Source organism: Rhodocytophaga aerolata (assembly GCF_030503435.1).
Classification (GTDB): domain Bacteria; phylum Bacteroidota; class Bacteroidia; order Cytophagales; family 172606-1; genus Rhodocytophaga; species Rhodocytophaga aerolata.
Genome location: NZ_JAUKPO010000006.1, coordinates 1 through 57,671 on the forward strand (window position 1 = coordinate 1; position 57,671 = coordinate 57,671).

Genomic DNA, 57,671 nt, shown 5'->3' on the forward strand with positions numbered 1-57,671 from the left:
GGTACTGCCCTCACAAGGTGGGAGAGTAGGTCCCCGCCACCTCATTATCAAGCAAAAGCCTCCCCACAAAGGAGGCTTTTTTGTTTCCTATCCCTCCTCCGCATCTTTCTCGCTTTGCTCATTTCTTCACTGCTCCTGCTCTTCCTCCTCCTATGTTATCTCACCCTTGAAGCGGATTCTTTACAGAATGTATTCAGATGGCAAGCATTCATTTTACAACACTAATTTTGTAAAAAGAATATTTGAATCAGAAATTGTATATAAACTTTAAGCATCATTTACTATTCATGCCAACCCTATATTGGGTAGCATCTATATGGCACTATACTTTAATAAAATACATAAAGTGCCACTATATCTTATCTACTGTTAGTTAGCTCATTAAAAACCTTTATAAAAAAACCTATTTGCATGACTTGATTATATGAATACTGCTATATACTTTTAACCTGTATAGACAAATCTTGCAAAAGTCCATATAATAAAACAGGTAGCCTTCTTGTGACTACCTGTTTTATTTAAAGATATTATTATTTTCTATTTAGTATTCAACCAAGCTTGAGGATTTAGTTTTTCTTGATTTTTCCAGATCTGAAATTGTAGTTCTGACATGCCATCGGCATCCGTGAAGACTTCTCCAATCACCTGATTCGCTTTTACATTTTGCCCTACCTTTACATTCACCTTAGCTAATTTGGCATACACCGTTATATAATCGCCATGCTTTATAGCCACTAATTTATTAACACCTGGTATGTAAGTGACTGTCCATACTTCCCCATCATATACAGCTCTAACAGGTTCTCCCTTGTTTGTTTGAATATACACGCCAGGATTATCAATAGTTATTCCTTTCAAAATAGGATGAGGTTGTTCGCCAAATTTGCTTGATATAAACCCCGATTTTACAGGCCAGTTCAGTTTAGCTTTACTATCTGCAAATGATGCAGATATAGTAGCCTCTTTGGCCGACTCAATAGAGGCAGCGGCTTTGTTGGCCTCTGCTTCTCGTTCTGCTCTTCTTATCTCTTCTGCAATTAAGTCTTTTATTAAACGGTCTATTCCTTCTATGGATTTTTTGGTATCGGCTAATTCTGCTTCAAGTTCTTTCTCGCGGTTACTCAACTGTTTCACCACCTGACTTTGTTTCTCTTTCAAAGCCAGCAGATTATTATTTTCCACCAGTTGTGTTTGCAGCAGCTGGTCTTTTTCAAGTTTTTTATTAGTAAGATCCGTTTGTTGTACGATAAGAATGGTTTTTATTTTTTCTATTTGGCTTACTTGGTTTTTACGTGCCTCTGCATAATGCCGCAGATACTGCAATCGCATGACTAATTCATTAAATGTGGTAGATGAGAAAACAAATACTAATCTGCTATACGTTGTTGTGGCTTTCGAAGCTGCATAGACCATGGCACTATATTCTTTACGTAACTTCACCAGATCGTTCTCCATTGAATAAGTAATCTGGTTAAGTTCTGCCATTTCAGTGTCCAATAGCTTAATCTCTCTGGATATATTGTTAATTAGCTGTGATTGATTTTGTATCTGCTGATTTAAGGCAGTTAATTGACCGATAGTGGCTTTTTTTTCATCAGCTGTTTCACGCAGACTTTTATTGGTTTCCTCCCGTTTCCGTAAGATTTGTTTTTTCTCCTTCTCTAACTGGGCTTTAGATTTTTGTGCAAGAGATACATGGCAAATACATAGTGAAAGAAACAGGCTTAGTACTATACCTTTTATCAAACGCATATACATTGTAGACCGACGGTTTATAGGTAAAGCCTTATTTTCTATCATATTTTTGTGGAATATCGAAAGGAAACTTAAGCTCTTCATCTGTAATCTCAACTTTTTGATGTTGGATGTTCACTGATGTCTGGTCGTTGCCTTTAGTAGCCTGATACTGTAATGAAACTATACTACTGTAAGGAAATAAAAAAGTATTTAAAGGTTTAAAGTCTCCGTAATCAACTGTTAACGAATTATTAGTCGGCTGTTCAATCATCAATAATTTAGTAAGTTTCATGGTGTTTGCACTTATAAAATTATCTATAGTAATAGAGTTTTCACTTTGCCTAAGTAAGAAGTGATCTTTCTCTTTCACTAATTTGGCATTATCGCTTTCTTGGGCTAACGGCAAGTTTCCCACAATGGCAGCTTGAATAATGTCGAAGGTGATATTGAAATTAAACTTTTCGCTTAACGACTTAAAATCATACGCAGTAAACTCATTTTTTAATCTATTTACTACCAGAATTGAATCTTGTGTGATTAATGCACGCACGCCTTCCACGCCTATCTTAGAAACAGATATCCAGATTAAGCTGTCTTTTTTTATTCGGATATTTGCAATGGCATTCAGGTTATTTTCAGAATCTGTATAGGTCACTTTTGATCTGGAACTGAAATATTTGAAATCAATTTCCTGAACACTGAGGTTTTTTATTTTGGTGGTAGAGGTAGGAAGATTTATTTTTTGTCTTTTACAGGAGAAAGTAAAAATAACTAGGAAGAATAAGATATAATATGTGTATTTATTCATAAAGCTTTTTCTGGGCTATTTTTTTGTCAATCAGGTCGCTGCTTTCGCCCAATTGCTTTGCCTTCATCCATTGTTGTAAGGCTAACTCTGTTTCACCCAATTTATATAGTACGTCTCCGTAGTGTTCTAAAACAGTGCCATTTGTGGCTTTGGCTGCTGCTTTTTCAAGATATTTTCTGGCTTGCTGATAATCTTCTAGCATGTACAATATCCAGGCATAGGTGTCCAGGTACGTTGGATTATCCGGATGCTTTTCTAGTAGCTTCCCTGCCATCTGCTTGGCTTTATCCAGTTTTTCTTTTCTTAACGATAAATAGTAGCTATAATTATTAAGTACAGTGGCATTTTCTGGTTCATTTGCCAACACAGCTTCATAAGAAGCATCAGACCGGATGTAATCACCCATGCCGTTGTAGGAATCGCCGAGCAGTACTTCTATATCATTTAAAAGCTGCTTGTTGCTGCCCGATAGTTTTTTGCTTTCTTCCAGCGATAATACAGCTTTTTCGTAATCTTTTTTCATGAGAAACCCATAGCCATTAAAAAACCAGAAAACCCCTTGGTTTGGAAATAACTCTAAAGCTTGTTCAGAATGTGTAAGCAAGCTATCTACCTGGTGAAGTTCATAATCCAGGCGGATAAGCTGATGCCAGGTTTCAAATTCAGAATTATCCAGCTTCAAGGCAGTAAGAAACATATCGCGGGCACGTTGCTTTTCTTTAGAAGATTCAAGCAAATGTCCGTAAATAGCATAGGCTTTAGCCTCATTGGGATGGGTTTTAATGATAAGATCAGCCAGTTTCAGTGCATTTTTTTTAGAACTTTCATCTTTCAGCACTTTTATGTAACTGGCCAATATCTGCACCTTGGTATCAGCCTCTAAATCCGGACTGCTGAATGCAGCTAATAATTCTTGTTCGGCCTTTTCAGTCTGCCCATTGCTCCGGTATATATCAGACAGAATCAGACGTGCCTGGGCCTGCTCACTACCTTCCTGAATAATCCGCTCCAGCAAAGGAATAGCTTCTTTAGACCGGCCGTTAGACATATATATTTCAGCCAGCAGAATGGTATATTTTATTTCGCCGGGAAAAGCTTCTATTAATTTTTTGCTTTCAGCAATAGCTTCGTCTGTTTTATTTAATTTCAGATAAATTTGCTGCTTCTGGCGTACTACATCTTCATTAATGCCAATTGTTTTTTCTATACGGTCGTAGAGTTTTATGGCATCTTCATATTTTTCCTGGAAGAGATAAATATTGGCCAGATTAAAATAACTTTCAGGGTCCTCAGGCAGCTTTTTCATCAAATCCTGATATACTTTTACTGCCTGAGGGTATTTTTTTTCTTTTTCGTATAAGCTTGCCAGCAAGTAATAATAATATTTATTGCTATCATCTAATCTTAACGCCTTCTCTGCAAAAACTACGGCTTGTGTACTATTGCCTGCTTTAGCCTGGGCATCAGCCATAGCATAGTTTGCCCCTCCATTATCCGGATTAGCCTCCAATGCTTTCTGAAATTGATCAATGGCTTTGGCATAATTTTCCAGTACATAGAACTTCATACCTTCGGCAAAATAGTATTCAGCCTGGGTTAGATTCCTTTCCTTTTGTATTTCACTTACTACATTTTCTTTTGCCTTTTTTTTCGACTTCTGTGCCCAAACAGGGCTTGCCTGGAACATAGTCAGAACCAAAAGAGAGGTAGATAGGCATTTTATTAAAACAGGAGTATTCATTGGAATCTAATTTTTAGTCAGAAAGCGTACATCACCCTCGCATGCAGGCAGCACATATAGCCACAAAACGTATGCAGAAAACGGTCGCCGGCTTAGGATATAATTACGTTGTAGTCTCCTACACTTAAATCACTAGGTCTTCCTTCAAATTTAGCAAAATTACCTAACATAGAGTTAGAAATATTGGCATTTATCACCGATGTGTTCTTTTGAATAATGGAGTTCTTAACCACTGAATCTCTGATGGTTGAGCCATCGCCAACAGATACATACGGCCCTACTACCGCATGCTGAATTTGTACGTTTTTACCCAGGTATACCGGAGGAATAATTACAGCATTTTCAACTTTGGCAGAAGCATCTATCAACTGGGTATCTTTTATATACTCCAAATAACGTTGATTGGTATATACGGTAGCATCTTTATTTCCACAATCTAGCCATTCGGTAACTTGGCCTGGGACGAATTTAGTACCTTTGCTCTTCATATTCTCCAGGGCATTGGTTAGCTGGTATTCCCCCTTGTCTTTTATATCATGATCTAGCAGGTACTGAAGTTCATTTTTGAGGTAATTGCCATCTTTTATATAATAGATGCCAATAATAGCAAGGTTAGACACAAAGGTTTCGGGCTTTTCTACAAACTCTGTAATTTCATTTTGCTCATTCAGTTTCACTACTCCAAATGGCCTGGGATCTTCTACTTGCTGCACCCATATAATACCTTCCTTAGATGAATCTAACGTAAAATCTGCTTTAAATAATGTATCGGCAAAGGCTACTACCACATTGCCTTGCAAGGCTTCTTTGGCACATAAAATGGCATGGGCTGTACCTAAAGGCTGATCCTGATAGTGAATAGAACCTTGGGCACCTACCGATTTAGCAATATCCATTAATTGATTTTCTACTTCTTTCCCAAAGTCGCCAATTACAAAGGCTACTTGCTCCACAGGCTGGTTACAAACCTTGGCAATATCTTCTACCAGACGTTGTACAATAGGTTTTCCTGCAATAGGTATTAAGGGTTTGGGAACGGTAAGTGTATGTGGGCGCATCCGTTTGCCCATGCCAGCCATAGGAATAATAATTCTCATATAGATTTTGTGTTTATATAGGTTTGTTTACTAACTAATGTTTCTTCGATGAATAATTTACTGAATTTTTAATGGTATAATAAAAAAATGTCAAATTAATAGCTAAGCAGCTCTTTCTGTAAGCGAATCAATCAGGGAAACTGTATTCACTTATAGCGGATAAAAGCCTTTCGTGTTGCACCTGGTCGAGGCAGTTTTAGAACGAGCCTGGGGGGCCACCATATATGCAAGGCTACGATTTGCCAGTGCTTCCATATCCGCCAGTTCCTCTTGTTGTATCCGTGAGTTCCTCTGCCAGTTGCCATCTTACCTGCTGATAGGGAGCTACAATCATCTGGGCAATCCGCTCGCCGTTTTCTACAATAAAGGGTGTATCGGAAAGATTGATTAATAGTACTTTAATCTCTCCTCTGTAGTCGGCGTCAATGGTACCAGGACTGTTTAATACCGTTAATCCGTGCTTAAAAGCTAGACCACTTCTGGGACGTATCTGCGCTTCATACCCTTCAGGAAGTTCCATGAATAAACCGGTAGGAACCAGCACCCTTTGCAGTGGCTGCAAAGTAAGGGAAGTCTCCAGATTGGCCCTCAAATCCATTCCTGCCGAATGCTCCGTTTGATAGGAGGGTAAAGGATGCTTAGATTGGTTGATGATTTTTACTGAAATGGTTTCCATGAACGTAGGAAAGATAGTTTGTTTTAATCTGGCTGGGAAGATAAAGCTAAAATCCGGAATAGACAAAGCTTCGGCTAGCTACATAATGCTTGCTTTCTTTTTACTGCGGCAACCTGCTTAGGAAGCAGTCTTGGGTCTGATCAACTTTGGCTTTTCTATAACAAAAACCAAGACTACAAAAATCAAGCATAGGAACAAATGAAAAGCCGTGGCCATAATCTGGCTGCTGATAGAAATGTTCATGGCTACGTAAATCAATACACCTGCACTCAAGATATATATAGCCGCTGATTTTAAATCATAAGGAATAGGGTAGTATTTGTTGCCTAATACATAACAGGCCACTGTCATTACAATGCAGGAGAGCAGAAATGTATAAGCACAGCCCATATACCCAATAACCGGGATTAATAAAATATTGCCTGTAATAGAAATGAAAGCACCAATCAACGTAATCCAGGTGCCATAATGGGTACGGTCAGTCAGCTTAAACCAGATAGAGAGATTATAGTACACGCCCAGAAATAAGTTAGCCAGCAGCAGAACCGGCACCACTGCCAGACCCGTCCGGTAAAGCGGACTCCGCAGAAAAAGCTGACCTAATATATCCAGATTTACACTTACCCCCAGCCATATAATGGTACAAACAATAATGAACCACTTCATCACATTGGCAAACAAATGAGGAGAGTTCTTATCTTGGGCTTGTGAGAAGAAGAAAGGCTCAGCGGCATAGCGGAATGCCTGAATGGCCAGACTCATAAAAATGGATAATTTATAACAGTTGCCATAAATGCCTAAGGCATCTTTTGAAGTCAGGTTCCTGTAAAATCCTTCAGGCAATAATTTTTCCAGCATCGTGCGGTCAAACATTTGATTGGTTATTCCTGCCAACCCCATTATTAAAATAGGATAGCCATAGATTAACATAGCTTTTATGTCTTCTTTACGGATGGTAAATGTAAACCTGGCAAACGAAGGATAGAGTAACAGAAAAAAAGCCGCATTAGCAATCAAATTCGCCAGTACAATGTAGCCAACACCTAAGGTTGGGTTATACACATGTAAAATAAATGGTTTCAGAGAAACAAGCCAGTTTCCTTCATAGATGTTCCGGCAGAACCAAAGGAAAAAGAAGTTAAGTGCCACATTAATGGCTATGTTTATCATACGTGCTTTCACAAAGGTAGCGGCTTTCTTTTCCAGGCGAAGCTGGGCAAAAGGAATAGCCACAATGGCATCAATAGCTAAAATTATAGCCAGCCATGAAATAATATAGCCTTGCTCTGGATAACCAAGTGCAGCGGCAATCTCTGATGAAAACAGGATAAAGCTACCAGACAGCAGAGTGCTGCTGATAATAAGAGAGGTAAGGGCTATGTTGTAGTATTTGCGGTCAGTAGTTTTGGAAGCAAAGCGGAAGAAGGCCGTTTCCATTCCATAGGTATAGATCACATTGAAAAATGCTACATACGCATATAACTCTACAATGATAGACATTTCCGACGGACGTGCAAACACAGCCGTATGCAGAGGTACCAGTGCATAATTAAGCAGGCGGCCTAATATACTGCTTACCCCATACAGGGCGGTTTCGCCTGCCAGTTTTTTAAGAACACTCATAAGCTGATGTGCTAATTGAAAGATGTGCTACTTGGTTGTTACCTGAGTAACACCAGTATAAGGTAAAATTAGCCGATAGATTAGTTATATATACTGAAAATTTGTAAAAATTAGCACATCAGCCTATAAGGTAATTAGCATAGAGGTTTCACTTTCTCTGGAATTTTGCGGGGCGTTTTTCTAAAAAAGCTTTGGTGCCTTCTTTAAAATCTTCGGATTTGCAACAGATGCTGAAAGAGTTGGCTTCCGTCTGGTACCCATCTTCTTCTTTATTGTATACCGCATTTACACAACTGATCACCATCTCAATGGCCAGAGGTGCTTTGGAAAGTATTTTCCTTAGAATTTCTTCTGCCAGTTGAAGTAGTTGCGCCTGGGTAGGGACCACATGATTTACCAGGCCGATAGCCTTTGCTTCCTGTGCTGAAATAGTGTCAGCTGTCATCATCAGTTCCAGAGCTTTGCCTTTCCCAACTAACTGAGTAAGCCGCTGGGTTCCACCATACCCTGGTATAAGCCCTAGATTTACTTCTGGCTGGCCAAATTTGGCACTTTCTACAGCTATCCGTATATGGCAGGCCATTGCCAATTCACACCCTCCGCCTAAGGCATATCCATTAATAGCAGCAATTACCGGTTTGGGGCAATTTTCAATCATAGCAAATATCTCTTGCCCACGTTCAGCAAATTTGCGGCTGCTTACTTCCGTTAAGGCGGCAATTTCTGAAATATCAGCTCCGGCAATAAAGGCTTTTTCGCCCTCCCCTGTAAAAATTACGCCTTTTATCTCCCGGCTGTCGTATACCTGCTGCATAACTGTGCCTATTTCTTCCATCGTCTTATGGTTTAAGGCATTCAGTTTGGAAGGACGGTTAATACTTACGGTCAGAATACTGTCTTTTATGAGTAAATTTATATTATCAAATGCTAACATTTGTTTATTTCTTTGATGAAAGGGGCAAAGATACAATAGAAAAATCAAAATGCTGTGGTATCCTACTCAGATTTCGTTACAACTTAACTGGATAATAATCTGATGTTTTTGCCTGATTTATTACACATACCGCTATTTTTGCGTTACTAATTAAAGAATACAGTCTTTAAATTAAACAGCTTAACATATGACTCAGAAAACAAAAATTACGGTGGCTTATGGAGATGGTATCGGTCCGGAAATAATGAATGCTACCCTCCGGATTTTAGACGCAGCCGGTGCCCAGATAGAGAAAGAAGTAATTGAAATAGGCGAAAAATTGTATCTGAAAGGGGTAAAGACAGGGATTGAACCATCTGCCTGGGACTCTTTGCGGAAAACGAAGGTATTTTTGAAAGCACCCATTACCACCCCGCAAGGTGGCGGATATACCAGTTTAAATGTTACTACCCGTAAAATGCTGGGCCTGTATGCCAATGTGCGGCCCTGCCAATCGTACCATCCTTTTGTAGTTACCAAGCACCCCACCATGGATCTAGTGATTATCCGGGAAAATGAAGAAGATCTGTATGCCGGTATAGAGCATCAGCAAACCAATGAGGTAGTGCAATGTTTGAAGCTGATTTCCCGGCCAGGTTGTGAAAAAATTATCCGGTATGCCTTCGAATATGCCAGAGCCTATGGCCGCAACAAGGTAACCTGCCTTACCAAAGACAATATTATGAAGCTAACCGATGGCTTGTTTCATAAAGTATTCGACCAGATTGGCGAAGAATATCCGGATCTGGAAAAAGAGCACTGGATTATTGATATAGGATCTGCCTTGCTGGCCGACGAACCCGAGCGGTTTGGAGTAATTGTGACTCTTAATTTATATGGAGATATTATTTCTGATATTGCTGCCCAGATTGCCGGTTCTGTAGGAATGGGTGGCTCAGCCAATATTGGCGATGCGTGTGCCATGTTTGAAGCTATACATGGTTCTGCCCCAACTATCGCCGGAAAAGGTATTGCCAATCCTTCAGGTTTATTGCACGGAGCTATTATGATGCTGGTACATATCGGGCAAGCCGATGTGGCAGCCAAAATACACAATGCCTGGCTATGTACGGTAGAAGCTGGTATTCACACTGGTGATATCTACAAAGAAAAGGTAAGTAAAAAGAAAGTAGGTACTGAAGAATTTGCCGATGCTATTATCGAACGGCTAGGTGGTACCCCGCACTTATTTAAAACAGTGAGCTACTTGTCTGCGCCGCGCCCTATTTATTCAAGAGAAGAGGCCACTCAAACAAAAGCAAAAAAGGAACTAGTTGGGGTAGATGTATTTCTGGATTGGGACGAAGGTACAGCCAATGATCTGGGCAGAGCAGTAGAGCAGATACGCACTGAAACCCTGAAACTTTCGATGATTTCAAACCGGGGTGCCAGGGTATATCCGGATGGCTTACCCGAAACATTCTGTACGGATCATTGGCGGTGCCGGTATGTAAGTGAAGGTGGTAAACCCATTACACATGATGCCATTATTGAACTGCTTACTAAAATGAGACAGGCAGGATATGATTTTGTGCAAACAGAAAATTTATGCACATTTAATGGAAAACCAGGATATTCGATGGGACAAGGCGAGTAGAGCTGAAACTAAAGAATCAAGAGTAAACAAAAGAGCAGGCAATAGTTTGCTCTTTTTGCATTAATTAAATCCTGGGTAATGTTAAAATTTATAGATGAATGAGTTGTTCTTAAAATGAGAGAACACAGATAGTGTATTGCAAAAAAATACAAATTTTAATCGAATTCTAATTAACCCTATTCAGTTTTCTGCGTAAACTAACCTATAATAACCAGCTAACTCAATACAATTATGAAAAAAAATCAATTTTACCACTCTAAAAAACTTCTCAGCTTTAGTTTTTTAGCCATTGCACTATTCTTAGTTTCCCATATAGCATCTGCGCAAAGTAACAGAGATACTCAGCCCCGGTTTGGTATTAAAGGCGGTGTAAACTTAGCCAATCTGTATATTGACGATGTGAACGATGAAAAAGCTAAATGGGGATTACATGCCGGTATTTGGGCTAAAGCACCCATAGGTGAGTTTTTTGCCATTCAGCCAGAGCTTTTATGGTCTTCTAAAGGAACCAGACTAGCCAGCTACAACAATATTCCTTTCACCCAGGATGGAGAAATCCGTTTTAATCTAAACTATGTAGACTTGCCGGTATTGGCTTCATTAACTCTTGGACCCATAAGCTTACAAGCCGGACCTTATATTTCTTACCTGGTGAACGCTAATGTGAAAAACTTACGTGAAGACATGACTACCGGAACATCCGTAGATTTAGACAGAGGCGATTTTAATTCTGTAGATTATGGCTTATCTGGTGGTATTGCATTAGATATTAAAGGATTCCAGTTAGGTGCCCGCTATAACCATGGCTTAAGAGAGATAGGCAAGAGTGACTTAGCAGGTCAGTTAACTACTAACTCCAAAAATGCAGTAGCACAAGTTTTTGTTGCAATCGGATTCTAAATCAACCGTTATTAAATTGCATTAACTAAAAAAGCCAGGCTTAAACCTGGCTTTTTTAGTTAATGGGTATAGCTATGTCTATGTATTAAGTTAGCAAAACGCATCTACATAAATAGAAACCTAACTTACTGCCTGCATTTTTAACTTTCTGAGATTAGATAATATATCTTTTGTCATGGTTGGAAGACTATATTCAGGTTGCCATGCCCAGTCTGCACGGGCTACACTATCGTCAATGCTGGAAGGCCAGGAGTCAGCAATTTGTTGCCGGTAATCGGGTTTATAGCGGATACTAAATGTCGAGATATGCTTTTTTATTTCAGCGGCAATTTCTTCGGGAGAAAAACTGATTGCTCCCACGTTGTAGCTAGACCGGACAGTCAGTTTAGCTGCTTCTGCTTCCATTAGCTGGATAGTAGCTTTTACGGCATCTGGCATATACATCATAGGCAGATACGTTTTTTCTTTCAAAAAACATTCATAAACTTCCCCTTCCAGGGCTTTATGGTAAATTTCTACGGCATAGTCGGTAGTACCTCCGCCAGGAGGTGTTTTGTAACTGATTAACCCAGGGTACCGCAAGCTACGAACATCTATTCCATACTTCTGAAAGTAGTATTCACACCAGCGTTCGCCTGCCTGCTTGCTGATACCATAAACAGTGTTTGGGTCCATTACTGCATATTGAGGCGTCTGCTGGGAGGGAGTATGTGGGCCAAATACAGCAATAGAGCTAGGCCAGTATACCTTTTTCAACTTCTTTTCCCTGGCAAGTTCCAGTACGTTTAACAAACCTGCCATATTTACATCCCAGGCCAGTTTCGGATTTTTTTCACCAGTAGCAGATAAAATAGCTGCCAGGTGATATATGTGGCTGATTTTATAAGTATCTACCAGCTGGCCTAGCTTCCGGCTATCTAACACATCCAGTTGTTCAAAAGGCCCGGATTCTGCCAGTACAGGTACTCTGCATTGTAAGTCAGAAGCAATTACCTGAGCTGCTCCATACATTTCTCGCAAGGCAAGTGTCAGTTCGGTTCCTAACTGGCCACAGGCGCCAATAATCAATATATTTTCCGTTTCACTGTTCATAAAATAAAGAATATGTGCGAAGCTACTAAGATTAGCTTGCTCAAAAAATTCAAAAGCTTTTAGTTTATATACGTATCTTTGCCCATTATTTGGCTGCTTATTATACCTATTTAACTAAAAGAAACACGGCCTTTTACCTCTATAGTAAAAAGTATGGAACCTGATTTTGAGCTTTATTTATCAGAAAAGAAAATAGACAGCCAGGCATTCCAAAAAGAGGAGCCGGAAAAGTGGCAAGAATTTCTAAAGCTTTTCAGCCAGGTGCATCCGGCAAGTTTTACGGTACAAAAAAAATTTCTGATAAACGATCTGCGGCGGCTTTATCCATTAAAAGTGGTTCCTCCGATAGCTCAGCCAACTATTGAAAAGGTAAAAACTGAAGAACCTAACGTGGAAGAACCTAAAAAAGCCGCCAGGCCGGTAGTACGAAGGGCTGCAATAATAAAAAAGCCTGAAACTGGCAGTGAAGAAACCAGTGAACAAAAGGAGAACCAATAAATAACCCAGCATACCTATTCATCAGCACATTAACCAACCTAATTTATGTACGAAACATTAAAACCAGTTCTGGTAAAGGAGTTAGAAGAAATAAAAAAAGCAGGATTATTCAAGAAAGAACGAGTAATAACGACTCCACAAGATGCCATAATAGAAACTACGGAAGGAAAGCAAGTAATTAATTTCTGTGCGAATAACTACCTGGGTTTATCATCTCACCCTGCCGTAATGGAAGCCGCTAAAGAAGCCATAGATACGCATGGGTATGGCATGTCATCGGTGCGGTTTATTTGTGGCACACAGGATATTCACAAAATCCTAGAAAAAAAACTATCTCAATTCCTGGGTACCGAAGATACCATTTTGTATGCGGCTGCTTTTGATGCCAATGGAGGCGTATTTGAGCCACTGTTCGGGCCGGAAGATGCCATTATTTCAGACGAACTTAACCATGCGTCTATTATAGATGGCGTGCGGCTTTGCAAAGCCCAGCGATTCCGCTATAAACACAACGACATGGCCGACCTGGAAGAGAAACTAAAAGAATCACAGAGTTGCCGCCACCGCATTATTGTAACCGATGGGGTGTTTTCCATGGATGGCACTGTTGCCCAGTTGGACCGCATATGTGATCTTGCCGACCAATACAAAGCGTTGGTAATGACTGATGAAAGCCATTCTACTGGCTTTACAGGTAAAACTGGCCGGGGCGTACCAGAGCTGAAAAATGTAATGGGCCGGGTAGATATTATTACTGGCACTTTAGGTAAGGCCCTGGGCGGTGCATCCGGTGGGTTTACTTCCGGCCGGAAAGAAATTATAGAATTGCTACGTCAACGCTCACGTCCTTATTTGTTTTCCAACACACTGGCCCCTTCTATTGTGGGGGCTTCTATAGCTGTACTGGACATGCTTACCCAAACCACAACCCTGCGGGATAAGCTGGAGTGGAACACCCGGTACTTCCGAGAAAAGATGACTGCTGCCGGGTTCGATATAAAACCGGGCGAGCACCCGATTGTACCCATTATGCTCTACGATGCCGTTCTCTCGCAGCAAATGGCCCAGAAACTTCTGGAAAGAGGTATCTATGTTATTGGATTTTACTATCCGGTGGTAGCTAAAGGCCAGGCGCGAATCCGGGTGCAAATATCTGCAGTACACGAAAAAGACCATTTAGACAAAGCCATTGCCGCATTTACCGAAGTAGGTAGAGAACTACAGGTAATTAAATAGCGTTAACAAAATTTATTCTGCAAACGTATGGGCTAACAGCCAGTAAGCCAGCCGGCTTTTCGAATGCCTGTTGCCTATACCGACTGGCTGCAGGAGAGGTACATTTGTTTTTAATCATTTTTATTGCCAATTTTGATTTTTATTACAATTACGAATCCTTACCTGTAGCCGGTTTTTGCCTGTTTGTTATTTTCTCCATGAAAAGATGCAACATCTGGAAAAATTTAAAGAACTATTAAGTTCACCCAAAAAAATAGCGATTACTACCCACCAGAAACCGGACGCAGATGCTTTAGGCTCTTCTTTGGCACTGGCCTTTTATCTTCAGAAAAAAGGCCATCAGGTACAGGTAATTACTCCAACGGATTATCCGAAGTTTCTGCATTGGATGCATGGGAATGAGCAGGTAATCATTTTTAATGAAGGAAAGGAAAAACTATCCGCACAGATAATGCGGGACGCAGATATCATTTTTTGCCTCGATTTTTCAGTGTTAAACCGCATTAATGAACTGGGAGAGATTGTACGAAATGCCCCCGGATACAAAGTACTCATAGATCATCACCTGGAACCTGAACATTTTGCTGATTTTGAATACTGGGATACTGGCGCGGCAGCTACAGCACAACTTATTTATGAGTTAATTGTAATGCTGGGCGACCGTTCATATATAGATACTGCTATTGGCGAATGTATATATGCCGGTATAATGACCGATACAGCCTCTTTCCGCCATTCCAACACTACTAAACGTGTACATCAGATTAGTGCAGATCTGATAGAAATAGGCGTGGAAACCAACCGCGTACAACGCCTGGTTTACGATACCAATACGGAAGCCCGGTTACGGTTTTTAGGCTGGGCACTATCCGAAAAATTAATTGTTTTGCCCGAATACCGCACAGCGTATTTTGCTATTTCCGAACAGGAGCTTAACCGCTTCCAGTCACAAACAGGCGATACGGAAGGTTTGGTTAATTATGGATTGTCGATAGAAGGTATTGTGCTGGCTGCCCTTATTATGGAGCGGGATAAAACAGTCCGCTTGTCTTTCCGGTCGGTAGGCGATTTTTCTGTTAATGAGTTGTCCCGGAAACACTTTGAGGGAGGTGGCCACAAGAATGCCGCAGGGGGTAAATCTGATTTGAGCCTGCAAGAAACGGTTACCAAGTTTCTATCTTTATTACCCACTTACAAAGATCAGCTACAAACTGTCTAGCAGTTGCGCAATTAATGCCTGTATGCTAGTTCGCTGAAAATTTTTCCTGCCTTGCAACCAATTTTATTCACTGTGGGTCTTTCATAAAGAATGCATGTACAACTGTATTCGCTTACAAAAACACTGGAAGTTCCCAGGTAGATGAACATAGAATTGTTGCTTTTACTCTCATTAGCAGTGTTTTTCTGAAAACTGTAACCACTTTGTTTTTAAATCTGAGTAAATTTGTTTAATTCTTTTTTATACATTACAAAAGCCCATTTTATTCAACCCTAATGAAAAATTTCAGACTGATGATGCTTGGCCTGGTAGCCATATTTGCTTTCCAGGCTTGTACGAAAGACCCTAATAAAGAAAGTGAAGAAAAGTACAATCAAAATTTACAACAAATTCAGCAGTATTTTACAGCAAAAGGCATAAATCCCTGGAATGGTACTACAGGCTGGCAAGAAGCAGGCACTGGCGATAAACGGTATTATTATGTTATCCAGTCGGCTCCTCAAGGTGGAGGTACCAAACCTGCTACCGGCGACCAATTAGTGGTACAATATGTAGGCCGCTTATTAGACGAAACTAAATTCGATAGTTCAGCTTCCGATAAACCTTTACGTTTTGCTTTTAATGATGGTACCATTATCGAAGGTTTTAATCTGGGTATAGGTCAATTGCAGCAAGGGCAAGTAGCAGACTTGTACCTGCCGCATACATTGGCATATGGCAATAGAAATTTGGAAAAAATACCTCCTTATTCTGCTCTGAAATTCCGTGTAACCCTGGAAAAACTAATGACAGAGGAACAAGCCTTAGTTGATTACTATACCACAAAAAAACTGAAAAATGCAGACAGTACTGCCATAACTCCTTTTTCGATAGCTGTAGGTTCAAATAACTTTAATGTATACCGTATTATTACTAAAGTAGGTACAGGTAATATTCCGGACTCTACTGGCAAAGTAACATTAAATTACAGAGGCTTATTTCTGAACGGACTGGAATTTGATAAAAATACTATTTCTCCTTCCACTTCTTTGGACAAAATGAAATTGATCCCTGGCTTTAAACAAGCACTTTTGAAAATGAAAGAAGGTGAAAAAGCGGTAGTATTGATGCCGTCTGGAGCAGCATATGGTGCACAAGGTGCCAGTTCTATTCCTCCGTATGCCCCCCTTGTTTTTGAAATGGAATTGCTTAAAGTTGAAAATCCATAAATTTAACCTAAGTTATTTTTCAGAAAACCATTGCCAGCCAAGCAATGGTTTTTTTATTTGTAGTTTCCGCAATCTTCTTCCTTATGTTTGCTATATAATTTATCTATATTTAATAATCACTCAGGGAATTGAATCCACATGAAACAACTCATTCTGGCCTGTATTATCCTTTTGACAGGGAGTAGTGCTCTTCCGCCTTCAAAACCCATTTCTTTGCACCCGGAGAATCCACATTACTTTCTGTTCCGGGGGAAGCCTACTATTCTTATTACCTCAGGTGAACATTATGGAGCAGTATTAAATCTTGATTTTGATTACATCACTTATTTAAATGCCCTTCAGAAAGATGGGTTGAACTATACGCGTATTTTTACCGGTTCGTATGTAGAAGACCCGGGGGCATTTAATATTTCTAAAAACACCTTGGCTCCGGCAAACGACCGCTATGTGGCTCCCTGGATTCGCAGCAATATGCCTGGCTATGACAATGGCGGCAATAAGTTTGACCTTACTCAATGGGACCAGAGTTATTTTACCAGATTAAAAGATTTTATAACCGAAGCCGGCAAAAGAGGGATTGTGGTGGAAGTAACGCTATTTAGTTCGTTGTATGGCTGGTCGGAAGGATGGAAAAGTAGCCCGTTGAACCCGAAGAATAATATAAACCGTACTGATACCATGGTATTTTATAAAGTACAGACATTAGGCAATGGCAACTTACTTGCCCACCAGGAGAAGATGGTACGAAAAATTGTACAGGAACTGAAAGAATTCGACAACGTGATCTACGAAATCCAGAACGAACCCTGGGCTGATAACCCTAAACAGGTAGCCACAGTAAGCAAACTAGATACTGCCCAGCCCGAATGGCAGACCAAAGTAGAAGCCGCCAGCGATTCTTCGCTAGCCTGGCAAAAATACATGGCCGCAGCTATCAAAGACGAAGAAAAAAACTTCTCAGCCCAGCACCTGATTGCCCAGAATGTAACCAACTTCGCCTATAAACTGCCATCTACTGACCCGAATATTTCTATTATTAATTTTCATTATGCCCGCCCGGAAGCCGTATCCTATAATTATAACCTCAATAAAGTAATCGGCTTTGATGAATCTGGCTTTGCTGGCAATGCAGATAGTACCTACCGAAGGCAAGCCTGGCGGTTCATAATGGCCGGTGGCGGTTTGTTCAATAATCTGGATTATTCGTTTACCGTACAAAAGCCAGATGGCACCGACAAACAGGAAGCACCTGGCGGTGGGAGTGTTGCCTTCCGGAAGAACCTCTATATACTGAAAAAATTTATGGAGAACCTGGATTTTATTCACCTAAAACCAGATACTATGGCAGCCGCACATGTAGGTCAGGGTAGGGTATATGCGTTAAGTAAGCCCGGAAAAGAGTATGCCTTTTACCTGGAGAATTTGCAAACTAGTACACTTGATCTGCAACTGCCAGCCGGAAAGTATACCGTAAACTGGACAGATCCTGCTAGCGGAACCAAACAAAAACCACAGCAGCTGACTCATACAGGAGGACGGCTGTCTGTAAGTATTCCAGGCAATAATGCAGAATACGCCTTGCATATACACGTAAGGCGGTAGTAATGTGTGGCATTCATCTGATTATTGATACAACCGCCCGGCTTACCCAAGAGCCTATCCGGCAAATGGCTACTTCCCTGGATTACCGGGGGCCAGATGCCGTACATATAGAGGAAATAGCCTCAGCGGCACATAAAGTTTTTGTTGCGCAAAACCGCCTGCGGATTACCGATATACGTCCTACAGCCGATCAGTTGTTTCATTCTCCCTGCGGCAGATACGTTCTGGCTTACAATGGAGAAATTTATAACTATCAGCAGCTAAAAGCTTCCTTACGGCGTTCGTATACATTTCAAACCAATACAGATACCGAAGTACTACTTTATTTATTGCTGGAAGAAGGAGAGAAATGCCTTTCCCGCCTGAATGGGATGTTTGCTTTCATCTGGTACGACAGGCAAGAAGAAAAAGTAGTGCTTTGCCGCGACCGTTTTGGCATGAAGCCCTTGTTTTACGCCCAGACAGATTCATATCTAATCGTTTCTTCAGAGATTAAAGGTATTCTCTCATCAGGTCTGATCAAGAAAAAGCTAAATACCAGCCAGATTGCCTATTACCTTCAATATAAATTTGCCCAGCGGCCAGCTACATTCTATGAAAATATTTATGAAATAACTCCTGGTACGTATTACACAACCTCTACAGGGCAACCATTGACAGAAGCAGGTACTATACATTTAGAAAAAAATACACTGCCTATTTCAGAACAAAAAATTGTATATACACTAGAAGAAACATTGGTAGAAGCAGTAAAGCGGCATTTGCCAGTGGAAGTGCCTGTGGGTTTGTTTCTAAGTGGCGGCGTAGATTCTACACTTCTTCTGGCACTGGCGAAAGAGGCAGGTATACCGCATTTGCCTGTTTTCTCCATTGCCAATAACCCAGCCGATAAAGCATTTGGGACTAAGGATTATTATTACGCCCGCCAGGCTGCCAGGCAATATGGAGCAGAATACCACGAACTGACTATACAAAATGATATTCTGGATGACTTTGAGACATTTGTCAGCTATATAGATCAGCCGGTAGGAGATGGAGCCGCCTGGCTTACTTTCCTGCTTTCAAAAGAAGCAAAAGCCCATGTAAAAGTAATTTTAAGCGGCGCAGGCGCAGATGAATTATTTGCCGGGTATAACAGGCACTGGGCTTATTACCAGTATCTGAAGCATTATCATAAGCTGGTAAAAGTATTGCCCGCACTTAAAAAAACGGCTTCTATTATTCCTACCGGCCGTCAACTACCCTTCCGGAAACCATTTAGGTTATTGCAGAAACTAGCAGTACAAGCCAGTGTTTCACCTGAGCAAACCTTTCTTAATTTTACGGCTCATCTGAGTTTAGGCAGCCATTTACCCGGAAAGGCACCTCTTGTAGAAATGGATAATACGGCAGTTGAGCAGTATTTACAAAAAGCACTTATCTACGATCAGACTAACTACCTTTCAGCAGACATACTTACCCTCACCGACCGCATGACGATGCAACATAGCCTGGAAGCACGGTTGCCTTACCTGGATGCAGAAGTAGTAAAGTTAGTTAAGGCATTGCCAGCAACCTTTTTAGTAAAAAATGGAAAGAAATGGCTGTTGAAAGATATACTTACCAGGATAGGGGGAAAAGCCTATGTAACCAGGCCGAAAGAAGGCTTTGGAATGCCCTTTGGTGCATGGCTGCGAACAACTAAAGGCACACCTTTTATTCAGCTGGTGAAAGACAAGGATAATGAACTATATCAAACAGTCTCCTATGAGCTGGTAGAACGGTTATTACAGGCACATCTATCTGGCAAAATGGATTATTCGTCCGAATTATGGACAGTTGTTTTACTAGCAGCCTGGATAAAACACCATTTTTCATAATATGCTTTTGCTTAGCAGATTTTAAGCAAAAAAGCTTCCAGAATGTAAGTTTCCTGGTATGAATACAACGTTTGTATAGTAGTGCTGAGCAGATAAAATACTAAATTTGCTAATTGCTATGGAAAGTAACAAATGAACATACTCTACATTCACCAATACTTTAATACCTATGCAGATGGAGGCTCCTCCAGATCCTATTACCTGGCAAAAGCGCTTGTAGAAAACGGACATAGAGTAGAGGTTATTAGCAGTCATAATCAGAAGAAGTACAAAAAGTCGGAAATAGAGGGTATTACCGTTCATTATCTGCCTGTGTACTATGATAACCGTTTAGGTTTTAGTGGCCGGGTATATGCTTTTCTGAAATTTGTTTTGAAATCGTATCTACTGGCTATAAAAATGAAGCAAGTGGATATTTGTTATGCTACTTCTACACCGCTTACAGTAGGCATTATCGCCTGCCTGCTGAAAAGATTCAGGCATATTCCTTTTTACTTTGAAGTCCGGGATTTGTGGCCGCAAGCCCCAATAGAAATGGGTGTAATCAAGAACAAGTATTTGATAAAAGCACTTTTCGCCCTAGAAAATTATATCTATACCCAGGCGGATAAAATTGTAGCGCTTTCTCCTGGAATTGCACAAGCTGTTGTTACTAAAGTAAAAGATATGGCAAAGGTGCATATGGTTCCGAACATGGCCGATTGCGATTTTTTCGAGTTTGATGAAGAATCTATATGGTATGGCTCACCTGAGAAACGCACCGGTAAATTTACCATTGCTTATTTTGGTGCAGTGGGCCAGGTAAATTACCTGGAAAGCTATCTGGAAGTTGCCAGATTTTTTCAGGAGAAGAATCTGACTAACGTAGAATTTCTTATGATAGGCAAAGGTAGCCAATGGCAATACTTACAGAATAAGGCAAGGCAGCAGGGGGTAACGGCTATGCAATTTGTGCCCCATACCAGCAAATATGAGCTTCGGGAAATACTAAAACGTGTGGATGCAGTATACATTTCTTTTGCTCAGTTACCTGTTCTGGAAACCAATAGCCCTAATAAGTTTTTTGATAGCCTGGCAGCAGGTAAACTATGCATCGTAAATACAACCGGGTGGATACAAACCTGTATAGAGCAGGCAGGCTGTGGTTTTTATGCTGCGCCAGACAATCCTGGGCAAGTTTATCGAAAGCTACTTCCTTATATGGCTAGCAAACAGAAATTGGCAAAAGCAAAAACGGCTGCCAGGTTGCTGGCTGAAAAACAATTTTCCAGAGAAAAACTCAGCTGGTATTTTAGTAGTCTTTTCTCGCCAGTTGCTGGTAGACAGGCTAACCTACAGGAGCCGGTAGTGGTAGGGGAGGAAACAAATTAACAGGCTATAACTTATAGAATGCTAAACATATTCTTACCATAACTTAAGTAACATAACCTGCTTTTTAGAGTTATGTTAGTACTGTATCTATATCTATAAATGCTTGCCTTTCTTAAAAGCAGGATAAGGCATACTAACAGATTAAGTCAATCGTCAATAGTGCAAATGAAGGTGAATGCAGGTTTACGCGTGGTGGCATATAAAATTTTCGTATGCTTCGTTGTTGCTTTCGTAATTTTCTCCAGAAGTCATGTAGTTAATGCGCAGAGTAATTTTTCAGTTAGCGGATATGTAAAAGATGCCGATACAGGCGAAGACCTGGTAGGAGCTACTATATATGCTCCGGCTTTAAGCAAAGGTACCACCACCAATGCATACGGATTTTTTTCCCTTTCCTTGCCAGCCGACAGTGTGCAGCTGGTTATTTCTTATATTGGATATCAGCAAGTTAGCCGACGTCTGCTTTTAAACCGGAATACACAGCTTACCATTGTTCTTTCTCCCGAAAAAAGGGAATTACAGGAAGTAGTTGTGCAGGCCGAATCGCTACAGGACAAGCTCAATCAGACACAGATGAGTGTGGAAAAGCTTAATATTAAGGAGATAAAACTGGTGCCTGCTATATTCGGAGAAGTAGATATAATAAAAGTATTACAGTTGAAGCCTGGCATCCAATCGGGTGGAGAAGGAGCCAGCGGATTGTACGTGCGTGGGGGCGGCCCTGACCAGAACCTTGTTCTGTTAGATGAAGCTACGGTATATAATGCTGCCCACTTGTTTGGTTTCTTCAGTATATTCAATCCGGATGCTGTAAAAGGAGTGGATCTATATAAAGGTGATTTCCCGGCTCAGTATGGGGGACGGTTGTCGTCAGTGGTGGATGTAAAGCTGAAAGATGGCAACGATCAGAAGTTTACCGGTTCCGGAGGTATTGGAGCTATTGCCTCGCGTCTTACTCTGGAAGGGCCATTAGTCAAAAATAAATCATCTTTTGTGCTATCTGGGCGGCGTACGTACTTTGATGCGTTCACTCGGGCACTTAACCGGGCAAACAGAGACAATGAAGACTATAACGAGATACCAGATTATTATTTCTATGATCTGAATGCAAAGGTAAATTATGACCTGGGTGAGAAAGACCGCCTATTTGTGAGTGGTTACCTGGGGAGAGATAAGTTTGGGTTTCAAGGAGATAACTTTAATATCAACTTTAACTGGGGCAATAATGCAGCCACTGTCCGGTGGAACCATATTTTTAGCCCTAAACTATTTGCTAACACTTCTCTTATCTATTCTGATTATAAGTACACGATTGAAAACAAGTTTGACATATTTAGCTTTACACTGGGGTCTACTATCCGCGATCTGGGAGCTAAAACAGACTTTTATTATACAGCCAATGCCAATCATACCATCCGTTTCGGAGGCCAGTATACCCATCATACCTTTGACATCGGACGCCTGCAAGCAGATAGTGAAGATGGAACAATCGCCTTTAACTCCGGGCAAGGGCTCACCGGATCAGAAATAGGGGCGTATGTATCCAGTGAACTAACGGCAGGTCCACTGTGGCGGTTTAACAGTGGGCTTCGGTTTTCCGGGTTTGAGAATAAAGGCAAATGGTTTGGAGGAGTAGAGCCCAGGCTAGCCGCCAGGTATAAACTAAGCGAAAATACTTCTTTAAAAGCAAGTGCCTCCCGCATGTACCAGTATGTACATCTGGTAGCTAATTCCGGTGCTTCCCTGCCCACTGATATTTGGTATCCTTCTGGCCGGCTTGTACAACCACAGCGTTCAGATCAGCTTGCCGCCGGGATCAGTACCTTATTATTCAAAGGCAAGTTATTGCTGACCAATGAGGTGTATTATAAATGGATGAAAAACCAACTGGACTTCCGCGATGGAGCACAGCTATTTGTTAATCCACGGCTGGAAGAAGAATTTGTTTTTGGCCGCGGATGGGGGTATGGCAACGAAATATACCTGGAAAAACGGGAAGGCCGCACGACTGGCTGGGTTGGCTATACACTTTCCTGGACATACCGCAAATTTAATGATATTAATAATGGCAATCCCTTTTTTCCCCGCTACGACCGCAGGCATGATGTTTCAGCCGTGCTGATTCATGAGCTTTCCAGGCGTTTATCAATCACTACTACCTGGGTGTATGGTACTGGTAATGCTATATCGCTGCCTGTAGGCCGTTTTTTAGTGCAAGATATTAATGGCTCTAACTTTACGGTGGTGCCAGAGTATTTGCAGCGGAATAGCTTCCGGATGGCTCCTTACCACCGGCTGGATGTAGGGCTGGTATGGCGGTTTTTTCCAAAATGGGGCGAATCGGATCTTACCTTGAGTGTGTACAATGCATACAACCGGAAAAATCCGTATTTTATTTATTTTGAAGAAGTACGGGACAGGCAAACAGATATTATTACCGGATTTAAGGCTAAACAAGTATCTCTGTTCCCGGTTATTCCTTCTATCACCTATAATTTCAAATTCTAAGCTTCAAACAGTATCGTATTTTTATATGCTTATTCATTCCATACCCACTCATTGCAGAAACTTAATCAATACAGCAGGGTGGCTTGTTTCGTTGGTTTTACTTATGGCGTTGGTTACTGCATGTGATCTGGAAAAAGAAATAGAAGTGCCTTTACCTGATTATGATGAACAACTGGTAGTAGAATGCTACCTGGAAGATGGCCAGCCCTACCGGATGGCTGTTACTGAAAGTGTCAGTTATTTTGAAGGCCCACGGCTGCCTATTGTCAACGATGCCAGTGTAAATATTACCTACGGGGCCGACCGTACTACCCTGAATTATTCAGTAGAAGTAGATACTTTTTACCGGAAAGCCTATAACTATGTTTCTAACAAACCCACCAGAGCTGTGCAGGGAATAGAGTATACGCTGGAGGTAAAAGATCCTAAAGGACGGTCTATTACAGGGACAGCCAGATTTTTGCCGAAAGTACCTATTAAATCAGTGGAGTGGAAATACAATGAAGATGACTTTGCCTTTCTGTTAGTAAAATTTGACGATGATCCCTCTCTTACCAATTATTACCGCTTACAGATACATAGAGACAGCCTCAATAAAAATGCCGATGTAGATTTTAATCTGGACGATTCATTTAACACCAATGGCGAAGTTACCTTAGGCACCGGATACAATTATCAGGCAGGAGATACGGTGTACGTTTCTTTATATCATATAGAAAAAAGCTACTACGACTTTCTGGAAACTGTAGCGGCAGCGGCTAATGCCAATGGAAATCCTTTTGCTCAACCGGCTAAAGTAAAATCTACAGTAAAAGGAGGAATGGGTGTGTTTGCTACCCTTGTCTACGATCGAAAAAAAATAGTACTTGAGTAGGGCGCATTTCTGTAGCCAGGCTACCTGTAGAGGTACCGAAGGAACCTTCTTAAAAGGGCAGATGTATATAAATGGAGTGCATACCCTGGGAAAAGTTTACTAGCCTGGCAGGGTGTACCGCATAACTAATATACAATGGAAGAAAAAATGAAATCGCCGGGAGGCTTTCTCGACAGAGACCTTCTGCTGGTAGATAAAGAAGTAGCTGATTTTTTTGAAGATAATGGAGTTCCGCAAATATATACGCATCCCTACAACGATAGTCATAGTACAGGTTACATCCGGTATATCCTAGAAGGCCGCAAGGTAATACTACTCGATTGTGTAGTAACTGACCGCCGGGATAAAAGTATAAACTAAATAGTTTGCTAAAGAAGCAATTCACAAAAAGGCTCACCAGTTTACCTGATTGGTGAGCCTTTTTGTTCCAAGGAGGTTAGCTTCTGGGGTGGTAATCTTTGATAATTTGTTTCAGATAATCCCGGTCCAGGTGCGTGTATATTTCGGTAGTAGTTATAGACTCGTGGCCTAGCATCTCCTGTACGGCCCGCAGGTCGGCACCACCTTCAATTAAATGCGTAGCAAATGAATGCCTGAAGGTGTGAGGGCTGATACTTTTCTGCAGACCAATCCGCTCGGCCAGTTCTTTAATAATCATAAATACCATTACCCTGGAAAGTTTGCCGCCCCGCCTGTTCAGAAAAACATAGTTCTCAAACTCTTTTTTGACTGGTACATGGCAACGGATCTGCTCTATATAAATGTTGAGGTATTTGAGGGCATCGCGGCCAATAGGCACCAGTCGTTCTTTATTACCTTTGCCAGTTACACGCAGAAAACCAATATCGGTGTATACGTTTGTCAGTTTCAGTTCTACCAGTTCCGATACGCGTAAGCCCGAACTATATAGGGTTTCTATAATGGCCCGGTTGCGTGCACCTTCTGGGGTAGAAAGGTCTATGGCCAACAGTAACTCATCTATCTCCGGTAAACTTAACGTATCTGGCAACTTACGCCCCAGCTTAGGTGATTCTAAGAGATGGGAAGGATCATTCTTAATGATATCTTCCATCAGCAAATACCGGTAAAACGACTTAATACCAGACAATATCCTGGCCTGCGACTGTGCTGACATACCCAGTTCACCAATGTATTGCAGAAAATCCAGTAAATCGCCGGAAGAAACAGCCTCGGGTAACACATTTTTACCAGACAGTTCCAGGTATTGTTGCAGTTTGTCTACATCGTGTATATACGCCTCTATAGAGTTGCCAGCCAGTGACCGTTCCAGTTGCAGGTAGTTCTTAAATTCTTTTATGGCGCTTTTCCAATTCATGCAGAAAGTATACGGGTTAGAGTAGGATTGTTTAGTAAAGATAGAGCTTTCTTCATAGCAGAGTCATGAACAACTAAAAATCAGTTGAAATTAAATGGCTTGAAAAGTAACAACTTAGCTAATTGATAAAGCTTTTTTAAACTCTGTTGTGATAAGAAAGGGCTTTGGTTAACTTTGCCTGCCACTACATAACCAACCATACCGGATGAAATTACTTATTATTAATGGCCCTAATCTGAATCTGCTAGGTGTACGGGAAAAAAGTATATACGGAAGCGAATCATTCGAAAATTATCTGGAAAAGTTGAAAACCAGGTATCCGGATGTAGACTTAGCTTATTTCCAATCCAATATAGAAGGTGAACTTATTAATAAGTTGCATCAGGAAGGCTTTTCAGTAGATGGCATTATTCTGAATGCCGGTGGCTATACACATACTTCTATTGCACTGGCAGATGCCATATCAGCCATTACTTCTCCGGTGATGGAAGTACATATCTCCAATATTTATGCCCGCGAAAGTTTCCGCCATCACAGTTACCTGAGTAGCCGTTGTAAGGGTGTTATTTGTGGGTTAGGAATGGAAGGTTACCGCCTGGCCATAGAATATTTTTTGAACCAGCCGAAATAACGTATTTTTTCTTCACCAATTATTACTCATCATTCTATGGCTATTACCTTTTATCCCGGTCCATCTAAAGTATATCCGCAAGTGGCTCACTACATGCAGGATGCTTATACACAAGGTATATTAAGTGTAAACCATCGGAGTGCTGTGTTTATGGATGTATGCCAGAGAAGTATTGAGCTACTGAAAGAGAAACTGCATATTCCGGCAGATTATTCGGTGATGTACGTATCTTCCGCTACTGAAAGCTGGGAAATTATAGCCCAGTCGCTGGTAGAGAAACATAGTTATCATCTGTACAATGGGGCTTTTGGAGCAAAATGGCGGGAATATTCGGCTAAGCTGCGCTCTAAATCTGAGGGCTACGCGTTTGGCCTAAATGAAGAATTGCAAGCTGATGCCGTATATATTCCTTCAGAGGCAGAGATTCTGTGCTTTACTCAAAACGAAACATCTAATGGGACACAAGTAAACAATACTACGTTAGCTAATTTTTCTAAAGGCTATTCCGATAAATTGATCGCCGTAGATGCTACCTCTTCATTAGGCGGAATTACCCTGGATTTTACGCTGGCAGATATCTGGTTCGCTTCCGTGCAGAAATGCTTAGGATTGCCTGCCGGACTAGGGCTGCTCGTCTGTTCACCCCGGGCCTTAAAACGTGCCCGTCAACTCGGGGAGAATGATCATTACAATAGCCTGCTGTTTATTCAGGAAAACATAGAGAGATACCAGACGCATTATACACCTAATGTGCTCAGCATTTATCTGTTGATGCGTGTAATGGAAAATGTAGATGAAATTGGCATGCTCAGTAATCGGATAAAACAACAAGCAGCAGACTGGTACACCTTTTTTCATGGAAGAGAAGACATGAAGCCACTGGTAGGAAACCCTGGCGTGCGGTCAGATACGGTTATAACCATACAAGCTGATCCGGTACTGATCGGGCAACTAAAGGAAAAAGCGAAACAGGAAGGAATAACCCTGGGAAATGGCTATGGAGCCTGGAAGCAGAACACTTTCCGGATTGCCAACTTCCCGGCTATTACAACCGAAGAAATACACACGCTGCAAGCTTTCCTCAACAGGCAGATAGAGTAAGTAGTAGGTCAGACAGCTATACTTTCCATACTTTTGCCGGGAACACCTTTAACTATTAATCAACCAGTGGATTGCCTATGTTTAGCCTGAAACAAATACTATCGGTTTCTCTTATTCTATTTTCGGTGATAGACATTATTGGCTCCATTCCGATAATAATTGAGCTACGCAAAAAAGCCGGGCGCATTGAGTCCGAAAAAGCGACTATTGCTGCGGGCGTACTTATGTTTGGCTTTCTGTATTTAGGTGAATCTATTTTAAAACTTTTTGGGGTAGATGTAGCGTCGTTTGCCATTGCCGGAGCCATTATCATCTTTCTGATTGGGATGGAAATGACGCTGGGTATTAACATTTTTGTAGAGGATACAAATGCTGGTACTACCTCTATTGTTCCTTTAGCTTTTCCTCTGATTGCCGGAGCCGGCACCATGACCACCATTATTTCCCTCCGGGCAGAATATACCACGCCTAACATACTGGTAGGTATTACCCTAAACCTAGTGTTTGTTTATATTGTGCTGAAGTCCTCGGAATGGATTGAAAGTAAATTGGGAAATGCCGGTGCAAATTTATTACGGAAAGTATTTGGCATTATTCTGATTGCTATTGCCATTAAATTATTTAAAACGAATCTGGGCTTATGATCACAATGTATACCGATGGTGCTTCCAAAGGAAATCCTGGTCCGGGTGGGTATGGAGTTGTACTAAAATACAATCAGCATAGAAAAGAATTAACCGCTGGGTACCGCAAAACGACCAATAACCGGATGGAACTACTAGCTGTAATTGCAGGATTAGAAGCCTTAAAAGGGACCGGGCATCAGGTGGTAATTTATTCTGACTCTAAGTATGTGGTAGATGCGATTGAGAAACGCTGGTTGTGGGGCTGGCAGAAAAAAGGGTTTGCCAAAGTAAAAAACCCGGATCTTTGGCGCAGGTTTTTAAATATATTTAACCAGCATCAGGTGAAGTTTATCTGGGTAAAAGGGCATGCCGGAAATATAGAAAACGAACGTTGCGACCAGCTAGCTGTGCAAAGTGCGGCTGGCCCAAATTTGTTAATAGATAGTGGCTATGAGGCAGGAGCAGATACAACAGAGCTATAAAAATACAGGTGGTGCAACAATCATTTTTACATTCTAAACGTACGTAACGGAGGTATATAATCAACGTTTTCCTCATGTCTAATTCCTACTTTCAGTTTAAGCAATTCCGCATACAGCAGGATAAAACAGCCATGAAAGTTTGTACAGATTCCTGTATTCTGGGAGCTTATGTCCGGGTAGCCCAGGCTAAACAAATACTGGATATTGGCACAGGTACCGGACTGCTGGCTTTAATGGTTGCGCAACGCAGCCAGGCCCAGATAGATGCCGTAGAAATAGACAAGGCTGCTGCTGAACAAGCCACAGAAAATGTAGCGGATAGCCCTTTTGCCGACCGTATCAGAGTTCATAGCAGCAGTATACAAGCGTACAGTGTGCGTTGCCGGAAAAAGTACGATGTAGTAATTTCTAATCCTCCCTTTTTTTCGAACCATCTCAAACGAAAAGAGTTTTCTCAAAATGTAGCCCTGCATAGCGAATCTCTTCAATTATCAGAATTAGCTATTATTACTTCTTATTTGTTAGAGAAAGAAGGCTCCTTCATAGTAATGCTGCCGGTGCACGAAACCAATTTGCTGGAAGCGGCGGCTGAAGAAGTAAATCTTTATCCGTATGAGAAGCTACACATTCTGGAAAAATACAAAGGGCGGCAACTACGCATTATTACCTCTTTTGCCTTTAATCCACAGCCTTGTGTAGAAAGAACGTTGTATATAAAAACCCTTGAAGGCACCTATACACCAGATTTTGTTTCCTTATTGCAACCCTACTATTTGTATATGTAATACAAAGGGCTTACTAGTTTTAAAACCAGTAAGCCCTTTGTGTATTTTCTATCCGGTGAGTTTACTGGCTTAAACTGTAGCGGAGTTGAACACCAAAGTTGGTATTAGACCTTTTGAATGAAGAAGATATTCTGGGATCATTAATATTTCTGTCAAAGTACATTTGCAGGTTAAGTCTTTGGTTAACAGTGTAGGTAATCGCAGGTTTAAATTGTATCCCTAAATTACCTGCTGTTACCGTACTGCCTTCTTCTATGCTGCGTTGTATGGTTCTGCCACTTCTCAAGGTAAAGTCGCACCGGAAGTTCAGGTCATTTTTTAGCACTGTATTTTTTCCATTCACTTTGAAAGGCAGGCGGGTATTATTGCGGGTAAATCCTAACCCAATCACTAAATCTTTATTCTGAATTTCTGTTACCTGGATGTTAGATAACTGCAGCAGTATGTTCCGCTCCTGGTTGTATTCCACACGGGCCGTAATTTTATTTTGTGTACGTACGTTAATTCCAATTAACGGAGCAAACCTTTCTGTAATCGTTACCTGATCAATTACATATACCGGGACATACGTTCCGGAGTCACTTTTCAGGCTGGGTAACTGCTCATTAATTTTGCCATTATTCATACTTACTACTCCTTCTTCATATTCCAGAGAGGAAGTGAAGTTCCGCACCGTATAGTTAGATGTGTAACTATGCGTCAGGTTAACAGAAGAGAAAAAGTTCTTTAACAGTTCCAAACGCGATAAGCCAGCGTAGTCTACCCGCCAGTTAGGCAGCGGAATAGCCGGAAACTGAGATAATTTCATTTTTTTTGGATCTTTGCCAGTGTAGGCCGCAATAAATGCCGGAATTACCACATCCTGCGATTTATCACTATACGAACCTTCCGCCTGGTTCATAGTAGCCAACCGGTTCATAATAGTTTCTCGATATTTAGAAAAATTACTGAATACCGGAGATTCATTTAAGCTATTGTCATTCTGGAAAGCTGTTTTGATAGATAAGATAGAAATGCTATAATTTCCCATCAGTACCGGATTCTGGCTACCATACACAGGATTTCCGAATGCGTCTAGTATAGGTGTCCTGATTCCGGTTAATGTGTCTTCGTCTACTTGTGCTCTGTAGAATTCATTATAATCTATTGTTTTCAGGCGTTTAGCATCCAGCTGTATCTTAAAATCACGGAAAGGTTCTAACGCTGTGCGTATATTCAGGTTTTCTGTAAAGTTCTGGCTGAACTGCTCATTGAGATCCGGGCTTCTGGATAAGAGGCCTTGCTCAGCAAGTGTTTTGCGGACAGATGCATCTTGGCTGCCAAGTATAAAACCATAGCCAGGATAAGTAAATGTACTATCTAAACCAAAGAAACGTGGGTTGCCTAGGAAGCCAGGTAAAACAGTGCTTTCTTCAATGCCATATTGTATATTAATTGTCCGGGCGGTCATTAGCATACGCACCACACTTTTTAAAGCCCGAAGCTCTGGCGGCCTTTTTACTGTATCCTGTACCGCCTGAGTCTGCTGCTTTTGCGGTTGCCCTGGAGGTGTGTTGGGTTTAGCAGGTGGCGGCGTGTTAATGTTTTTCAAAAACTTCACCTTGTTATATAAACGTGTAAGATCAATACGGCCTTGTATTTCCCGCTGGCGGTTGTTCTGAATAGTATTACCAAAGAAGTTTCTTACCAGTGAACTGTCGGCCTGGTATTCTTGTAAGGTTATATCATATGCTGCCTGTGAAGCTGCCTGCCAATTGTACCCGGCACTGTACCGTATATTGGCATTCAAAAAGTCAGTAAGCGGGAATTTATCCAGAGGAATCTGGTAGGTGGCCGTAACCCGCTGGCTGAAGTTCTTCATCCGTCCCAGGCGTTTCAAATTGGCTAGTACAGAATCTCTTTTGGTAAAGCCGGGCCGGAGTTCATCTTCATTTATTTCACCGGTTGGTTCATCAATTACTGAGTTAGCAGTGGCGGAATAATCTAATACAAGACTACGGGTCAGGTTCCATTTTACATCATACAGGCGGTTGAACAGGAAAGACTTTTCGTACATGGGCAGTATACCAATGGTTGTGAGGTCGGCACTGCGTAGCTGAGTCTTAGTAAAACTTCTGTCTAAGTCGCCGCGCACGGTCACACTTTTGGGTGTAAGGCTGAAGTTAAACTCTTGCAACCATTTCAAATACGGTGAACTTAAAAAGGTTAGTTTTTTAAAGGGTTCTATTGGCTTAGCATCACTTGTGTAGTTGTAAGCCAACCCGGTACGGTAGTTCTTCTGCAGATACTGCTCGGTCAGAATATTGGATTGCTGAATGTCACTATAGGCATAGGTAAACGATAAATTCTCAATGTCGTAAAAATGGGTTTTAGCTTCCGGATTGAGTTTTACCTTTTGTACATTCGTAAAGTTTATACTTCTACGCGTAATGTTATCTTCCACCAGTCTGCGGTACGAACTTCTGGTTTGCCCTCTGTCATCCCGTAAATTATCTAAAGCTACATCCAGCCGCATATCCGGATCTAAGGGGTTAAAGCGGGGTTTTACATTCTGCCGTTCATAACTTACAAACATGGGGATTTTCAAGCCGAAAGAAGAAGGAAGCAGTTTATCCAGGTTAACGTTGGAACTAACATCCCATAAGGTTGTATTTTCGCGGGCACGTTCTGAAATCTTTTGCTGGATACTTCCAAAGCCATAGGTCATGTGTTTTATGGAAGCAGTAACAGTAGCAAAATCAGCCAATTTAGCACTTATCCGGCCAGTAGCCGCCCAGCCTGCTTCCTGGTCAAATCCATTCGAGCGTAATTCGTTGGCCCAGATACATACCGTTTTAGGACTTTGGTCTGGTGAAGCAGGATTGCGCACCCCAATCATTAGCGTCTGTACAGCACTTAAGTCGGGGTTACCTATAACCCGGATGGTGTAGCGGCCTATCGTTTCTGCATAAGGAATTACTAAGCTTTTATTCTGCACATTACGGCTAGCTTTTACATTTATCAGGTCTTCAAAAGCGACATCTATCTCATTTTCTGCTGGCCATACCTCGGCCGGGTCAGCATTGCTAGGCTGGCTTATTGTCAGAGGCACTTCTATCTCGTAATAGTTCTCTGAGTAATCTGTTCCTAAGCGCAAGAAAGCGGATATTTCTCCCGACCGTGTATTCTGTTCAGCAGTTTCAGCATGCAAGAACATTTTCAGGCGTTTGTAGTTAATCAGGTCCAGGGTAACATTTTTGAAAGCCGCTCTGGAATCCCGGTCTCTCAGGTCTTCTACACACATTTTTAACGATTGCTCATTGAGCTGGCGGTTATTCAAGGTAGTAATATCCTGATCGCGTGGCATGCCCGGAGGTATTACATATGGGGAGGTAGTAGAAGTGCCAAGGCCATTCTCTTCAATATTCACCGTAGACAAAGTAAACTTGGCATCATACCGTTCAATGGGCTGCTGTATGCCTCTGTCGAACATACTTTCTTCGTACTGCCGCCATTGGTTAGATACTAACTGGTATTGTGCCATACGTAATACGGTAGGCTCGGCAAAGTTTGTTAACACCATCCGCATAAACCGGATGGATTTAAAGCCGTTGATGTTACCTACTTTTTCGTATCCTTCCCGGATAGGTATGCGGAATAAGTACCAGTTTACATCTTCTCCATCCACTTTAGTTGTAACTCTATCTACAATATTGTTCCTGCCTACTTCCATATCTTGCCGACGGATACTTATTCTATACTGGTAATATTCTTCCAGGTCAGAAATAGTATTGTCTTTGTTTAGGTCCTCATTGTTGGGAAGTGTAGTGGCCGAACGGATCAGTTCAGAATTATCAGCTTCCGGAGAATTACCCTCCATCCCATTAAACTTCCTGTAACGCTCTAGTACCTTTGCATCCTGAGAGTCGAACTGAGGATCTAGGAAATATTGAAAATCATCGCCGGAAGGGTCATTGGCAATCTGCTGTCTGGCTCCAGCAGGTATTTGGTTGAGGTAATCCCCAAAATATGTTGCTTCAGTGCTGCTATTTAATCCGTCTAAACCAATATCCTGGCGGGCGCGGCTGCCGGCTGTATTTTCGAACGCATTGTTCAGGAATTGTTTAGTGGTTACGCGTCCCCACTGATTTTCTGCTATTTCTGTTCTTCCTGGGGCTGGGGTATCTTCTACCGGCAATCCATTTTCAAAGGCGTGGCGGCTGTCTCGCATAATATCTTCAGAGATGCTGCCTAAGTTAATAAATAAATCGCCTCCTCTCCGCTGGCTGCCATCATAGTTATATTTTCCATCCAACACTCTACCGCGTTCTCCTTGTATAAAGGGGTCCATCATCCAGAATTCAATGTATTGGATATTAGCATTATCAAAATCAATATCATTAGTCATGGCTCTGGAAATAGCTCCATAGTTTCCTGTTGGATTTTTTAAGGTGCCATCTGTATTCAGGTCCGGATTATAGTTATATAGCCCTCTTTCTTCGGGAAAATACGCCAGGTCAAAAATTGATTCATTCAGTTGAGCAATAAAAGCAGCCCGGTTCCTGAATATTTCCTGAGGGTTTACCTTCCGGATATAATGATTGGTCATATCTGCTTCTGTAATATTGCCAGGGAAATTAGGCCCGCCTCTTCTATAGAAAATCGGATCGACCGTATACCAGGCTAACTTAGCCCGCCGGTAAGCATTGTTCCGGTTGGTAGAATTATATTCAGGAAATAGCCTGGGTGTAGAGCCTAGAGCCCAGGTCTGATGAGGGGTGCGGCCCAGATCGAAGGGTAATTCGGCATTCTCAAAGTCATCTATAAAAGAGTTGTTCTGGGCAAGTGGAGCCACTCCCGGAGATAAACGTGCATATTCGCCACTGATATTGATGGTAGAAGGTTCTTTGGTTTGAATTAGCGGCAGTTTATCTAATAAGGCTGTGAGAATACGAGACTCTTTCCGGAAGTTGGCATCCAGGCCGAAAATGGAATTATTGGTAGGTTCGTTACCCAAGCCAACACGGCGTAGTAAAGGTCTTTCCTTTAAGTTCATAAATGTAGAACCTAAAATAAAATCTTTAGACACTTCGTATTCTGCTCTGGCTCCTACCAAAAAGCGGGTCTGGTTATTAAAAAGATCATTCTTTTCAAACTGAATATCTATCGGCCTTCCGGAATTTAATATACTTTCATTCACGATACGCACCCGTTGGCCCTCTACAATGTAATCTTGCCCGTTTACTAAGGGCACTCCTCCGGCAGTAACAATTACCGAGTTTTCGTCTGCATTAATTGCGGGAAGCATAAATTCATTGGAAGCGGAAGACTGAAAACTGCCTTTAATAAAGAATTTATTTTTGTCGGCTATTTGCTGGGCTTCTTGTTTGGTAGACTGATAGAGCGTAGGAAATACATATTTACTGATAAGGTTTCCTTCGGTTGCAGGATTAAAATATGTTTGCAAATGGCTTCCAAATGGTTCGAGCACAGGAAATATGATACGTCCATACCGGCTATCAACCGTAATGCCTTCAATGAAATCAAAATTTCCATCTATTTGCGGATCACCTTGCGGATTCAACTGGTCTAACTTTAATACCTGCACCAATGGTATATCTTTGGTGCGGGCTCCTTCCTGCAGACTTGGGTTATCAATACCGGTAACGTCGTCTTTATAAATTACTCTTAGCTGGAAGCCTTGCTTGTTAATTTGCCCGTTTCCCAGTGAGTAGACGTTTTTCATCATCAGATCCCAGGTAGGCAAATCTATCCGAACTGTAGAAGGACGAAGCAGCTTTAGTACAATTACTTCATCTTCATTGCGTGCCTGATAATCTTCCATCAACTCACCTACTTTATACTTTCTGCCTTGGTATGTATATTCATAGGCAACAGCCAGAATTTCATCGTTCCGTAAGGGCGTATTTAGAGAGATATACCCAAGTTGTGAATGAAAATTGTATTCTGTTTCAGCCAGTCGCCGGGCAGATCGCAGCAGTTCAAAATCTGTACCTCTAACCAATCCTCTACTTTCAAGACCACTGCCTGCGTTATCAACCTGGCGTATGTTTGGAATTGTTATAACATTGCTAAATAAACCATTTGCTTCATTGGAAGCCGGTCCTCTGGTCTGAGGAGTACCAATTACCGGAAAATCTGGTCTGTATACATTTTCACGTGTTTCGGCTAAATCTAGCAAGGCTACTGTATTACGCAGCGTTTGCGTATTGTTATTGCGGTTAGTTACATATACTTCCATCCTGGTAATCATTACCCCTGAAGTAATAGTGGGGATAGTCCGCAAAGCGCGCTCATAATTATCCCGGAAGAATTGGGATAGGAAGAAATGGCGATTATCTTCATACTCACTTACTTTCAATTCAAATCGGCGGGTTTGCACCCCTCCTTGCACTCCTACCCGGTCGATGCTAGCTCTTTGGTTAGCGGCAACACCAGTGACGCTTAGTCTGCCAAAACGAAGCTGGGTTTTCAAACCAAATAAATTTTGTGCCCCTGTAATCAATGTGCTGTTCACGGGCATACTCACATTCCCTGCTTCTATCTTCTGAATAATATCTTCTTCAAAACCTGTATAGTCTAGTTTTAAATTTTGCTCATACTGAAAGCTAGCTTTGGTATCGAAATTGGCCATTACTTTCATCTTCTCACCCACTTGTCCTATGGCATTCAAACTTACCTGCTGATCAAAGTCAAATAGAGGCACGCTTTGCTGGCGTACAGGGATGTTGGGATTAGCTACTTTTTGAAACCTTCCGGCAAAATCTAAATTAACAAAGCCATTGGTTTTAAAATCTATGTAGTTGCCGCCAAATATACGGTCGAAAATAGGGCTGATATATATTTTAGGAATAAGTCCTCTTGCCGTAACTTCACTTTTGCCATCCGCAGCAGCTGTTTTGCTTTGCCAGTAATCTCTGGCCATCCGCCGGTCCTGGTACTGGGAAAATTGGTCAAAAGTCATGGAATTTGCCGGGCGGTAATCTAAATCGCCAATTTTCTCGTATATGGTAACATTGCCGCTAGAATCTGCTTCTGTTTGCAACTGAATGCTTTTAGGGTTGCTCAGTTGAAGAGGAGAAGACAATAAACGGTTAGAAAAAGGGTCGCCATATCTGTCGCGTGAAAAGAAACTTGCTTTCCGCTCCCGAGGTATATTGGGCAATGAATCTTTTTTAGTGGAATCGGAAGGTACAGTGGTAGGCACTTGCTGAACGTACATACGGGTGCTTGTATGTGCTTCGGCAAAAGACAGCAGTGTAACCAGGGAAAATAAAATTCCTGCCGGAAACCATATGTAAAATGTGAGCTTGGGCAATGGTAGTATAAAAATAGTTTAACTTCGATCTTATGCTCGTTTAGGATAGGTGCGGCCTACAACATTCAGGTATGCAGGTTTTTGTGTGGTCTTAACTTGGTTTGAGCGCCTTTTTTATGAGTTGCTCTATTGACAGCTGATTGCCTTCCTGTTTTAATATAGTATCGATGCTTTTCTCCGCCACATTCTTAGGTATACCTAATGTTACCAAAGCTGATAACGCTTCGTTGCGTATTGTATTGTTTGTGGGAGAAGGGAAATTGGGCGCTTCTCCGGCAAACATGCCTTTCTTTATTTTATCTTTCAGTTCCAGGATTACACGTTGCGCAGTTTTGGTTCCAATGCCTTTTATACTCTGGATGGTGCGTAAATCTTCTGAAACAATGGCTTGCTGAATCTCCGCATAAGACAAAGAAGAAAGCATCATTAAGGCTGTATTGGGACCGATACCTGATACACTGATTAATTCCAGAAACAGTCTTTTTTCGGCGTTTTCTACAAAACCATATAATGTGTGTGCATCTTCCTTTATATGCAAATACGTCTGCAAACGGCATCTCTCCCCTTCTTTGAGGGCACTATAGGTTTGTAAAGAAATTTTTATGTGATAGCCAACTCCTGCTACATCAATGATGACAAATGTAGGATCTTTATAAGCTAACTTTCCGTCTATGTAGGCGATCATTTATATAAAATGCAATAGTATATATTCTAATTAAAAACTAGCGGTAGGTTCCATATGGTTAACCGTACGTACGGATGTATTTTCCTGGGTAATGGTTTTGCTTGTTTGTGCTTCAACTACGGCAATAGCTACCATGTTTATAATTTCCCGGATAGAACTACCTAGTTGCAGGACATGCACAGGCTTACGCATTCCCATCAGAATTGGGCCAATGGCTTCTGCACCTCCAATTTCCTGCACAAGTTTGTAGGCAATATTTCCTGAAGCTAAATCAGGAAATATTAAGGTATTTGCTCCTGTTTCGGCCAGTTCACTAAAAGGATAGTTCTCTTGCAGCATTTTTGGGTTCAAAGCAATATTTGCCTGCATTTCCCCATCAATTACTAAGTGTGGATATTTGTTTTTGGCTTTCTGGGTGGCGGCAATCATTTTATCGGGAAGCTCTCCTTTGTTAGATCCAAAGTTTGAATAAGAAAGGATAGCAATCCGGGGCTCTACGTCAAAGAATTGTACTTTGTCTGCGGTAAGGCCAATAATATCAACCAGTTCATCCGCTGTTGGGTTATCGTTTACAGTAGTATCGGAGAAGAAATAAGGTTGTTTGTTATTGATGATTACATACATACCTGCTACCCGGTTTACATTGTCGGCCACTCCTATTACTTGCAAGGCAGGTTTAATGGTTTTGGCGTAATCTTTCGTCAGACCAGAAATTAGTGCATCCGCTTCACCGGTTTCCACCATCATGGCACCAAAGTAATTCCTGTCTAGCATCATCTTCTTCCCTTCGAAGGCAGTAATTCCTTTACGTTTACGTTTATCGTAAAGAAGGTTACCGTATCTTTCCAACCTTTCTGTCTCTTCGTAAATATCAATTATTTCACACTCATGCAATTCCAGGTAATTATCCCGTATAATTTGTTTAATTATTGCGCGGTTACCTAAAAGAATAGGTATGGCAATATTTTCATCTTGCAATATCTGGGCAGCCTTTAATATTTTATAATTATCTGCTTCTGCAAATACAACCCTTTGTGGATTTTGACGGGCCCGGCCGATGATCCGGGTCATCAGTTTCTGATCTATACCTACCCTGCGTTCCAGTTCTAAATGGTATTGCTCCCAATCGGGGATAGCCCTACGTGCTACACCCGAATCCATAGCAGCTTTGGCTACTGCAGGTGAAATAGTGGTGATTAATCGTGGATCTAAAGGTTTGGGTATCAGGTATTCTCTACCGAATACCAAAGCATTATTTTCATAGGCTTTGTTCACCATTTCGGGTACCGGGTCTTTGGCAAGATTGGCTATGGCATGTACGGCTGCCAGTTTCATAGCCTCATTAATTTCTGTTGCCCGTACATCCAATGCCCCTCTGAATATATAAGGAAAGCCCAGTACATTGTTTACTTGATTGGGATGATCTGAACGTCCGGTAGCCATAATTATATCATTCCTGGAGGCCATGGCTACCTCATAGGCTATTTCCGGGTCAGGATTTGCAAGAGCAAATACAATGGGGTTAGGTGCCATCTTCTTCAGATGCTCCTGGGTAATTACATTGGCAGCCGATAACCCGACAAATACGTCGGCTCCTGTTAAGGCTTCTTCCAGGTTGTATACAGGCTTATCAGTAGCAAATTCTCTGCGGATATCATCCAGGTCAGCCCGGTCAGACCGGAGTATCCCATGAATATCGTTCATAATGATATTCTCTTTTTTTACCCCCAATGCCATATATAATTTTGTACAGGCAATAGCGGCAGCGCCGGCACCATTCATCACCAGGGTGATATCAGCAATATTTTTACCTACCAGTTCAATAGCATTCAGTAGTGCAGCCGAGGAAATAATAGCTGTTCCGTGTTGGTCATCGTGCATCAGCGGAATATTCATCTGCTTTTTTAACTCCTGCTCAATCAGAAAGCATTCCGGTGCTTTTATGTCTTCCAGGTTTATACCTCCAAAGGTAGGCTCCAGGGATTTTACTATTTTAATAAATTCATGCGGATCTGTGCAATTGATTTCTATATCAAATACATCTATACCAGCAAATTTTTTAAACAGTACGCCTTTGCCTTCCATCACTGGTTTAGATGCATCAGGGCCAATATTTCCTAAGCCTAGCACAGCCGTTCCATTAGAAATTACGCCCACCAGATTTCCTTTCGCCGTGTATTTATATACATCCTCGTAGTTGCTGGCTATGGCCTTACATGGCTCAGCTACGCCAGGGGAGTAAGCAAGTGCCAAATCTAATTGCGAACTTAGCATTTTAGTAGGCACTACCTCTATTTTGCCTGGCTTACCCTGGGCATGGTATTGTAAAGCGTCTTCTTTTCTGATTTTGATGGCCATAAAAAATTGAAAAAGGTATGAGGTCAATGAACTCTAACGGTGCATACCTTATAAAAATATATCTTTACTATTTCGTCAACTGACTATAGCTAATTTTGTACATCTTTTGCTACTGCTGCCTGGGCACCCGCCGGACGGAATGTCCAGAGGATAGCTTCCAGCTGCCGCATAAATTCTCTCTTTTTCTCAACACCGGGGCCTAAAATAAATCCTTCAATATAATAAAGCCGATTGGAGGTATCATCTACAAAAATATAACTTAAGAACGGACCGCCTCTGGAATTATTTTGCAATTTCCATAACCCTCTCGTTTCTATACCAAATTTATCATTGAAGACCAGTTGCTTAAACGTGGGTTCTACATAATCCTGAGTAGCCATGTATGAATCTTTAATTTTCTGATTATACATCTTCTTATACCCAATGGTATCTCGCCAGGCTATTATTTTTTCATGATTAAAGGCATCTGTAGACTGGTATGGCTTGTAAGCTACAAATACATGCATATTCACTTGTTTACCAGGAAAGGTAGCCCACACGAAGTTCGTATCGCTCTTGGCTAAGGCAAAACCTTCAGGCAAACGCATAGTAAAGCCATGCTCTTGCTTGATCTTACTAACTAAATCTGTGTTTTCTGTTTTAAATATATTTTTATTGATTCTGGCTAACTCTATTTGATTAAAATGCTGCCTGATCTTTTCTTTGTTTTTGCTTAGGTTGCTAATAATCTGCTGATCTGTTTTGCCAAAGATATGCAGTATTTCCTGGCCTCGGGCAAATTCATTCTGCTTAGCAAACATAAAGAACGATGAATCACGATTGATAGCCTCTATGGTTTGTTCAGAAAAGAAAGACTGCTGCCGTTGCCCTGAAGGACTTTCATCTTCAAGAGAGGTTACAAACAGAAGGTTTTTATGCGTTTTGATAAAGTTATTTAAATTGTCCGGATGAAAATAAATCAGTTTGAAATAGGGTTCTGATGTTAATAATCCGGGTACTTCTGAGCTAAAGATGGAGCGAAGGGTATCTCCCATTTTACTTTTCCACCTGGCTGAATCCATAACCACTACAATCTCGCCAATGTTACCTTTGCTAGGTACACTAGCCATATCTTTTTTGTCTTTTTCAGTGCAGGCAATAGGAAACAGAAATAACAGAGGCAGGATGGTATAAAAGAATTTTGAAATTATATTAGGTGCTTTATTCATTTTTTTGAACATCATAAAATTATAGAAGAGTTTTATTTGAATCAGACTATCTATAATTAACGGATTTCTTGAAGAAATATATCCTTAAAATTAAGATTTTTATTTTAAGAGTGATAGCATTTTATTACTTCCAGCTAGCATCTTACCTCCTCCTATACAGTTATTTAAATTAAAAACGAATCCAGCTAAGTTGTCTGGATTCGTTTTTAATTTTGCAGGTTTAATATAACTAACCTATAATGAGCTTCTGGCCAGGCTTAAGAGAGTTGCTTTTAAGTTTATTCAGTTTCTTAAGTTTCTCAACTGAAATGCCCCCATGATTTTGTGAAATTTTCCATAAGGTATCGCCAGGCTGTACATAATATACTTTTTCTTTTACTATTGGGATTACCTTTGAACTAGAAGCGGTTTTCTGTTCAACGGATGTGCTGCCAGTTTTAGATGTAGTTTGCGCAGAGGCTAGGCTGCTGGGACTAACAGGTTTGCCCTTTACCCAAATGGCTAATTTTTGTCCTGACTGGATTGTATTACCTCGTAGATGATTCCATTTCCGGATATCTGCGGCAGATACATGATACTTTTGAGCGATTCTTCCTAGTACTTCACCTCGTTTTACATGGTGTACAATTTTTCTTTTACCAGAACTATTGTAGGAAGGTTCATCATTCACCACTAGCAGTTCCAAAGATTTGGTATATACAGCTGAGTCAAGAATGCTTAACCTGTTTTCTACATAAAATTCTTTTCTTTCCGTAGGTATGCGTAAAGCGTAATTTCTTAGATGGCTGGGAATAATATTTTTCTTTACTTGTGGGTTAAGGGATTTCAAGTCTTCAAAAGAAACATCCATATGTTTTGCCAGCAACTCCATGTCAATGTGTTTTTCGGGGTTCAGCCAAATTGTATCATGGGCAATATATCTTTCTAAAGAATCAGCTCTGAATCCGTAATAATTTTCTGCGTGGCGCATAATGTAGTTTACAGCCACAAACATAGGCACATAAGATCTGGTCTCTCTGGGTAAATAATTATATATCTCCCAAAACCCCGTTTTATTTCCTGAACGCCGGATAGCTCTTCTGACATTTCCCGGACCACAATTATAGGCTGCCAGTGCAAGTTCCCAGTCGCCAAACATATTATGCAAATCTTTTAAATAAGAGCAGGCAGCTTCAGTAGATTTATACGGGTCCATCCGTTCATCTATAAATGAATCTTGATAAAGTTTGTATTGCCTGCCTGTTGCGGACATAAACTGCCATAAACCTACCGCCCGTGCAGGTGATACAGCTCTGGGATTTAATGCGGATTCTACAATGGATAGATATTTTAGTTCATCGGGTAATTCATGCTTTTTTAAGTACTGCTCATACATTGGGAAATACAAGTGCTGACGCCGAAGCATGTTGGTTACAAAACTTCTTTTCCGTACTGTAAAGTAGTTGATAAACCCTTTAATAGTTTTATTATAAGTCATCGGAATAGTAGTAGCCATATCCATACACTGGATCTGGTCTAACATTAATTCCTCTGGTAGCTCAGTAATGATTTCCTCAAAATCCATAACAAGCAATGTTGAATCGAGGGGAGCTTGCCCGGTAGTATCACTGTCAGCTATTACATCAGATTCCGTTTCTACTTCTTCCTCTTCTTCAAAAGGTTCGGGGTATTGCGTCTGGCTATGAGCAGTTACTTGAACTAGTAACATGAAAATTATGGCAATTGCTGTTTTGAATACGTTACGTTTCAATAGTAAAATCATATCCAGATCTTATTTAAAATTGTCAAATTATTATACTTACAAGATTTAAAAATACAAAAATTACCCTAACCTGTAAGAATCATGTACTGTATTTATCTCCTTTATTGCGTGAGCGTAACCTGATAGTGCGTCAGTTTTCCATAAGATATTTAGAAAAAGCTAATAATCTTTCTTCACCAAAATAATTAGTCATTACCTGTAATCCGATAGGTAACCCATTTTCGTCATAACCATTAGGTATAGATATTGCCGGAATACCCACTACATTAGCTTGTACAGTAAATAAGTCTGCCAGGTACATTTCTAAAGGGTTAGCCGTATGTTCGCCTATTCGGAAAGCAGTGCTGGGGGTAGTAGGTAATATAACAAAATCATACATTGCTAATAACTCGTCTGTTTTTTCCTTAATAATCCGCCGTACTTTTTGTGCTTTGGTGTAATAAGCATCATAATAACTGGCACTTAGTACAAAGGTGCCTAACATAATTCTTCTTTTTACTTCCTCTCCAAAGCCTTGAGTACGGGTATACTTATACATATGCTCTAATGTATTGCTTTGTGGACTTCTAAAGCCATATTTTACGCCATCGTAGCGGGAAAGATTAGAGCTTGATTCGGCAGTAATAAGGATGTAATAGGTAGGTAACAGATAGTCGAGCAAAGGTAGATCAACTGCTTCCACCTGATGGCCTTCGCTTTTGAGAAAGTCGATTTTTTTCAGGATACCATTCCGGATAGATTCTTGTATTCCCTCACTATCTATAGTTTCCCGGATATAGGCAACTTTTAGCTTATTGGAAATAGATAATTTCTGAGAATACGGAGGTACCTCTGTGTGTGACACGGTACTATCAAAGTCGTCTTTACCAGACATAATTTCTAACAAGAGAGCCGTATCCTCTATACTTGTGGCAAGTATACCAATGGTATCAAAAGAAGAAGCGTACGCAATTAGCCCATACCGGGAAATACGGGAGTAAGTTGGTTTTAATCCAATAATGCCACAAAACGCAGCAGGTTGCCGGACTGAACCGCCAGTATCAGAACCTATAGAGGCTAGACACATGCCTGCCTGCACCGCTACAGCTGAACCACCGGATGACCCGCCAGGAACCCGGGTAGTATCGGCATCATTTAAAACAGGACCAAATGCAGAGTTCTCATTGGAGGAACCCATCGCAAATTCATCACAATTTTGCCTTCCTATAATAATAGCGTCTTCATCAATAAGACGTTGAACGGCAGTAGCTGTAAATTGCGATACAAAGCCATCCAGTATTTTGCTTCCGGCTTGCAAGCGATGATCCTGATAGCAGAGGACATCTTTAAGCCCTATTACCATACCGGCTAATCTGCCTTGTTTGCCTTGGGCTATCTTATGGTCAATTTCTTGTGCACGGTCTAGTGCCTCTTTATCATATACTTCTAAAAAGGCATTTAAATGTGCTTTGTTTTTAATAGTAAAAAGGTAATGTTCCACAAGTTTTTTGCATGAAACATTACCTTCACGGAGATCGTCAGTGATTTGTTTGAGAGAATAATATGTTTTCAAAACCTATTTTGTAATGGGTTTATCGTCTTTTACGCTTTCTTCTATTTCATCTTTGATTTCCTTGGTAGCATCTTTGAATTCTCTGATACCTCTTCCCAGACCACGTGCTAATTCAGGAATTTTTTTTGCGCCAAAGAAAATCAATACAAACAGGACAATTAAAAAGATTTCAGGACCACCCAGGTTTCCTAAAAAGGCAAAAATGGTTGTAAGAGCCATAAAAATTAAAATTTAAAATAATTGTGTTAACAAAGATACATATAAATTCATGGAAAGTGAAAGCAGAACTTGTTTAAATGCACAAACCCTATTTTAGTAAAAGGGCTTAATTATATAAGCAGCCGATTGTTCTTTCTATCACTTTTAAAATGTTCTGGTGTCCAAAGCCTTATGTTATTAAAACTTTTAAGGGCAACAGAGAAAACGTACGAATAATTCAACTACCTGGATTTATTGCTGTTCATTAATTGGGCTCATTTGTTGATGTTCCCATATTCTGAAATTTTCTATGTCTGATTTTATTGAATTAGTTACCCATATGATTAATGCTATATCGTCTGTAAGACCTAAAATGGGTAGAATATCAGGAATAAAGTCTAGGGGAGAAACAAAGTACAATAATGTTGCAATTACTAATGTTACCGAACGCCAAGGAACTTCCCGGTAATCGCCTTGTTTGTAAGCCCTGACCATTCTGCGTAAAGTACCCAAATTATCCAGGAAGGATGCATTGTTTTCGCTTTGGTGCAGATTTTGTGTTTTACTTGATACTTTGTTTAACAGGTCACTTATTTTGGAATTACTTTTTGCATAAACAACAGCTTGTTCAAGAGCTTTCTTGAAAAAAATGGACTTTATTACACGTGCAGCTAATCTGGAAGCAGACATAAAATTTACTTAAAAGGTTAAACTAATATGTTAAGATACGAATAAAACGGTGATAGCAGCTATATTATTGATGAATGAGTAACAAGGTAGAAATTAAATTTTTATACACTTTGCGTAAAAAGTTTACATAAGATAGATTACCTTTTTCTATTATAATCTATAAATGTAGAGTTAATCAATAGTTAATCTCATAAATTGTCAATTTTAACGATTGAAACAAGTAGATTATAGAAAAAAATAAGTATAAGTTTCTATGAATAAAATTTAGTAGTAGTTTTGTTTATTGCATTCAACCAGCCCATTCAACACTTTATAACATTAGACCAATGAATAGTATTATTCAACCATTTGTCTAATATGCTGCATAATTCCGTCACTTTTAATATTGTAATAATTAAACACGTAATTCTACAAACTGATTATGGAATCTCTTAGCGAATTGATACGATTGGTAACAAAAAAAAGGGTAAAAAAGGTTGAACTTTTTGATGAAAACAGTAGGAATAAGTCAAGCAATTATTTTAGATTATTTGATGGAATTCATACCGAAAAGTATCAATCAGATGCAGATGCAGCAAAGGATATTTATGCCTGCGATCCTTCTGAAAAAAAATATCTGATTTTAAAGACACGTTTAAAGCAGAAACTTCTTAATACTTTATTCTTTCTTGACTTCGAAGATGAAAACACCCCACAATATAAAGCTGTGCTCTATGAGTGTAATAAAGCGTTATACTGTGCAAAAGTATTATTAATGAATGGCTCAAAGAGAATTGCTATCCCTGCCATAGAAAAAACACTTAAAAGAGCCCAGGAATTTCATTTAACAGATATTGAACTGGAGTGTGCAAAAATTTTAAGAAGCCATTATAGTACTAGCAATCAGTACAAAGAATTTGTACAGTATAAAGAACTAGCCGATCAGATTGAGCAACGGCTGCACGCAGAGAATGTATCCGATAGATACTACCAGGAGTTGGTTGCTATGTATGCGAAATCTAAGTCGAACAGGCCCAAAGTAAAGCGTTTGGCTGAAAAGTATTATAAAGTTTTACAAGAAGATTTTAAAAAGTACGATAGCACCAAGCTAAGTCTTAATTATTTTAAGATCAAAACTATGTTTCATCAGTTCTCTGATGACTATGCCGCTGCTATTGAAGTAACTGAGCAAGCAGAGGCATATGTAAAGAAAAACCCTAAGTTTCATCCGGCCTCCAGAATTGAGGAATTGGCCATTCAAAAGATGAATTTCTATCTGCATTTGAAGAATTTTGAAGGTGGAGAAATATATGCCAAAAAAACTGTTACACTTTTTGAAGAAGGCAGTACTAACTGGTATAGTTTTCAGGAATATTATTTATTGCTGGCCATGCATACTGGGCAGTATTTGAAAGCTGCTCAAATATTTCAATCGGTTGTAGAGTTGTCTAGCTTCCGCTTACTTTCTGAGATAAAAAAGGAACGGTGGAGAATCTTTCAAGCCTATCTGCATTATATATATAAGTCGCAGAAGATAAAGGAAATCCGGCCAGCTATTCAGAATGCTAAAACTAACTTTAGAGTAAACGAATTCTTGGAGGAAAAACCAGCTTTCGCTAAAGAAAAAAGAGGGTTAAATATTGCAGCCTTAACCGTTCAGATTATGTTTTATCTGGAGAAATTTGAAACAGATAAAGTAAATGAATGTGTGAATGCAATTTCAAAATATTGCAGAAGATATCCCAAAAAGGACATCAACTTCAGAAGTGAGTGTTTCATAGAAATGTTGGTAAATATGAGTAAAGAAGATTTTAGATTTTACCAGACAAGAAAGGCTTCCGAAAAAATCTATGAAGAAATGATATCCATACATATGGAGTATCATGGAGGGAACAGAGCGTTAGAAGTAATGCCCTATGAAGTTATGTGGAATATTATATTAGACAGATTAAAGACTTACAAATACGGTTGATTGTAACTATCTCGTGTAATCCTTGTGAAGAAAGGCTGCCCAACTGGCAGCCTTTCTTAGTATATATAGCCTTATAATGTAAACTCACATAAGCAGATAACACATGACTTAAAACGATTCCTGATAGGTAATAAAACTGTTGACTTATGAAATATTAATTCTACGAATTATAACTACATATGGAGTTTTATGCAATACATTCAAGCCTATAATTAACAGCGGTTACCTTTCAGATAGTTGAAAATAGATTCTTCTACGAAGTAAATTGTATATAGCAATGCTTTGCTTGTTTACAATAAGTATTATGTACCCTCACTTTATACATATGTAATGTATAGTTGTAGATCAAAAAATGATACCTATAGTTTAGTTGTACTTATGTAAAATACTATTCATGTAAGTAAGATACCCTATGAAATCATTTTTGTTTCGAAGATTTGCAGCTAGAATGATCCAATGTGCTGCTTTTTTTTTAATTGTATTTTTATATAGTTGCAAAGGAGAAGATGGCGAAGTAGGGCCAAAAGGAGATACCGGAGAAACAGGGACTCAAGGCACTCCTGGTATACAAGGTCCGCTGGGTGCTCAAGGTCCACAGGGACCCCAGGGTCCGCAAGGTCCGGCAGGAGAAGGCTATGAAAAAGCTTTTGAAAATGGATACATTAAAGGAACTATTAAAGGTACACGTAGAGATGGTACTGGCTTTGAACAAGCTTTTAATTTTAAACTAGCATTTAACACAGAGGGGTTTATCAAAAATGGGGAAGCACACGAACTGGTACTTTCGCGCTTTGAGAAACGCATAGATGAAAATGCGATCAAACTGACTTTGTTGGTGAAAGACAAAGATAAGCCTACACAGTCTTTTAGTCTGACTGATTTTCAACTCAATTTCTCCCATATACTAGATGATAGAAGCAGATTTATTTTTTCTACAGAAACTGACTTTCAATCGTGGTGGATTCAATTACCTATGTCAATTAATAATAACCAGACCTATCAGTTGACCGATTATGGTCTGGAGCCTGAGTATTATGTATCGTCAACAGATAAAGCATACTATGTTTTTACAACAAAAAATGGCAGTAGGGTATATTTTGATGCCGTGGGAAGTAATGAAAGTGAGCCAGGTATGTTTGCCTATATAGTAAATAATAATGGCATAAAAAGCTTTACCTCTCAAACTTATGAAGAGCTTAGCTATGCTGATCAAGTTTTTACTACAACAGATCATGTTAATTTAGCTGACCAGTTTGAAGTGCCTGCAGACACATATCAAATTTCTGAGTATGCTTATAACAAAACAACCGGAGTGGTAACATTTAGTTTTAAAGTAAACGTGGGATCTTTTTCTAAAAATAGATCATATAACCCAGCCGAAATTAATGGTACGGTAAGTGTTAATGTATTTGATGGACAGGTAATGCGGGAGGGAGCAGAATAGATTTATAAGGTACTATTTATGTAAGATGCTATACTTGCAGGATAAACACCTGTAAGTATAGCATCTTATGTTTTATGCAAATAAGAGCTAGATAACGGTAAAATAAATATTCTATTTTTAATCTTTCCTTCAATGCTCTGATTTGAATTTATTAATTAACATCTTGTTAGTCAGGTAAGTATGTTAATTATTTTTAAGATGTTTACTATTCTTTCTTCAAACATACCAAAGGTGTGATATAGTAAAAATAAGAACAAATGGATAAGATCAAAGCCTATAGTTTTGAGAAAATTCAAACAATATTCTTATGAAATTTGGAAATTCCACAAAACAATTGTTCAAACAATCATCATTTTTTGCATTGGCTTTAACCATTGCAGTAGTAAGTTGTAAAGGCCCAGAAGGCGAAGTAGGACCAAAAGGAGATACAGGCGCTACTGGTGCTCAAGGCATTACCGGAGATAGCTATGATAAAGCATTAGAAAACGGTTTTTTAAAAGGCACTATACAAGGAACCAGAAAAGACGGTACTGCATTTGAAGAAGCTTTTGAGTATAAACTGACTAATCTTGCAGCAAAGTTTGAAAGTGTCTCTTCAACTGAACACACTATACATCTGAATCGTTTTAAAAGTGTATTTGGAGATAATAATTCTGCATCTATGGGACTGCAAGTTACCAATAAAGATCAGGCAGGTGCTACAGCTAAATTAAATGGTGCTTATTTTTATTTTCAAAAAGAATTGTCAGGTAAAAAATTATTTTTAATTAGCGCAGAACCTAGATTCACAGATAGAAATATGGTTTTACCAATGTCAAAAGAGAATAATAAAAACTATAAGTTGGTTGATTATGGTCTAAACTTTGAGAACTATTCAGGAGAAAATAATGAGAGGTATGTAATATATAAAGACACTGATGGCAATAGCATTTATTTTGCTGAAAAATATTATTTTGACGGAAGTACTGGATGGTATAATCCTTTCAGCTACATTATTAGTAGTGACGGTGTAAAGTCTACTAGCTCAGAAATATGGAATGGTGTTAGATGGTATGAAGGTAATAAATTCCGTTCGTCTACAGGTGTTGATTTATCTGAAACTATTAATGTACCTGCAGATACGCAAGAGATTACTAATTTTGGTTATAATCCAACTACAGGTTTATTATCTTTTGATTATAAAATAATCATCAGTGAACTTAGATCTCTTGATAATTCTATAAGAAATACTACTATGCATCCATTAGAAATTAAAGGTAGCTTTAGTGGTACTGTATATAACGGAGTGGTGATGAGAAAAAGTTTTGAGTAACCATTAAAATAAGAGTAAAGCAAAAAAGCCTGTAGTTATATAGGCTTTTTTGCTTTAGGGCGTAACATAATTATAGTAGATCTACAATAGTTTCTAATCCCATTCCCCGGGAGCCTTTGATGAGTATTTGAGCATTAAATATTTTATTTTCCAGCAGCCAGTTATTCAGCGAGAACTTATCTATGAAGTATAAAGCTTTGGGGTTGGCGGCTACAGCAGCTTGCATCCTCTTTCCACATAGTAACACTTTATCAAAATGTCCCCGGGCCACTACTTCACCAATTTTTAGATGTTCTGCTTCACTTTCTCCTCCTAGTTCAAACATATCGCCAAGTATCACCACCTTGTTAGGAGCCTGTACAGTCATAAAATATTCTAAAGAGGCCTGCATAGAGGTGGGGTTTGCATTGTAAGCATCGAGGAAAATAGTATTTGATCCTTTTTTTACTACCTGAGAACGGTTGTTGTCAGACAAATATTCACTAATAGCCATATTAGCTGCATCTGCATCTACCTCAAAATATTTACCTACACACAAAGCTGCCGCTATATTCTCAAAATTGTGTGCTCCGGAAAGTTGGGTTTCCACTATTTCACCATTTTCACTGCGGTATTTTACAAAAGGAGTAGAAGCCAGCAACTCACAGCTAAAGTAATTCCCTACCTGAGGGTATTGTACAACTTCCCCGAAATAACGGGATTCAATCATTTGCTGTAATGCCTCATTTAATGAATTAGAAAATACGACTCCATTACGGAATTGGAGGAAATCATAAAGTTCTCCTTTGCCGCGTTTTACACCTTCTATACCGCCAAAACCTTCCAGATGAGCTCTGCCAATATTGGTAATTATCCCATGTGTAGGTTCGCAAATAGTAACCAATTCTTCTATATCTCCCACTTTATTTGCACCCATTTCTATAATGGCTATTTCAATATCGCTGGTAATAGACAGTAAAGTAAGGGGTACACCAATGTGGTTGTTTAGATTTCCTTTGGTGGCATAGGTTCTGTATTTCTTTCCTAATACTGCATTTATTAATTCTTTTGTCGTTGTTTTCCCGTTAGAGCCTGTAATTCCAATAAATGGAATGGTTAATTGTCGCCGGTGATAGTTGGCAAGTTGTTGCAATGCTTTTAATGAATTCTCTACTAAAATGTACCGGTTATCAAGGGCAAACTCTTTTTCATCTACCACTGCATAAGTTGCTCCTGCATCCAGAGCTTGTGCGGCAAATGTGTTTCCGTTAAACTTGTCGCCTTTGAGTGCAAAGAATAAAGAGCCAGGTAGTATCTTCCGTGTATCTGTAGAAACATTTTTACAGGATAAGTATACTTTATATAAATTTTCCAGGTCAGTTTGCATAGAAGAAAAGTTTGTGGATTTTGAAACATTATTGTTCTGTAGATATAACAAAATTATAGTACTATTGCTTTATAAGTAGATGTAAACCAGGCAAACCGGATGCTACCCATATATTAGAACTAATACACATGCAAAATAGGCAAAATATCATAGACTAATTATCTGTTGAATATAAAAGCACTAAAAGTACACGTTATTATAAAGCAAATAGTTATTAAATACTTCATTCAGTGAACAGGCACTTGCTCCCTTTTATTCGTATTGTTTGGCTGTTCTGCCTAGCGTTGATAAATTACTGGGCAGCGGTTGCTCAATCATATACCTTTGCCTATGAGACCAGTATTCCCTTAGTGGTAGATGGAGATACGTTGAATAATAGCTGGGCTGGCGGGTTAAACGCGGGTCAGTTTAGTACAATGCATTTAAATAACGATGCTATAGAAGATTTAGTAGTATTTGACCGGACAACTAACAAACTTACCACTTATATAGCTGTACCTTACCAAAATTCATACCGCTACCAGCATACACCTACCTATGAGCAGCAATTTCCGGAAGGCCTTCAGTTTTGGATGCTCCTCGCAGATTATAACAACGATGGTAAAAAAGATATATTTACTCATACAAACTTAGGAATCAAAGTCTATAAAAATATATCTGCTCCAAGCCAGCTACAATGGGAACTAGTAGCAGATCCGCTAGAAACACAAGGTTTTTCGGGCATTATTAACTTATATGTTTCTTCTACAGATATTCCGGCGATTGTGGATGTAGATAATGACGGCGACCTGGATATTCTCACGTTCGATGATGTGGGTGGCTCAGTAGAATATCACCTGAACCGGAGTAAAGAGAATGCAGGGAACACGGAAACCTTAGATTTTCAGAAGGTGAATGCTTGCTGGGGTAAATTCCGGCAGGGCAGTGGCTGTCAGGAGTTTTACTTTGGCATTGATTGCGGCCCTTCAACCGGCAGAACCGGTAATGTACAGCGGGTAATGCATAGTGGTTCGTCTCTTTTATTGCTTGACCTGGATGGCGACGAAGACAAAGACCTGCTTAATGGCCACACAGGATGTGATGGACTGGCTCGTTTAGTTAACCAGGGAAATGCTGCTACTGCTTTATTTACGGCTTTCGACAAACAATTTCCAGCCAGTACGCCAATAAATTTTCCTACTTTTCCGGCAGTATACTATGAAGACCTGGATTTTGATGGAATAAAAGATCTGATTGCTGCACCCAATGTATTTGATAATGAATTAGATAACGTAGATTTTACCCGGTCAGGTTGGTTTTATAAGAATACCGGAAGTACTGAAACGCCACAATTTGAGCTCAAGCAAACGAATTTTCTGCAGGCCACTATGCTGGATATAGGGGAGAATGCTTCCCCGGCTTTGGCTGATTATGATGGGGATGGCGACCTGGATTTATTTATAGGCAGCAGAGGCAAATGGGATGCAAGTCAGAATAAGTTTTACGCTACCATTTATTTATACAACAATGTAGGTACCGCGCAGAAACCAGTTTTTGAGTTGTTGACTGATGATTACTTAAACTTGTCTTCACTTCAGGTTACAGATATAAAGCCATCTTTTCATGATCTGAATGGCGACCGGTCGCTTGATTTGATCTTCTCTTCTACCTCCGGAAGAAATGCAACGTTACAATATATGCTTAATCAAGCTCCCAGAAATGAGGTATTTGCTTTTTCTGTAAACAATCTCCAAAGCTGGCCACTTAGCTTTTCACCTACGGATGTACCATTATTATATGATATAGATGGAGATAAAGATTTAGATGCATTGGTAGGAAAATTTAATGGAAGTCTGGAGTATTACAAGAATACAGGTTCCAATGCTTCGCCAGCATATACTTTAGAAAATGCCAGTTTGGGCGGGCTGCCAGCTGATCCTTTTGCCCGTTACCTGGCGTTAACCGTAGCCGACCTGGACAATGATGGAAAACCTGAGTTGATCACTGGCGATAGAAAAGGGATATTGAAAATATATGCAGATTTTGCAAATCAGCTAACAAAGCCATTCACGCCTGTTACAGATTTTGTGTGGAATAATCTACAAAAAGAACTTTCTTCGCCCCAGTTAAATGGCATGCTTTTTCCAACGGCGGCTGATCTTAACGGCGACAATTTGCCAGAGTTGATTGTAGGAACGCAGGCTGGAGGAATAATAGTATTAGCAAATACCTCTGACGGGGGAAGCCCTGCGCCTGGTCCGGATGAGACCGGTACTGTTTTTCCTAACCCTACCAGTAGGTACATTTATTTGAATTTGCCTGCAGAAAGCGATGTAGCATTGTACTCGGTTGTGGGTCAACAATTAGTAACCCGCAAATCCGTTCCTGCCAACCGGGAAGTTGCCCTAGATCTCCATCATCTGCCGGCAGGAGTATACTTGTTGAAAATAGTTGCCGGCGAAGTCCAGACAGTAAAAAGAATCGTACTATACAGGTAGATGCAAGCAGCTATTTATTTTCAGATACTAAACGATACAGCCTATACGTATGAAAAGCCTCTAGTAAATGCCTTAAAACAACAATTCCCAGCCTTGGTCACTTTTGATTTTGATACTCAATCGGATAGAACCATGGTTGGCTATGCAATGGATTTACTAGAGAAATCAGAAAAAGCCATAATCATTATAGAAGCAACAGATGGTCCGGCAAATGGGGTTATTATGTTTATGGAGAAAATAGCCATGAATAAAAATAAATGTATGGTGTTGTTAGTCGGGCAGCATCCATTTGTGCAAAAAATGCTTACTCCGCTGGAGGCAAATCAAGTTATTCAGGCAGAGCAGGATGGTGCCTATATGCAGAAAGTAATACAATTTTTGTCAGCAGAGCCCCTATAAACTTTTTCAGCAGAATACAGGTTTTTAGTTATACCATCTATTTTTGCATACATTTCCATGAACAAATATATTTTATGGCTGCTAAGTATGGCAGTATTTTCCAGCTGCCAGCCGCAAACTAATACGGCTACCGAAACAGATAAGCCAACTAACAAACCAACAGCAACAGCTATGGATTTACCTGCAGTAACTGCCCCAGAAATTAACACAGACTATGGCTGGCTCAACACCGACAGAGCGTATACCTTAAAAGATTTCCGTGGTAAAATTGTGCTACTCGATTTCTGGACATTTGGCTGTATCAACTGCCAGCATATTATTCCTGATCTAAAAAGACTGGAAAAAGAATATGCAAAAGAATTAGTTGTTATAGGAGTACATTCAGCAAAATTTGAGTCAGAAAAAACCAATAATAACATCCGGAAAGCTATTTTGAAATTTGGCATTGAGCACCCGGTGGTAAACGATGCCGATTTTAAGGTATGGGAAAGTTATGGAGTAAAAGCATGGCCTACCATTACACTTATTTCACCCGATGGGAAAGTAGTAGGCCAACGTTCCGGAGAAGGCGTATATCCGGTGGCTAAAAAAAGTATAGATAACCTAATAAAACAATACGGCGATAAAATAAACCGCGAACCCATAACTTTTAAGTTAGAAAAAGCCAGTGAAGCCAATTCAATTGTCAGGTTTCCTTCTAAATTAATTTCCGATGAAGCCGGAAATATCTGGCTGTCGGATAGCGGCAATAACCGGGTTGTAAAGATAAATAAGTCAGGGAAAATACTGGAAGTAATTGGCAAAGGAGAGCAAGGGTTTACAGATGGTGATTTTGCTACAGCTACTTTTTACGAACCTCACGGATTAGCCATTAAGGGAAATACCTTATATATAGCCGATTCCAAGAATAACTCTATCCGCAAAGCCGATCTAACAACCAAGCAAGTAGAAACCGTGGCTGGCGATGGTGAAATGGGCTATTATTTTTTGAATGATAAATGGGAGGAGGCTGTAAAACCCAACAGTCCCTGGGATTTGCTCATTGATGGCAATGTGATGTATATTGCTAATGCCGGAAACCATCAGGTATTGAAAATGGATCTGGCTACGAACAAAGTAACCCGTTTTGCCGGCAGTGGGAGAGAGGCATTAACCAATGGTACCTTACGTGAGGCCGCCTTTAATCAGCCTAGCGGGTTAACTAAAATCGGAAACACGTTGTATGTAGCCGACCCGGAAGCAAGCGCTGTACGGACAATTAATTTACAAACCAGCACAGTGGCTACTCCAGTTGGCAGAGGGTTATTCGACTTTGGCGATAAAGATGGAGACGTAGACGATGCCTTGCTGCAACACTGTGTAGGAGTGGCTGCCAATAATAATAATATCTATATTGCCGATACCTACAATGGAAAAGTGAAACTTCTAGATTTAAAAAACGAGCGCATAAGTACGCTGGTAGCCGGGCTAAACGAACCCAACGATCTGCTGTTTATAGAAAATGAACTCTGGGTAACCGACACCAATAATCATCAACTGGTTAAAATTAACCTGAAAAGCAGCGAAAAAAATATTGTTACTATTAGCCAATAACAGCTATACAACTAAAAAAGCCGGAATGGTTGAGTTTCCGGCTTTTAGTTATTTATTAAATTATAGACTCCTTATATCACATCACCCTTCGGCCTGAGAATAGTCTGATTAAAATTGCGATTACAGCAAGTACTAATAATACGTGAATAAAGCTACCTACAGCTTCGCCGAATCCTACGTAGCCTACCAACCAAAGGATGATCAGTATAACGGCTACCCATGTTAGTATATTTCCCATTTTTTTAATAGTTTAAGGTTAAAGTTTTTGTTAGTGTTATTTTATTGGTTTTAAATACAAAGCAGATTCTCTTAGATCTTTATGTATTTATGAGGTATTAAATTGAAAAATCGATTTGGTTAGGACTAGATTTAAAGTACCCGTCGGCCGGAGATTACGCGAATCAAGATAGCGATTACGGCAAGTACCAGTAGAATATGAATAAAATTACCTACGGCATCTCCAAATCCAACATAACCAATTAACCATAAGATGATTAATACGATAGCTACAATATATAATATGCTTCCCATGATTTTAAATTTTTGAGTTTAAGTTTAAGGTTTTACTTTTTTGTTGTGTTATACTGTTTATTTAAAAAATTTGTTGTTCAGAAGTTATCTCTTTGCAGGGATCTTACTTCTTCCCGGATTGCTTCTCTCGACTTTCCGATTCTATTCTGAAGACGGCCATATAATTCATCCTCACGGCCTTCTTCGTACAACAAATCATCGTCAGTGAGATCAGCATATTTTTGTTTCAGCTTTCCTTTCAGTTCATTCCAGGAGCCTTTTAAATTTAATTCATCCATAGCTAAGTTTATGTTTTGTTTAATTTGTTGTACACACCTTTCTACGGGGCACTATAAATAAAAGTTATATTTCTTTAAAAAAATTTGACTTTTCAAAAAACTTTTCTATAGAATATAGGTTCTACCTAGGGGCTATTGTATTTTATTTATGAATACAGTAGCCTTATGTTTTTGTACGGTAAAAGCTGCTTTGGGTTTACTAAAACAGGTGGCTCATTGGTAAGCTGTTGTAAAAAAAATATAGTCCGGTAATACATAAGCTCTATTTATATCTTTTCCGTATAATATCTATCTTGATAAAATTTATTTACGTATGAAAAATAAAGCTTTGCAATGCCCTTAAAAGAAAAAGAATTAGCCCCGGATTTTACACTGCCATCTACCAGCGGAAAGAAATTTACTTTATCTGAAGATTTAGCTAATAAGCCCTGTATACTCTTTTTTTATCCCAAAGATTTTACGCCAACGTGCACAAAAGAGGCTTGCGAATTCCGTGATACCTTTGCTGCCTTCAGAAACCTGGATATAGAAGTAATAGGCATCAGCCGCGATGATATAGCCACTCACCAAAGGTTTAAGGAACAGTATAATTTGCCGTTTCAGTTGCTTGCCGATACCGACGGAAAAGTAGCAGGCTTATACAAAGCCCTTATTCCGGTAGTAAAAGTGACACGCCGCGTTACGTATCTGCTGAACAAAAATCATCGGGTTGCGGCTGTTTTCGAAAATATGTTCACAGCTGAGAAACATATAGCAACGATGGTAGAGAGAGTAAAAGTAGGCGCTTTGAATTAACTTTTTCTGCCTTCACATAAGGCTGAGTGAACACCAATATTTGTTTTTTGTGATTGTTTGCCCAGATTTGAAGAAATAAAGAAATTTCCCCGCATTACTCACATATTATGGAACAAGGCCAAACCTACACGCATGAGTTTACTTATTCACAGCAGCAGGTAGACCAGTTTGCGG

Annotated in this window: 47 protein-coding genes (1 of these 47 running past the window's edge); 26 read left to right on the plus strand and 21 right to left on the minus strand. The window is 40.0% G+C overall.

Going from position 1 to position 57,671, the window contains the following annotated elements:
* The coding region (locus Q0590_RS12225; RefSeq protein ID WP_302037830.1) for a hypothetical protein at positions 1–271 on the plus strand (271 nt) is incomplete at its 5' end.
* Positions 272–537: 266 nt separating this feature from the next.
* Here the strand turns inward: Q0590_RS12225 and Q0590_RS12230 are convergent.
* The 7 genes from Q0590_RS12230 to Q0590_RS12260 form a co-directional block, all read right to left on the minus strand.
* Positions 538–1,800, minus strand: coding sequence for a murein hydrolase activator EnvC family protein (locus Q0590_RS12230; RefSeq protein WP_302037831.1), 1,263 nt, complete (start codon positions 1,798–1,800; stop codon positions 538–540).
* Positions 1,787–2,545: a lipoprotein insertase outer membrane protein LolB1 gene (gene lolB1 / locus Q0590_RS12235; RefSeq protein ID WP_302037832.1), complete on the minus strand. Its 759-nt coding sequence runs from the start codon at positions 2,543–2,545 to the stop codon at positions 1,787–1,789. The genes Q0590_RS12230 and lolB1 overlap by 14 nt, the downstream gene beginning before the upstream one ends.
* On the minus strand, positions 2,538–4,286 hold the full coding sequence (locus Q0590_RS12240) for a tetratricopeptide repeat protein (protein WP_302037833.1): 1,749 nt from the start codon (positions 4,284–4,286) through the stop codon (positions 2,538–2,540). Before Q0590_RS12240 ends, lolB1 begins: the two co-directional genes overlap by 8 nt.
* A gap of 92 nt (positions 4,287–4,378) precedes the next feature.
* Positions 4,379–5,383 carry a sugar phosphate nucleotidyltransferase gene (locus tag Q0590_RS12245; RefSeq protein ID WP_302037834.1) on the minus strand — a complete coding sequence of 335 codons (1,005 nt, stop codon included), beginning with the start codon at positions 5,381–5,383 and terminating at the stop codon, positions 4,379–4,381.
* A 232-nt stretch (positions 5,384–5,615) separates the two neighbouring features.
* Positions 5,616–6,050, minus strand: coding sequence for a dUTP diphosphatase (gene dut / locus Q0590_RS12250; protein WP_302038140.1), 435 nt, complete (start codon positions 6,048–6,050; stop codon positions 5,616–5,618).
* 126 nt (positions 6,051–6,176) lie between these two features.
* The gene (locus Q0590_RS12255; RefSeq protein WP_302037835.1) at positions 6,177–7,682 is read right to left on the minus strand and encodes a lipopolysaccharide biosynthesis protein; all 1,506 of its coding nucleotides are present in this window, start codon (positions 7,680–7,682) and stop codon (positions 6,177–6,179) included.
* Between the two features lie 148 nt (positions 7,683–7,830).
* A complete protein-coding gene (locus tag Q0590_RS12260; protein ID WP_302037836.1) occupies positions 7,831–8,616 on the minus strand; it encodes an enoyl-CoA hydratase/isomerase family protein in 786 nt (261 codons plus the stop codon).
* Positions 8,617–8,803: 187 nt separating this feature from the next.
* On the opposite strand from Q0590_RS12260, the gene Q0590_RS12265 reads away from it, so the two are divergent.
* Together Q0590_RS12265 and Q0590_RS12270 are read left to right on the plus strand one after the other, a co-directional pair.
* Entirely contained in the window at positions 8,804–10,252 is a 1,449-nt protein-coding gene (locus Q0590_RS12265; RefSeq protein WP_302037837.1) for an NADP-dependent isocitrate dehydrogenase, read from the plus strand.
* A gap of 231 nt (positions 10,253–10,483) precedes the next feature.
* Positions 10,484–11,152, plus strand: a complete 669-nt coding sequence (locus Q0590_RS12270) for a porin family protein (RefSeq protein ID WP_302037838.1) — start codon at positions 10,484–10,486, stop codon at positions 11,150–11,152.
* A gap of 120 nt (positions 11,153–11,272) precedes the next feature.
* On the opposite strand, the gene Q0590_RS12275 is transcribed toward Q0590_RS12270, so the two are convergent.
* Positions 11,273–12,244, minus strand: a complete 972-nt coding sequence (locus tag Q0590_RS12275; RefSeq protein WP_302037839.1) for an NAD-dependent epimerase/dehydratase family protein — start codon at positions 12,242–12,244, stop codon at positions 11,273–11,275.
* A 153-nt stretch (positions 12,245–12,397) separates the two neighbouring features.
* Here Q0590_RS12275 and Q0590_RS37545 point away from each other — a divergent pair, with 153 nt between their 5' ends.
* The 10 genes from Q0590_RS37545 to Q0590_RS12325 all read left to right on the plus strand — a co-directional run bounded on the left by Q0590_RS37545 (position 12,398) and on the right by Q0590_RS12325 (position 24,979).
* Positions 12,398–12,742 (plus strand): hypothetical protein, encoded by a 345-nt coding sequence (locus Q0590_RS37545; RefSeq protein ID WP_366970442.1) that lies wholly within the window; start codon positions 12,398–12,400, stop codon positions 12,740–12,742.
* 45 nt (positions 12,743–12,787) lie between these two features.
* On the plus strand, positions 12,788–13,978 hold the full coding sequence (gene kbl / locus Q0590_RS12285) for a glycine C-acetyltransferase (protein ID WP_302037840.1): 1,191 nt from the start codon (positions 12,788–12,790) through the stop codon (positions 13,976–13,978).
* Positions 13,979–14,183: 205 nt separating this feature from the next.
* On the plus strand, positions 14,184–15,197 hold the full coding sequence (locus Q0590_RS12290; RefSeq protein WP_302037841.1) for a DHH family phosphoesterase: 1,014 nt from the start codon (positions 14,184–14,186) through the stop codon (positions 15,195–15,197).
* A gap of 275 nt (positions 15,198–15,472) precedes the next feature.
* Positions 15,473–16,405 carry an FKBP-type peptidyl-prolyl cis-trans isomerase gene (locus tag Q0590_RS12295; protein ID WP_302037842.1) on the plus strand — a complete coding sequence of 311 codons (933 nt, stop codon included), beginning with the start codon at positions 15,473–15,475 and terminating at the stop codon, positions 16,403–16,405.
* Between the two features lie 138 nt (positions 16,406–16,543).
* The gene (locus tag Q0590_RS12300; protein WP_302037843.1) at positions 16,544–18,007 is read left to right on the plus strand and encodes a cellulase family glycosylhydrolase; all 1,464 of its coding nucleotides are present in this window, start codon (positions 16,544–16,546) and stop codon (positions 18,005–18,007) included.
* 2 nt (positions 18,008–18,009) lie between these two features.
* Positions 18,010–19,866 (plus strand): asparagine synthase (glutamine-hydrolyzing), encoded by a 1,857-nt coding sequence (asnB, locus tag Q0590_RS12305; RefSeq protein ID WP_302037844.1) that lies wholly within the window; start codon positions 18,010–18,012, stop codon positions 19,864–19,866.
* 132 nt (positions 19,867–19,998) lie between these two features.
* Entirely contained in the window at positions 19,999–21,237 is a 1,239-nt protein-coding gene (locus Q0590_RS12310) for a glycosyltransferase family 4 protein (protein WP_302037845.1), read from the plus strand.
* Positions 21,238–21,402: 165 nt separating this feature from the next.
* The gene (locus Q0590_RS12315) at positions 21,403–23,745 is read left to right on the plus strand and encodes a TonB-dependent receptor (RefSeq protein ID WP_302037846.1); all 2,343 of its coding nucleotides are present in this window, start codon (positions 21,403–21,405) and stop codon (positions 23,743–23,745) included.
* A 103-nt stretch (positions 23,746–23,848) separates the two neighbouring features.
* Positions 23,849–24,619 carry a DUF4249 domain-containing protein gene (locus Q0590_RS12320; RefSeq protein WP_302037847.1) on the plus strand — a complete coding sequence of 257 codons (771 nt, stop codon included), beginning with the start codon at positions 23,849–23,851 and terminating at the stop codon, positions 24,617–24,619.
* A gap of 135 nt (positions 24,620–24,754) precedes the next feature.
* On the plus strand, positions 24,755–24,979 hold the full coding sequence (locus Q0590_RS12325) for a hypothetical protein (protein ID WP_302037848.1): 225 nt from the start codon (positions 24,755–24,757) through the stop codon (positions 24,977–24,979).
* 76 nt (positions 24,980–25,055) lie between these two features.
* Here the strand turns inward: Q0590_RS12325 and xerD are convergent, their stop codons facing one another.
* Positions 25,056–25,955, minus strand: coding sequence for a site-specific tyrosine recombinase XerD (gene xerD, locus Q0590_RS12330; RefSeq protein ID WP_302037849.1), 900 nt, complete (start codon positions 25,953–25,955; stop codon positions 25,056–25,058).
* 205 nt (positions 25,956–26,160) lie between these two features.
* Between xerD and aroQ the strand changes: the two genes are divergently transcribed.
* The 5 genes from aroQ to Q0590_RS12355 all read left to right on the plus strand — a co-directional run bounded on the left by aroQ (position 26,161) and on the right by Q0590_RS12355 (position 29,580).
* Positions 26,161–26,586 (plus strand): type II 3-dehydroquinate dehydratase, encoded by a 426-nt coding sequence (aroQ, locus tag Q0590_RS12335; RefSeq protein ID WP_302037850.1) that lies wholly within the window; start codon positions 26,161–26,163, stop codon positions 26,584–26,586.
* A 36-nt stretch (positions 26,587–26,622) separates the two neighbouring features.
* Complete coding sequence (locus tag Q0590_RS12340; protein ID WP_302037851.1) at positions 26,623–27,687, plus strand: aminotransferase class V-fold PLP-dependent enzyme; 1,065 nt, start codon at positions 26,623–26,625, stop codon at positions 27,685–27,687.
* A gap of 77 nt (positions 27,688–27,764) precedes the next feature.
* Positions 27,765–28,331: a MarC family protein gene (locus Q0590_RS12345; protein ID WP_302037852.1), complete on the plus strand. Its 567-nt coding sequence runs from the start codon at positions 27,765–27,767 to the stop codon at positions 28,329–28,331.
* The gene (gene rnhA / locus Q0590_RS12350; protein WP_302037853.1) at positions 28,328–28,795 is read left to right on the plus strand and encodes a ribonuclease HI; all 468 of its coding nucleotides are present in this window, start codon (positions 28,328–28,330) and stop codon (positions 28,793–28,795) included. Before Q0590_RS12345 ends, rnhA begins: the two co-directional genes overlap by 4 nt.
* A 74-nt stretch (positions 28,796–28,869) precedes the next feature.
* On the plus strand, positions 28,870–29,580 hold the full coding sequence (locus tag Q0590_RS12355) for a tRNA1(Val) (adenine(37)-N6)-methyltransferase (protein WP_302037854.1): 711 nt from the start codon (positions 28,870–28,872) through the stop codon (positions 29,578–29,580).
* Positions 29,581–29,641: 61 nt separating this feature from the next.
* Here the strand turns inward: Q0590_RS12355 and sov are convergent, their stop codons facing one another.
* The 8 genes from sov to Q0590_RS12395 form a co-directional block, all read right to left on the minus strand.
* Positions 29,642–36,898: a T9SS outer membrane translocon Sov/SprA gene (gene sov / locus Q0590_RS12360; RefSeq protein ID WP_302037855.1), complete on the minus strand. Its 7,257-nt coding sequence runs from the start codon at positions 36,896–36,898 to the stop codon at positions 29,642–29,644.
* A gap of 91 nt (positions 36,899–36,989) precedes the next feature.
* Positions 36,990–37,583, minus strand: a complete 594-nt coding sequence (gene ruvA, locus Q0590_RS12365) for a Holliday junction branch migration protein RuvA (RefSeq protein WP_302037856.1) — start codon at positions 37,581–37,583, stop codon at positions 36,990–36,992.
* 30 nt (positions 37,584–37,613) lie between these two features.
* Entirely contained in the window at positions 37,614–39,941 is a 2,328-nt protein-coding gene (locus Q0590_RS12370) for an NADP-dependent malic enzyme (protein ID WP_302037857.1), read from the minus strand.
* A gap of 89 nt (positions 39,942–40,030) precedes the next feature.
* Positions 40,031–41,149, minus strand: a complete 1,119-nt coding sequence (locus Q0590_RS12375; protein WP_302037858.1) for a DUF4837 family protein — start codon at positions 41,147–41,149, stop codon at positions 40,031–40,033.
* A gap of 229 nt (positions 41,150–41,378) precedes the next feature.
* Positions 41,379–42,857: a LysM peptidoglycan-binding domain-containing protein gene (locus tag Q0590_RS12380; protein ID WP_302037859.1), complete on the minus strand. Its 1,479-nt coding sequence runs from the start codon at positions 42,855–42,857 to the stop codon at positions 41,379–41,381.
* 184 nt (positions 42,858–43,041) lie between these two features.
* Complete coding sequence (gene gatA, locus Q0590_RS12385; protein WP_302037860.1) at positions 43,042–44,463, minus strand: Asp-tRNA(Asn)/Glu-tRNA(Gln) amidotransferase subunit GatA; 1,422 nt, start codon at positions 44,461–44,463, stop codon at positions 43,042–43,044.
* Between the two features lie 3 nt (positions 44,464–44,466).
* Positions 44,467–44,682, minus strand: a complete 216-nt coding sequence (locus Q0590_RS12390) for a Sec-independent protein translocase subunit TatA/TatB (protein WP_302037861.1) — start codon at positions 44,680–44,682, stop codon at positions 44,467–44,469.
* A 231-nt stretch (positions 44,683–44,913) separates the two neighbouring features.
* On the minus strand, positions 44,914–45,351 hold the full coding sequence (locus Q0590_RS12395) for a YkvA family protein (RefSeq protein ID WP_302037862.1): 438 nt from the start codon (positions 45,349–45,351) through the stop codon (positions 44,914–44,916).
* Positions 45,352–45,772: 421 nt separating this feature from the next.
* On the opposite strand from Q0590_RS12395, the gene Q0590_RS12400 reads away from it, so the two are divergent.
* The 3 genes from Q0590_RS12400 to Q0590_RS12410 all read left to right on the plus strand — a co-directional run bounded on the left by Q0590_RS12400 (position 45,773) and on the right by Q0590_RS12410 (position 50,058).
* Complete coding sequence (locus Q0590_RS12400) at positions 45,773–47,302, plus strand: hypothetical protein (protein ID WP_302037863.1); 1,530 nt, start codon at positions 45,773–45,775, stop codon at positions 47,300–47,302.
* 412 nt (positions 47,303–47,714) lie between these two features.
* Entirely contained in the window at positions 47,715–48,746 is a 1,032-nt protein-coding gene (locus Q0590_RS12405) for a hypothetical protein (protein ID WP_302037864.1), read from the plus strand.
* 307 nt (positions 48,747–49,053) lie between these two features.
* Positions 49,054–50,058: a hypothetical protein gene (locus tag Q0590_RS12410; protein WP_302037865.1), complete on the plus strand. Its 1,005-nt coding sequence runs from the start codon at positions 49,054–49,056 to the stop codon at positions 50,056–50,058.
* A gap of 70 nt (positions 50,059–50,128) precedes the next feature.
* Here the strand turns inward: Q0590_RS12410 and Q0590_RS12415 are convergent, their stop codons facing one another.
* Positions 50,129–51,424, minus strand: a complete 1,296-nt coding sequence (locus tag Q0590_RS12415; RefSeq protein WP_302037866.1) for a UDP-N-acetylmuramoyl-tripeptide--D-alanyl-D-alanine ligase — start codon at positions 51,422–51,424, stop codon at positions 50,129–50,131.
* A 284-nt stretch (positions 51,425–51,708) separates the two neighbouring features.
* Between Q0590_RS12415 and Q0590_RS12420 the strand changes: the two genes are divergently transcribed.
* The 3 genes from Q0590_RS12420 to Q0590_RS12430 are packed head-to-tail and all read left to right on the plus strand — an operon-like array spanning position 51,709 to position 55,893.
* A complete protein-coding gene (locus tag Q0590_RS12420; RefSeq protein WP_302037867.1) occupies positions 51,709–53,901 on the plus strand; it encodes a T9SS type A sorting domain-containing protein in 2,193 nt (730 codons plus the stop codon).
* The gene (locus Q0590_RS12425) at positions 53,902–54,300 is read left to right on the plus strand and encodes a hypothetical protein (RefSeq protein ID WP_302037868.1); all 399 of its coding nucleotides are present in this window, start codon (positions 53,902–53,904) and stop codon (positions 54,298–54,300) included.
* A 57-nt stretch (positions 54,301–54,357) separates the two neighbouring features.
* Positions 54,358–55,893, plus strand: coding sequence for a thioredoxin-like domain-containing protein (locus tag Q0590_RS12430; RefSeq protein WP_302037869.1), 1,536 nt, complete (start codon positions 54,358–54,360; stop codon positions 55,891–55,893).
* 76 nt (positions 55,894–55,969) lie between these two features.
* Here the strand turns inward: Q0590_RS12430 and Q0590_RS12435 are convergent, their stop codons facing one another.
* The 3 genes from Q0590_RS12435 to Q0590_RS12445 form a co-directional block, all read right to left on the minus strand.
* Entirely contained in the window at positions 55,970–56,131 is a 162-nt protein-coding gene (locus tag Q0590_RS12435) for a lmo0937 family membrane protein (protein ID WP_302037870.1), read from the minus strand.
* A gap of 131 nt (positions 56,132–56,262) precedes the next feature.
* Positions 56,263–56,424: a lmo0937 family membrane protein gene (locus Q0590_RS12440; protein WP_302037871.1), complete on the minus strand. Its 162-nt coding sequence runs from the start codon at positions 56,422–56,424 to the stop codon at positions 56,263–56,265.
* A gap of 77 nt (positions 56,425–56,501) precedes the next feature.
* The gene (locus Q0590_RS12445; protein ID WP_302037872.1) at positions 56,502–56,702 is read right to left on the minus strand and encodes a CsbD family protein; all 201 of its coding nucleotides are present in this window, start codon (positions 56,700–56,702) and stop codon (positions 56,502–56,504) included.
* A gap of 333 nt (positions 56,703–57,035) precedes the next feature.
* On the opposite strand from Q0590_RS12445, the gene Q0590_RS12450 reads away from it, so the two are divergent.
* The gene (locus Q0590_RS12450; RefSeq protein ID WP_302037873.1) at positions 57,036–57,497 is read left to right on the plus strand and encodes a peroxiredoxin; all 462 of its coding nucleotides are present in this window, start codon (positions 57,036–57,038) and stop codon (positions 57,495–57,497) included.
* A 107-nt stretch (positions 57,498–57,604) separates the two neighbouring features.
* Positions 57,605–57,671, plus strand: the 5' portion of a protein-coding gene (locus tag Q0590_RS12455) for a MaoC family dehydratase (protein ID WP_302037874.1). It continues 356 nt past the right edge of the window; only the first 67 of its 423 coding nucleotides appear in the window; the start codon lies at positions 57,605–57,607; its stop codon lies off the right edge, out of view.

Bases quoted from the DNA above. Each gene is read 5' to 3' on its own strand.
- Q0590_RS12230 (WP_302037831.1), bottom strand. From the start codon at position 1,800: ATGATAGAAAATAAGGCTTTACCTATAAACCGTCGGTCTACAATGTAT.
- lolB1 (WP_302037832.1), bottom strand. From the start codon at position 2,545: ATGAATAAATACACATATTATATCTTATTCTTCCTAGTTATTTTTACT.
- Q0590_RS12240 (WP_302037833.1), bottom strand. From the start codon at position 4,286: ATGAATACTCCTGTTTTAATAAAATGCCTATCTACCTCTCTTTTGGTT.
- Q0590_RS12245 (WP_302037834.1), bottom strand. From the start codon at position 5,383: ATGAGAATTATTATTCCTATGGCTGGCATGGGCAAACGGATGCGCCCA.
- Q0590_RS12255 (WP_302037835.1), bottom strand. From the start codon at position 7,682: ATGAGTGTTCTTAAAAAACTGGCAGGCGAAACCGCCCTGTATGGGGTA.
- Q0590_RS12260 (WP_302037836.1), bottom strand. From the start codon at position 8,616: ATGTTAGCATTTGATAATATAAATTTACTCATAAAAGACAGTATTCTG.
- Q0590_RS12265 (WP_302037837.1), top strand. From the start codon at position 8,804: ATGACTCAGAAAACAAAAATTACGGTGGCTTATGGAGATGGTATCGGT.
- Q0590_RS12270 (WP_302037838.1), top strand. From the start codon at position 10,484: ATGAAAAAAAATCAATTTTACCACTCTAAAAAACTTCTCAGCTTTAGT.
- Q0590_RS12275 (WP_302037839.1), bottom strand. From the start codon at position 12,244: ATGAACAGTGAAACGGAAAATATATTGATTATTGGCGCCTGTGGCCAG.
- Q0590_RS37545 (WP_366970442.1), top strand. From the start codon at position 12,398: ATGGAACCTGATTTTGAGCTTTATTTATCAGAAAAGAAAATAGACAGC.
- kbl (WP_302037840.1), top strand. From the start codon at position 12,788: ATGTACGAAACATTAAAACCAGTTCTGGTAAAGGAGTTAGAAGAAATA.
- Q0590_RS12290 (WP_302037841.1), top strand. From the start codon at position 14,184: ATGCAACATCTGGAAAAATTTAAAGAACTATTAAGTTCACCCAAAAAA.
- Q0590_RS12295 (WP_302037842.1), top strand. From the start codon at position 15,473: ATGAAAAATTTCAGACTGATGATGCTTGGCCTGGTAGCCATATTTGCT.
- Q0590_RS12300 (WP_302037843.1), top strand. From the start codon at position 16,544: ATGAAACAACTCATTCTGGCCTGTATTATCCTTTTGACAGGGAGTAGT.
- asnB (WP_302037844.1), top strand. From the start codon at position 18,010: ATGTGTGGCATTCATCTGATTATTGATACAACCGCCCGGCTTACCCAA.
- Q0590_RS12310 (WP_302037845.1), top strand. From the start codon at position 19,999: ATGAACATACTCTACATTCACCAATACTTTAATACCTATGCAGATGGA.
- Q0590_RS12315 (WP_302037846.1), top strand. From the start codon at position 21,403: ATGAAGGTGAATGCAGGTTTACGCGTGGTGGCATATAAAATTTTCGTA.
- Q0590_RS12320 (WP_302037847.1), top strand. From the start codon at position 23,849: ATGGCGTTGGTTACTGCATGTGATCTGGAAAAAGAAATAGAAGTGCCT.
- Q0590_RS12325 (WP_302037848.1), top strand. From the start codon at position 24,755: ATGGAAGAAAAAATGAAATCGCCGGGAGGCTTTCTCGACAGAGACCTT.
- xerD (WP_302037849.1), bottom strand. From the start codon at position 25,955: ATGAATTGGAAAAGCGCCATAAAAGAATTTAAGAACTACCTGCAACTG.
- aroQ (WP_302037850.1), top strand. From the start codon at position 26,161: ATGAAATTACTTATTATTAATGGCCCTAATCTGAATCTGCTAGGTGTA.
- Q0590_RS12340 (WP_302037851.1), top strand. From the start codon at position 26,623: ATGGCTATTACCTTTTATCCCGGTCCATCTAAAGTATATCCGCAAGTG.
- Q0590_RS12345 (WP_302037852.1), top strand. From the start codon at position 27,765: ATGTTTAGCCTGAAACAAATACTATCGGTTTCTCTTATTCTATTTTCG.
- rnhA (WP_302037853.1), top strand. From the start codon at position 28,328: ATGATCACAATGTATACCGATGGTGCTTCCAAAGGAAATCCTGGTCCG.
- Q0590_RS12355 (WP_302037854.1), top strand. From the start codon at position 28,870: ATGTCTAATTCCTACTTTCAGTTTAAGCAATTCCGCATACAGCAGGAT.
- ruvA (WP_302037856.1), bottom strand. From the start codon at position 37,583: ATGATCGCCTACATAGACGGAAAGTTAGCTTATAAAGATCCTACATTT.
- Q0590_RS12370 (WP_302037857.1), bottom strand. From the start codon at position 39,941: ATGGCCATCAAAATCAGAAAAGAAGACGCTTTACAATACCATGCCCAG.
- Q0590_RS12375 (WP_302037858.1), bottom strand. From the start codon at position 41,149: ATGAATAAAGCACCTAATATAATTTCAAAATTCTTTTATACCATCCTG.
- Q0590_RS12380 (WP_302037859.1), bottom strand. From the start codon at position 42,857: ATGTTACTAGTTCAAGTAACTGCTCATAGCCAGACGCAATACCCCGAA.
- Q0590_RS12390 (WP_302037861.1), bottom strand. From the start codon at position 44,682: ATGGCTCTTACAACCATTTTTGCCTTTTTAGGAAACCTGGGTGGTCCT.
- Q0590_RS12395 (WP_302037862.1), bottom strand. From the start codon at position 45,351: ATGTCTGCTTCCAGATTAGCTGCACGTGTAATAAAGTCCATTTTTTTC.
- Q0590_RS12400 (WP_302037863.1), top strand. From the start codon at position 45,773: ATGGAATCTCTTAGCGAATTGATACGATTGGTAACAAAAAAAAGGGTA.
- Q0590_RS12405 (WP_302037864.1), top strand. From the start codon at position 47,715: ATGAAATCATTTTTGTTTCGAAGATTTGCAGCTAGAATGATCCAATGT.
- Q0590_RS12410 (WP_302037865.1), top strand. From the start codon at position 49,054: ATGAAATTTGGAAATTCCACAAAACAATTGTTCAAACAATCATCATTT.
- Q0590_RS12415 (WP_302037866.1), bottom strand. From the start codon at position 51,424: ATGCAAACTGACCTGGAAAATTTATATAAAGTATACTTATCCTGTAAA.
- Q0590_RS12425 (WP_302037868.1), top strand. From the start codon at position 53,902: ATGCAAGCAGCTATTTATTTTCAGATACTAAACGATACAGCCTATACG.
- Q0590_RS12430 (WP_302037869.1), top strand. From the start codon at position 54,358: ATGAACAAATATATTTTATGGCTGCTAAGTATGGCAGTATTTTCCAGC.
- Q0590_RS12435 (WP_302037870.1), bottom strand. From the start codon at position 56,131: ATGGGAAATATACTAACATGGGTAGCCGTTATACTGATCATCCTTTGG.
- Q0590_RS12440 (WP_302037871.1), bottom strand. From the start codon at position 56,424: ATGGGAAGCATATTATATATTGTAGCTATCGTATTAATCATCTTATGG.
- Q0590_RS12445 (WP_302037872.1), bottom strand. From the start codon at position 56,702: ATGGATGAATTAAATTTAAAAGGCTCCTGGAATGAACTGAAAGGAAAG.
- Q0590_RS12450 (WP_302037873.1), top strand. From the start codon at position 57,036: ATGCCCTTAAAAGAAAAAGAATTAGCCCCGGATTTTACACTGCCATCT.